Annotated in this window: 61 protein-coding genes; 18 read left to right on the forward strand and 43 right to left on the reverse strand. The window is 65.8% G+C overall.

The annotated features are described in order from the left end of the window. Positions 1-627: 627 nt before the first annotated feature. The 3 genes from ACFWPH_RS33005 to ACFWPH_RS33015 all read right to left on the reverse strand — a co-directional run bounded on the left by ACFWPH_RS33005 (position 628) and on the right by ACFWPH_RS33015 (position 3,617). On the reverse strand, positions 628-1,017 hold the full coding sequence (locus ACFWPH_RS33005; RefSeq protein WP_378756200.1) for an Lsr2 family protein: 390 nt from the start codon (positions 1,015-1,017) through the stop codon (positions 628-630). 97 nt (positions 1,018-1,114) lie between these two features. Beyond that, the gene (locus ACFWPH_RS33010) at positions 1,115-2,083 is read right to left on the reverse strand and encodes a hypothetical protein (RefSeq protein ID WP_378756201.1); all 969 of its coding nucleotides are present in this window, start codon (positions 2,081-2,083) and stop codon (positions 1,115-1,117) included. 466 nt (positions 2,084-2,549) lie between these two features. Beyond that, entirely contained in the window at positions 2,550-3,617 is a 1,068-nt protein-coding gene (locus tag ACFWPH_RS33015) for a hypothetical protein (protein ID WP_378756202.1), read from the reverse strand. Positions 3,618-4,119: 502 nt separating this feature from the next. Between ACFWPH_RS33015 and ACFWPH_RS33020 the strand changes: the two genes are divergently transcribed. After that, on the forward strand, positions 4,120-4,923 hold the full coding sequence (locus ACFWPH_RS33020) for a ParA family protein (protein WP_378756204.1): 804 nt from the start codon (positions 4,120-4,122) through the stop codon (positions 4,921-4,923). Next, a complete protein-coding gene (locus tag ACFWPH_RS33025; RefSeq protein ID WP_378756205.1) occupies positions 4,920-5,375 on the forward strand; it encodes a hypothetical protein in 456 nt (151 codons plus the stop codon). Before ACFWPH_RS33020 ends, ACFWPH_RS33025 begins: the two co-directional genes overlap by 4 nt. Positions 5,376-5,469: 94 nt before the next feature. Here ACFWPH_RS33025 and ACFWPH_RS33030 read toward each other — a convergent pair whose 3' ends face one another. Then, on the reverse strand, positions 5,470-7,020 hold the full coding sequence (locus tag ACFWPH_RS33030) for a hypothetical protein (protein WP_378756206.1): 1,551 nt from the start codon (positions 7,018-7,020) through the stop codon (positions 5,470-5,472). Between the two features lie 453 nt (positions 7,021-7,473). Between ACFWPH_RS33030 and ACFWPH_RS33035 the strand changes: the two genes are divergently transcribed. Next, positions 7,474-8,514 (forward strand): replication initiation protein, encoded by a 1,041-nt coding sequence (locus ACFWPH_RS33035; RefSeq protein ID WP_378756207.1) that lies wholly within the window; start codon positions 7,474-7,476, stop codon positions 8,512-8,514. A gap of 4 nt (positions 8,515-8,518) precedes the next feature. Next, positions 8,519-8,791 (forward strand): replication protein RepB, encoded by a 273-nt coding sequence (locus ACFWPH_RS33040; RefSeq protein ID WP_378756209.1) that lies wholly within the window; start codon positions 8,519-8,521, stop codon positions 8,789-8,791. Positions 8,792-8,840: 49 nt separating this feature from the next. Here the strand turns inward: ACFWPH_RS33040 and ACFWPH_RS33045 are convergent, their stop codons facing one another. The 16 genes from ACFWPH_RS33045 to ACFWPH_RS33120 all read right to left on the reverse strand — a co-directional run bounded on the left by ACFWPH_RS33045 (position 8,841) and on the right by ACFWPH_RS33120 (position 26,662). After that, complete coding sequence (locus ACFWPH_RS33045; RefSeq protein WP_378756211.1) at positions 8,841-9,977, reverse strand: Replication protein Rep; 1,137 nt, start codon at positions 9,975-9,977, stop codon at positions 8,841-8,843. A 446-nt stretch (positions 9,978-10,423) separates the two neighbouring features. Next, positions 10,424-11,002, reverse strand: coding sequence for a hypothetical protein (locus tag ACFWPH_RS33050; RefSeq protein WP_378756212.1), 579 nt, complete (start codon positions 11,000-11,002; stop codon positions 10,424-10,426). A gap of 2 nt (positions 11,003-11,004) precedes the next feature. Continuing rightward, positions 11,005-12,591 carry a peptidoglycan DD-metalloendopeptidase family protein gene (locus tag ACFWPH_RS33055; protein ID WP_378756214.1) on the reverse strand — a complete coding sequence of 529 codons (1,587 nt, stop codon included), beginning with the start codon at positions 12,589-12,591 and terminating at the stop codon, positions 11,005-11,007. Positions 12,592-12,594: 3 nt separating this feature from the next. After that, positions 12,595-14,310, reverse strand: coding sequence for a hypothetical protein (locus ACFWPH_RS33060; RefSeq protein WP_378756215.1), 1,716 nt, complete (start codon positions 14,308-14,310; stop codon positions 12,595-12,597). A gap of 85 nt (positions 14,311-14,395) precedes the next feature. Further along, positions 14,396-15,874, reverse strand: a complete 1,479-nt coding sequence (locus ACFWPH_RS33065; RefSeq protein ID WP_378756216.1) for an SCO6880 family protein — start codon at positions 15,872-15,874, stop codon at positions 14,396-14,398. Between the two features lie 40 nt (positions 15,875-15,914). After that, entirely contained in the window at positions 15,915-17,642 is a 1,728-nt protein-coding gene (locus ACFWPH_RS33070; protein ID WP_378756218.1) for a hypothetical protein, read from the reverse strand. Further along, positions 17,636-18,439 (reverse strand): hypothetical protein, encoded by an 804-nt coding sequence (locus ACFWPH_RS33075; RefSeq protein WP_378756219.1) that lies wholly within the window; start codon positions 18,437-18,439, stop codon positions 17,636-17,638. The genes ACFWPH_RS33070 and ACFWPH_RS33075 overlap by 7 nt, the downstream gene beginning before the upstream one ends. A gap of 82 nt (positions 18,440-18,521) precedes the next feature. Beyond that, complete coding sequence (locus tag ACFWPH_RS33080) at positions 18,522-19,115, reverse strand: hypothetical protein (protein WP_378756220.1); 594 nt, start codon at positions 19,113-19,115, stop codon at positions 18,522-18,524. A 13-nt stretch (positions 19,116-19,128) separates the two neighbouring features. Next, entirely contained in the window at positions 19,129-19,377 is a 249-nt protein-coding gene (locus ACFWPH_RS33085; RefSeq protein WP_378756222.1) for a hypothetical protein, read from the reverse strand. Further along, positions 19,374-19,649: a hypothetical protein gene (locus tag ACFWPH_RS33090; RefSeq protein ID WP_378756223.1), complete on the reverse strand. Its 276-nt coding sequence runs from the start codon at positions 19,647-19,649 to the stop codon at positions 19,374-19,376. Before ACFWPH_RS33090 ends, ACFWPH_RS33085 begins: the two co-directional genes overlap by 4 nt. After that, positions 19,646-20,353: a hypothetical protein gene (locus ACFWPH_RS33095; protein WP_378756224.1), complete on the reverse strand. Its 708-nt coding sequence runs from the start codon at positions 20,351-20,353 to the stop codon at positions 19,646-19,648. Before ACFWPH_RS33095 ends, ACFWPH_RS33090 begins: the two co-directional genes overlap by 4 nt. Beyond that, positions 20,350-22,278, reverse strand: coding sequence for a cutinase family protein (locus ACFWPH_RS33100; RefSeq protein WP_378756225.1), 1,929 nt, complete (start codon positions 22,276-22,278; stop codon positions 20,350-20,352). Before ACFWPH_RS33100 ends, ACFWPH_RS33095 begins: the two co-directional genes overlap by 4 nt. After that, positions 22,275-22,949 carry a hypothetical protein gene (locus ACFWPH_RS33105; RefSeq protein WP_378756226.1) on the reverse strand — a complete coding sequence of 225 codons (675 nt, stop codon included), beginning with the start codon at positions 22,947-22,949 and terminating at the stop codon, positions 22,275-22,277. Before ACFWPH_RS33105 ends, ACFWPH_RS33100 begins: the two co-directional genes overlap by 4 nt. 14 nt (positions 22,950-22,963) lie before the next feature. Beyond that, the gene (locus ACFWPH_RS33110; RefSeq protein WP_378756227.1) at positions 22,964-23,656 is read right to left on the reverse strand and encodes a hypothetical protein; all 693 of its coding nucleotides are present in this window, start codon (positions 23,654-23,656) and stop codon (positions 22,964-22,966) included. A 17-nt stretch (positions 23,657-23,673) separates the two neighbouring features. Next, the gene (locus ACFWPH_RS33115) at positions 23,674-24,807 is read right to left on the reverse strand and encodes a hypothetical protein (protein ID WP_378756228.1); all 1,134 of its coding nucleotides are present in this window, start codon (positions 24,805-24,807) and stop codon (positions 23,674-23,676) included. Between the two features lie 49 nt (positions 24,808-24,856). Then, a complete protein-coding gene (locus ACFWPH_RS33120; protein WP_378756229.1) occupies positions 24,857-26,662 on the reverse strand; it encodes a hypothetical protein in 1,806 nt (601 codons plus the stop codon). A 242-nt stretch (positions 26,663-26,904) separates the two neighbouring features. Here ACFWPH_RS33120 and ACFWPH_RS33125 point away from each other — a divergent pair, with 242 nt between their 5' ends. Both ACFWPH_RS33125 and ACFWPH_RS33130 read left to right on the forward strand, forming a co-directional pair. Then, positions 26,905-27,621: a hypothetical protein gene (locus ACFWPH_RS33125; protein WP_378756230.1), complete on the forward strand. Its 717-nt coding sequence runs from the start codon at positions 26,905-26,907 to the stop codon at positions 27,619-27,621. A gap of 41 nt (positions 27,622-27,662) precedes the next feature. Then, entirely contained in the window at positions 27,663-28,022 is a 360-nt protein-coding gene (locus tag ACFWPH_RS33130; RefSeq protein WP_378756231.1) for a hypothetical protein, read from the forward strand. 22 nt (positions 28,023-28,044) lie between these two features. Here the strand turns inward: ACFWPH_RS33130 and ACFWPH_RS33135 are convergent, their stop codons facing one another. The 7 genes from ACFWPH_RS33135 to ACFWPH_RS33165 all read right to left on the reverse strand — a co-directional run bounded on the left by ACFWPH_RS33135 (position 28,045) and on the right by ACFWPH_RS33165 (position 33,951). Next, complete coding sequence (locus ACFWPH_RS33135) at positions 28,045-29,412, reverse strand: cytochrome P450 (protein ID WP_378756232.1); 1,368 nt, start codon at positions 29,410-29,412, stop codon at positions 28,045-28,047. Next, on the reverse strand, positions 29,409-30,575 hold the full coding sequence (locus ACFWPH_RS33140) for a DUF6545 domain-containing protein (RefSeq protein ID WP_378756233.1): 1,167 nt from the start codon (positions 30,573-30,575) through the stop codon (positions 29,409-29,411). The genes ACFWPH_RS33135 and ACFWPH_RS33140 overlap by 4 nt, the downstream gene beginning before the upstream one ends. After that, entirely contained in the window at positions 30,572-31,066 is a 495-nt protein-coding gene (locus ACFWPH_RS33145) for a hypothetical protein (RefSeq protein ID WP_378756235.1), read from the reverse strand. The genes ACFWPH_RS33140 and ACFWPH_RS33145 overlap by 4 nt, the downstream gene beginning before the upstream one ends. A gap of 188 nt (positions 31,067-31,254) precedes the next feature. Beyond that, positions 31,255-31,863, reverse strand: coding sequence for a bifunctional DNA primase/polymerase (locus ACFWPH_RS33150; RefSeq protein ID WP_378756236.1), 609 nt, complete (start codon positions 31,861-31,863; stop codon positions 31,255-31,257). After that, positions 31,856-32,245 carry a hypothetical protein gene (locus ACFWPH_RS33155; protein ID WP_378756237.1) on the reverse strand — a complete coding sequence of 130 codons (390 nt, stop codon included), beginning with the start codon at positions 32,243-32,245 and terminating at the stop codon, positions 31,856-31,858. The genes ACFWPH_RS33150 and ACFWPH_RS33155 overlap by 8 nt, the downstream gene beginning before the upstream one ends. Before the next feature lie 354 nt (positions 32,246-32,599). Next, positions 32,600-33,052 (reverse strand): DUF397 domain-containing protein, encoded by a 453-nt coding sequence (locus ACFWPH_RS33160; RefSeq protein ID WP_378756238.1) that lies wholly within the window; start codon positions 33,050-33,052, stop codon positions 32,600-32,602. Next, a complete protein-coding gene (locus tag ACFWPH_RS33165; protein WP_378756240.1) occupies positions 33,049-33,951 on the reverse strand; it encodes a helix-turn-helix domain-containing protein in 903 nt (300 codons plus the stop codon). Before ACFWPH_RS33165 ends, ACFWPH_RS33160 begins: the two co-directional genes overlap by 4 nt. A 317-nt stretch (positions 33,952-34,268) precedes the next feature. Between ACFWPH_RS33165 and ACFWPH_RS33170 the strand changes: the two genes are divergently transcribed. The 10 genes from ACFWPH_RS33170 (at position 34,269) to ACFWPH_RS33215 (ending at position 43,554) form a co-directional block, all read left to right on the forward strand. Further along, on the forward strand, positions 34,269-34,568 hold the full coding sequence (locus ACFWPH_RS33170; protein ID WP_378756241.1) for a hypothetical protein: 300 nt from the start codon (positions 34,269-34,271) through the stop codon (positions 34,566-34,568). 193 nt (positions 34,569-34,761) lie between these two features. After that, complete coding sequence (locus ACFWPH_RS33175) at positions 34,762-35,013, forward strand: hypothetical protein (protein WP_378756242.1); 252 nt, start codon at positions 34,762-34,764, stop codon at positions 35,011-35,013. Next, the gene (locus ACFWPH_RS33180; protein WP_378756243.1) at positions 35,010-35,183 is read left to right on the forward strand and encodes a hypothetical protein; all 174 of its coding nucleotides are present in this window, start codon (positions 35,010-35,012) and stop codon (positions 35,181-35,183) included. The genes ACFWPH_RS33175 and ACFWPH_RS33180 overlap by 4 nt, the downstream gene beginning before the upstream one ends. A 317-nt stretch (positions 35,184-35,500) precedes the next feature. Next, complete coding sequence (locus ACFWPH_RS33185) at positions 35,501-36,760, forward strand: cytochrome P450 (RefSeq protein WP_378756244.1); 1,260 nt, start codon at positions 35,501-35,503, stop codon at positions 36,758-36,760. Between the two features lie 22 nt (positions 36,761-36,782). Next, a complete protein-coding gene (locus ACFWPH_RS33190; protein ID WP_378756245.1) occupies positions 36,783-38,012 on the forward strand; it encodes a cytochrome P450 in 1,230 nt (409 codons plus the stop codon). Between the two features lie 289 nt (positions 38,013-38,301). Then, on the forward strand, positions 38,302-39,849 hold the full coding sequence (locus ACFWPH_RS33195; protein WP_378756247.1) for a pyridoxal phosphate-dependent decarboxylase family protein: 1,548 nt from the start codon (positions 38,302-38,304) through the stop codon (positions 39,847-39,849). After that, a complete protein-coding gene (locus tag ACFWPH_RS33200; protein ID WP_378756248.1) occupies positions 39,846-40,544 on the forward strand; it encodes a hypothetical protein in 699 nt (232 codons plus the stop codon). The genes ACFWPH_RS33195 and ACFWPH_RS33200 overlap by 4 nt, the downstream gene beginning before the upstream one ends. Before the next feature lie 67 nt (positions 40,545-40,611). After that, on the forward strand, positions 40,612-42,330 hold the full coding sequence (gene metG, locus ACFWPH_RS33205) for a methionine--tRNA ligase (RefSeq protein ID WP_378756249.1): 1,719 nt from the start codon (positions 40,612-40,614) through the stop codon (positions 42,328-42,330). Between the two features lie 10 nt (positions 42,331-42,340). Further along, positions 42,341-42,838 (forward strand): hypothetical protein, encoded by a 498-nt coding sequence (locus ACFWPH_RS33210; RefSeq protein WP_378756250.1) that lies wholly within the window; start codon positions 42,341-42,343, stop codon positions 42,836-42,838. A gap of 266 nt (positions 42,839-43,104) precedes the next feature. After that, positions 43,105-43,554 (forward strand): hypothetical protein, encoded by a 450-nt coding sequence (locus tag ACFWPH_RS33215; protein WP_378756251.1) that lies wholly within the window; start codon positions 43,105-43,107, stop codon positions 43,552-43,554. Here ACFWPH_RS33215 and ACFWPH_RS33220 read toward each other — a convergent pair. Then, positions 43,551-43,787, reverse strand: coding sequence for a hypothetical protein (locus ACFWPH_RS33220; protein ID WP_378756252.1), 237 nt, complete (start codon positions 43,785-43,787; stop codon positions 43,551-43,553). The two genes, ACFWPH_RS33215 and ACFWPH_RS33220, sit on opposite strands and share 4 nt — an antisense overlap. A gap of 374 nt (positions 43,788-44,161) precedes the next feature. Here ACFWPH_RS33220 and ACFWPH_RS33225 point away from each other — a divergent pair, with 374 nt between their 5' ends. After that, positions 44,162-44,305: a hypothetical protein gene (locus ACFWPH_RS33225; protein WP_378756253.1), complete on the forward strand. Its 144-nt coding sequence runs from the start codon at positions 44,162-44,164 to the stop codon at positions 44,303-44,305. A gap of 180 nt (positions 44,306-44,485) precedes the next feature. Here the strand turns inward: ACFWPH_RS33225 and ACFWPH_RS33230 are convergent, their stop codons facing one another. The 10 genes from ACFWPH_RS33230 to ACFWPH_RS33275 form a co-directional block, all read right to left on the reverse strand. Beyond that, positions 44,486-45,508: a tyrosine-type recombinase/integrase gene (locus tag ACFWPH_RS33230; RefSeq protein ID WP_378756254.1), complete on the reverse strand. Its 1,023-nt coding sequence runs from the start codon at positions 45,506-45,508 to the stop codon at positions 44,486-44,488. A 109-nt stretch (positions 45,509-45,617) separates the two neighbouring features. Further along, complete coding sequence (locus tag ACFWPH_RS33235) at positions 45,618-46,121, reverse strand: GNAT family N-acetyltransferase (protein ID WP_378756255.1); 504 nt, start codon at positions 46,119-46,121, stop codon at positions 45,618-45,620. A 63-nt stretch (positions 46,122-46,184) separates the two neighbouring features. Beyond that, entirely contained in the window at positions 46,185-47,123 is a 939-nt protein-coding gene (locus ACFWPH_RS33240; protein ID WP_378756256.1) for a hypothetical protein, read from the reverse strand. Positions 47,124-47,137: 14 nt separating this feature from the next. Beyond that, positions 47,138-47,263, reverse strand: coding sequence for a hypothetical protein (locus ACFWPH_RS33245; RefSeq protein WP_378756257.1), 126 nt, complete (start codon positions 47,261-47,263; stop codon positions 47,138-47,140). Then, positions 47,260-47,694, reverse strand: a complete 435-nt coding sequence (locus tag ACFWPH_RS33250; RefSeq protein WP_378756258.1) for a PIN domain-containing protein — start codon at positions 47,692-47,694, stop codon at positions 47,260-47,262. The genes ACFWPH_RS33245 and ACFWPH_RS33250 overlap by 4 nt, the downstream gene beginning before the upstream one ends. Then, on the reverse strand, positions 47,691-47,948 hold the full coding sequence (locus tag ACFWPH_RS33255; RefSeq protein WP_378756259.1) for a plasmid stabilization protein: 258 nt from the start codon (positions 47,946-47,948) through the stop codon (positions 47,691-47,693). Before ACFWPH_RS33255 ends, ACFWPH_RS33250 begins: the two co-directional genes overlap by 4 nt. A 748-nt stretch (positions 47,949-48,696) precedes the next feature. Then, positions 48,697-48,981, reverse strand: a complete 285-nt coding sequence (locus ACFWPH_RS33260) for a hypothetical protein (protein ID WP_062991205.1) — start codon at positions 48,979-48,981, stop codon at positions 48,697-48,699. A gap of 74 nt (positions 48,982-49,055) precedes the next feature. Then, on the reverse strand, positions 49,056-49,337 hold the full coding sequence (locus ACFWPH_RS33265) for a hypothetical protein (protein WP_378756260.1): 282 nt from the start codon (positions 49,335-49,337) through the stop codon (positions 49,056-49,058). 131 nt (positions 49,338-49,468) lie between these two features. Continuing rightward, on the reverse strand, positions 49,469-50,161 hold the full coding sequence (locus ACFWPH_RS33270; RefSeq protein ID WP_378756261.1) for a DUF2786 domain-containing protein: 693 nt from the start codon (positions 50,159-50,161) through the stop codon (positions 49,469-49,471). Between the two features lie 182 nt (positions 50,162-50,343). After that, positions 50,344-50,610, reverse strand: coding sequence for a hypothetical protein (locus tag ACFWPH_RS33275; RefSeq protein ID WP_378756262.1), 267 nt, complete (start codon positions 50,608-50,610; stop codon positions 50,344-50,346). 239 nt (positions 50,611-50,849) lie between these two features. Between ACFWPH_RS33275 and ACFWPH_RS33280 the strand changes: the two genes are divergently transcribed. Further along, positions 50,850-51,032, forward strand: coding sequence for a DUF6011 domain-containing protein (locus ACFWPH_RS33280; RefSeq protein WP_378756264.1), 183 nt, complete (start codon positions 50,850-50,852; stop codon positions 51,030-51,032). A gap of 226 nt (positions 51,033-51,258) precedes the next feature. Here the strand turns inward: ACFWPH_RS33280 and ACFWPH_RS33285 are convergent, their stop codons facing one another. The 5 genes from ACFWPH_RS33285 to ACFWPH_RS33305 form a co-directional block, all read right to left on the reverse strand. Next, on the reverse strand, positions 51,259-51,969 hold the full coding sequence (locus tag ACFWPH_RS33285) for an ArdC-like ssDNA-binding domain-containing protein (protein WP_378756265.1): 711 nt from the start codon (positions 51,967-51,969) through the stop codon (positions 51,259-51,261). 135 nt (positions 51,970-52,104) lie between these two features. After that, positions 52,105-52,443 (reverse strand): hypothetical protein, encoded by a 339-nt coding sequence (locus ACFWPH_RS33290; RefSeq protein WP_378756266.1) that lies wholly within the window; start codon positions 52,441-52,443, stop codon positions 52,105-52,107. 468 nt (positions 52,444-52,911) lie between these two features. After that, the gene (locus ACFWPH_RS33295) at positions 52,912-53,136 is read right to left on the reverse strand and encodes a hypothetical protein (protein ID WP_378756267.1); all 225 of its coding nucleotides are present in this window, start codon (positions 53,134-53,136) and stop codon (positions 52,912-52,914) included. Positions 53,137-53,253: 117 nt separating this feature from the next. Continuing rightward, entirely contained in the window at positions 53,254-53,679 is a 426-nt protein-coding gene (locus tag ACFWPH_RS33300; protein WP_378756268.1) for a hypothetical protein, read from the reverse strand. 104 nt (positions 53,680-53,783) lie between these two features. After that, positions 53,784-54,023, reverse strand: a complete 240-nt coding sequence (locus ACFWPH_RS33305) for a hypothetical protein (RefSeq protein ID WP_378756269.1) — start codon at positions 54,021-54,023, stop codon at positions 53,784-53,786. Positions 54,024-54,549 lie beyond the last annotated feature (526 nt).

The raw sequence follows: 54,549 nt of genomic DNA on the forward strand, positions 1-54,549 counted from the left end.
AAAAACCCCTTGTTTTGTGTGGCGTTGACCGCGTCGGCGACGCGCAGGTGTCGCGAAAGGGGGGATGCGGGGGGCTTTCCCCGGAGGGGGGGGGGGGGGGGGAAACCCCCCCCCCCCCCACCACTGAGCGCGGGCCCACGGATGTGGGACCGGGCCGCCGGAGGCGGCGCACCCGACAGCCCCTCCGGGGAGGGGCGTGGTCGGAAGGGGAGGCGGAACCCCCTCCTGGAAGGAGGGGGCAGGGGGAGGAAGGAACCCCTTCATGAATGAAGGGGCAGGGGATGTTGATGTGTGTATGTGTGATGGGTCAGAACATGTGCTTATGGAGCTTGCGGAATACATGTTCTGACCCATCACACATACACACTCTCTTTCTATTCTCTTCATCTTTTGTGGGTTCCCGCTCACCCCCGCCCCTGGTTTTGAAGACCACCCTTGGTATGCAATCTTTTGCTTTTCGCAGAGCAAGGGTGGTCATCAAAATCGGAGCGCAGCGGAGAAAGGGGCGGGGGTGAGCGGGAACCCACTGGTCAGCGCCTTGCGCTGACCTCCAGAACGCTCGATACACCTGGGGTACAGCATGGGGTAGAGGGTGAGGTAGGTCCTCCTCACCCTCTACCTCACCCTCTACCCCACCCCCAACTGACCGTTGGCAGTCGGCGGCTTCGACCGGTTCCGGGCCTTGTAGGCCGCTCGAATCTCGTCGCTGATCTTTCCGCGTGGCGGCACTTCCAGGTCCGCATTTCGGGCCCACTTTCGGATCTCGGAATCTGTGCTTCCGCCGGTCTTTGTGCCGCGTTTTGGTGCGTTCGGCTTCACGACACGGGCAGCGTCCTTGTATCGGCTGAGAAAGTCTTCTAGTTCCTGCTCGTTGGCTGTGGTGAGTTCCAGTTCATAGGTCACGAACTTGTCGGGTGTGCCGATCCCGAACCGCACCGTGCGGCCGCCGTCCTTGGGGATGGGTTCGCCGGTCAGATCGTCGGCCAAGTTCACTACGACTTCTTTGGTGATCGCCACGGATCTGCCTCCTGGGGTGTTGCGGTTGATAGCGCTCTTTTGCCAGCGTAGCGGGCCCTCGGCATCTATCGGCGGGCGCTACCTCCGTCTCGTAAATTCAGGTAGTTAATCGCCATCTGAATCGACGTACACGCGGCTTTGGACGGTCCGCTATGAACCGTGTCAACGATGTATCGAGATCACGTGAGGCCGCGCGCAACTCGTCCGCGCTGACGAACCATGATCGGGGCATTTGGCCGATAGTGTCGGTGATCGAAGAGCCGATGATCTGTTCCATGGACGTGAGAGACTTCACGGCGGACTCGGGATCACGAATCAGGATCGGCCATCGGGAACTGATCCCGAAGGCTCCCATCATTCCTGAGTCTGAGAACGCCGCTACACCGAAGGTGTGGAGCAGGCGGCGGTACCGGTCGATATCGTCCATCTGATCGAGGTCGGCTGTCGGTGATGTGTCGAACAGGCCGGTGTGTAGCCGCACCTCAGCCAGTACGCATGGAACAGCGAGTGAGGCCAGCGCGGCGACGCGGTGATTTCCGTTCGTCTCGATGCGGAATAGCGGTCCTGCTGGCGTGTCCCATGCTTCGACCTGAATCGCAGGATCGTCGGCAGAGCCGAATAGTTCGGCTAGTCCGGCAGGGTCGCCTTGCTCCATCGCGATTCGTGCCGCGAATTCGGAGATGCCGGCCACCGGTTCGGCTGCCGTATGTGGCGATTGGCTCGCGCTGGTCTGGCGTCGGCGGGCTGCGTTGCCGTTGTCATGGATGAACGACCGTGTGCCTGGCAGCTTGAGCAGGACGCGGGCGGGGCTGATCCATGCCGTGAATGTCTCGGAGACTCCGAGTTCGCGTGATGCTCGGGGCAGGTACGGCCGGGGCCGCGCCGCGTAGTCCTCGATCCGCTGCGCGAGGGTTGCGGGTTCCGGGTCTGGTTCATGCCGAAGGTGAGAAGTCAGAAGTTTCAGACCGTCTTGAAATCGGCGCGTGGTGTCCGCGCGGAGGTATCCCAACTTGATGAGACGGGCGGCCGCGGCCGCGTCGGCGGGCTCCCCGTTCGTCTCGAACATCGAGCGCTCCGGCATGTCCGCTCCCCGTCCTTTGCCCGGTGTTGTCCGCGGTGATAGCGGGCGACTTCGGTCGGTTTGTTCATCGCGGCCTGGTGGTCGTCGTGTGTCGTTCCGCGGCGCTGGTTCGCTTCCACTGTAGGGCGCTCCACTGTTCAACTGGTTCACGCGAACGGCAGTGAACAGCTCGATCGGGGTGTTCATCTTCGGCGCCTGTCGTGCGGGCGAGCACGGGTATTCCAGTCGCATGTTCACCCTCGGTGAGTGAACGGGATGAACGCATTGGTCCGTCGGCGTGCTGTGTTCACTCGTTCGCTGAACGGGGCCGGAACGGGGCTGCCGCGCCAACTTCGTTGGCTTGCCTCCTGGATCTTGTGGTTGCGTTCGCTGAACACACGACGAGGGCCCTCGGACAGGCTCCAACTGTCCGAGGGCCCTCGTGTTCGCTTACGCGGGGATTGCGGGTTGTTCAGTCGTCCACGGTGTGACGTTCGCGGATGATCAGGTGAGCCAGGATCGCGCCCATGCCGACCACGGCGACGGGCAGGCAGGCAACCATGGTGATGATCCACCAGGGCGCGGCTGTGATGTGGCGGGCTTCCATGAAGTGATAGGCGACTTGGCCGGCTGCGCCGATCGCAAGGCTGGCGAACGCCGAGACCATGGCGTAGGTGCGGGTCGTATGCGTCTTGATCCGGCCGGACAGCCACACGTAGAGGGCGTAACTCGCGTACGCCTCGACCCCGATTGGCAGCGTGATCGCGCTGTTGATCGTGAAGCCGTCGGCGATACCGGGCAGCGGGTGAACGACGCCGAATCCGGTCGCCTCGCCGAGTCCGACCCATCCCGACCAAATAGCGACGAATGCCGGAAAGGCCATCAGCAGAACCGGCCAGGTCGGGAGTCCTCGGCCGGGCCGGGCCTCCGATACTGGGATCGGAGGTTCGGTGTTCACCTGCTCGGTTGCCGAACCCTCGGCGGCAGTAGTGCCCATATGGCCGCTATTGCCACCCATGTCGGCCGGTGAACGCTCGGCGGGCGCGGCCGGGGCGTTCACTGCGGCAGGCGGCCTCTGTTCGCCTGTTTCGTCAGTGACGTTCACCGGCTTGTGCTGTTCGGTGGCGTGTTCACCGCTCCCCCGCTCCGGCGTCTCGTCGGCAGCCTCCGGGGCCGGGCCCGCGGCGGGGTCGGTCTGATCGAGAGTGAACACGTTGGTGCCTCCTGACGGCTGTTCGGTGCTCTGTTCGCTGTCGTGTTCGGTGTTCACTCCCCCGGTGCTGAACAGTCCGTCGTCCAGGTCGGGCAAGCCGTGTTCGCGCCGGTACTCGGTGACGACCTTCCACACCGTTGTGCGGCCGACCGTGCGGTCGTGCTGTGCGAGCCACTGGCGGACTTCGGGCCCCGTGGGCTCGATCCCAGCGGCGTGCATCTGCTCGCAGGCGTACATGGCTGCGTCGCGCTGCTGCTCGCGGCCTCGTAGTGCCGCGCGGTGGAACCGGTCCGTCTCGTCGCCGACCAGGTGCTGTGTCGCCGTCATGGCGTTCACCCAACCCTCTCCGTTCCCCTACCCCCACTATGGGAGATGGAGCCGCTAGTGCCCATTACGTTGATAATTTCCACTAGTGCCCATATGGGCAGTAGTGGAAGTAGTGCCACTACTGGAGGCGTGTCCGGGTAGTGGCTGTAGTGGCGATAGGGCATACCGTATATCTCGTGATGATGGATGTATAAGGCATGACAGATTTCGACACCAGAACCATAGTAGCGCTAGTGCCCATATGGGCACTAGTCCCGCTATGTGCGACAGGGTTGATAGTGTGTATCTGTGGCGCTAGAGGCACTATGGTTAGTAGTGGTATTGGTGCAAACTAGTGGCACTTGCGCCGCTATGGCCTGTACCTGCCTCTAGTGGAGATATGGGCAATAAACCTCGTATGGGCAATAGCGCCCATGTGGGCCATGTGGTTGATATGGTTTGCGGCAGAAGGGGGCTTCGTCCGGCCGCCTGACCTGCTGCTGAACCGAAGGAACGGTGGACTATGACCAGTACATCCGCAGCGTCAAGCCGCATCATCGCGGTAGCGCTGCAAAAAGGGGGAGTGGGGAAGACAACGACCACCATCAACCTCGGTGCCGCGCTCGCGGCCATGGGTATGCGGGTGCTCGTTATCGACCTCGACCCGCAGGCCAACGCGACGACGGGCCTCGGGATCGAGCTGGACCAGAACGACGCGACCATGTACGAAGTGCTGCACTCAGACCGCGCCGAGCGCGTCAAGCTGCTGGAGGTCATCAAATCGACCGCGTTTGGAATTGACGTAGCCCCAGCTCACAAGGCCATGAAGAAGCTGGAGCGGGAAGGGCTCGGCAGCGGGGGACAGCTGCGCTTGGCCCGGCAGCTCGACAACCTCGAGGGCTATGACTATGTGCTGCTCGACTGCCCGCCTGCGCTCGGTGAGCTGACCACGGCCGGGCTCGCGGCCGCCGATGACGTTTTCGCGCCGGTCGGACCGGGGCCGGATGAGATCGGCGGCCTGGTCGATCTCGGAAAAACCATCCTTGACGTGCAGGAGGAGTTGAATCCGGACATCGATATCAGGTACCTGGTCGTCTGCGGATTCGACGGCCGCAACCAGGTCAGCAAGGACGTGCGCAACCAGCTGCGCGATGACTGGGGCGCCTGGGAAGACGGCGGCCGGTTCGTGGGCACGATCGCCCACACGGTGAAGGTGCCGGAGGCGAAAGGCCGGCGGGTGCCGATCTTCGCGCATGCGCCGACCTCGACCGCTGCCGAAGACTTCCAACTCGTCGCGAACCGCATCGTGGAAAGGACTCGCCAGTGAGCGGCCAGCAGAAACCAGGGCTCGGCAACGTCGGGCCCACTCGGGTACTCACACGCGAGGAACGTCGAGCTGAGGCGGCGCGCGTGCAGCGTGAGCAGGAGAGCGCCGAGCCGTCCGCGGCCGCCGCCGAATCGACCGCTACGGCGGCGGACAATGCTAGTGCCCCTGCTGCCACTAGGGGCTCCGGCAAAGCCGCTGGTAAGGGTAAGAAATCGGGAGAGGGGAGCGAGCGCACCAAGCGGCTGGCCGGTTCCTCGGATGTGCTGTTGTCGCTGCCGTCCGATCTCAAGGACCGGATGGAATCGGTCATCGCGTACACCTACCCGCACACCGGAATCAACCAACAGCAGGCGTTCATCCGCTGGTCCATCACGAAGTTGTGCGCAGAGCTGGAAGCTCGGTACAACGACGGCGCTCAGTGGCCGGAGATCCCGAAGCGCAAGGCTGTCTGACCTGCGCGGATGCAGCCAATATCGGCGGTAGTGCCCATAGGGGCGCTACCGCCGATTGCGTTTCCGGGGGGGCTCGTGCCCTTCGGGAGGGCGGCTACCGGTTGTCGCTCTCCGACGCTTCCGGGGGTGTATCGGATGAGCGGGAACGGTTGCGTTCTTCCTGCATGAGGCCGATCTGTTCACGGAGCGATTCGACTTGCGCAGCGTGGGCACTCTGGATCGAATCGAGCTGCGCCGTAGCGCGTGCTTCGTCCTGGGCGCGTTCGGCGGTTCGCTCTGCGGCGAGGCGGTGCAATTCGTCCTGGTGGAGCCGCTGACTGTCGTCCAGGCGCGTTTGCAGGGCCTCGACCCGCCCGTTCGCGGCCTCGAGTTCTGTCCGATGCCGGCTTTCCGCGGCGTCGAGCCGTTCTTGCAAGCGGTCCCGATCGGTACGCACGTTCGCGAGTTCTTCGCGGGCGGCTGCGGCAGCCGCCTCGTCACGGGCGGAAACCCGACGGGCCTCGGCCGCGTCTTCCTGAGCGGCGCGCATCTGGTCCGCCGCGCTCTCGGCAGCCGATCGCGCGGTCTGCGCCTCGGCCTGGGCCGCCGCGATGGCTGTCGCGGCTTCCTCGCGGACGCGGGCGATCTCCTGCTCCGCGTTCTGCTCGGCCGTACGGATTCGCGCCTGTGCATCGGCGTCGGCGGACTCGATCCGCTGCTCTGCGGCCTGTTCGGCGTCGGCAACGCTGGCGGCTGCGGCGCGCTGTGCGGCGGCCACCTCCTCGGCGGCCGCGGCGGCACCCTCCTGGATTCTGGCGTTGGCCTCGGCAATTGCCGTGTCGGCGTCGGTTCGTGCGAGTTCGGCGGCGGCCTGGGCGTCGGCGACTGTTTGGGCGTCGCGCTCGGCCTGCTCGGTCGCGGTCTGCTCGGCGCGGTCGGCGCGGGCGTTGGCCTCCTCTGCGGCCTCGACGGCTTCGACGCGGGCCTGTTCCCCGGACTCCGCAGACTGGCGGGCCTTGCGCGCGGCCCGTTCGGCGGTCAGCTGGGCGCCCTTGGCCTCCTCCACCTTTCGAGCCTCGTCGTGCCGGACGGATTCGATCTCGGCGAGACGGGCTTCGTCGTCGCCGACGAGAGCGACTTGTTTGCGCAGCGCGTCTATGGAGCTGGTCAACTGCGTCTTGACCAGCTCGGCCACCTGCTCGACCCGCGATATCTGGTCCGGAATCGACATGCGAGCCAGGGACACCGGCCGCACGCCGCCGGGGTCGTCGGTGACGGGCTCGGCCTGGGGGAGCGCGCCGGCCTCCAGCCAGTTGCGCAGCCGCATCGCCCGCGTAGCGGTGTGTTTCGGCTTCCTGTGGGCGTCTCGCACCACGGCGCAGTAGGAGAAGGGCTTGCCCTTGCCCGGTGGCTGCGGGGGATGGAAGCAGCCGGGGAACCGGCAGATTTGGGCATCGAGAGTCGATGTCGAGCGAACTAGCCCATCGAGCGCGTACACGTCGCGGATCTCGCCGACCTGTCCAGTCAGCTCGGAAATCGCGGCGTCATCGAGCGCGCCGCTTGTCCGCGCGGTCTCGATCGCGGCGAACACCGCCTCCTGCGCCGCAGAGAGGTCAAAGGCGTCCTCGTAGCCGATGGGAGCACCTTGGGTGTCGTTCAATGGCATACATAGATCATAACATGACTTGCATGACGTTATGTTAGTCATGTTATTTTATTACCGTCACTTGACGATTCCGCCGAGGTGCAGCTGGGCCGTCGGTTCCCCGCCCGCCGGGCGGAGGCTCGCGGCCCAGCATCGGCGTGAACTCCGTCGGGGCTTCACGCCGATGCTGGGCCGCCCCTCCGATACCAACTATCTGCGGCAACACGCTTAGCGTGAATTTTGCAGTCCGGAAACGCACAGACCTTCACTCCACTACGGTGGGGCTACCGGCCAGCCTGGACGTGACCACGAGAGTCGGGAGGCAAGCCAACAAAGTTGGCGCGGCAGCCCTTGTTGTGTCCTCCTGTCCGGATGCGTTGATTAGGCGGCTTCGGAACGTCCTACCTAATCAACTTCGAAAAACCCCAGGTGGAACCCCCGTACCCCTGAAATACCGGATTAGGTGGCTACGGTGTGTCCTATCTGATCAAATCGCGAATGTGGGGCAGACTGCTGGCCATGGACACCGAGGTCGAGGACTGGACCGACGTAGATACGCTGCCGTTCCCGTTCGAAAAGCATTGGCTACCGCGCCGGCCGCTGGCCGGCAAGAGCAAACACGGCGGCTACTACCGTATGTCCAGGGATGCGGCGTTGGAACGTCCCTATATCGAAGCCAACCCGTTGGTGATGAAAAGTCTGGTCATCACCGATCACGACGGCGGCCGCGCTGATGAGATCGTGGGTCTGGCAGGGCTGCCGCCACCGAGCTATATCGCGATGAACCCGCATCTGCGCAATGGGCACATCGTGTATGCGCTGGCCACGCCGGTGGTGCTCACGGACGCGGGGCGCCGCCGACCGGTGAACCTGTTGTCCAGGGTGGAGTCCGGGCTCAACGACATGTTGGGCGGGGATGTGGCCTACGGGGGGCGGACCACAAAGAACCCGAGGCACCAAGAGCATCTGCCCTTGTGGGGCCCGGATTACGCGGTGTACTCGCTGAAGGAGCTTGCCGACCCGTTGGAACGGCTCGGGGTGCTGCCGAAGTGGGCGGGAGCGCGTGAGCGGCGTGAGAAGCTGGCGACCACCGATACCGGGCGCAATGTGGAGATTTTCGAGGTCACGCGCAAGTGGTCGTATCCGAAGCGCGGTGACTACACAGACCTCGGACGGTGGGAGTCCGCGGTGAGCGATTACGCATGGGATCGGAATGTGGAGCTGATCGGGGAGTGCTTCCACAAAGGCCCGCTGTTGTTTCCCGAGGTTCACCAGATCGCGCGGTCCATCTCGCGCTGGACGTGGCGACACATCCGCCGGTCGTTCAGTGAGGAACAGGCGCGACGTGGGAAAATGAGTGCGGAGAAGGCTGGCGCGGAAGAACTCGCCCGGCGGGGCCGTAAGGGCGGGCAGACGATGACGGAAAAGCGGCGGAATGCCATCGCCGAGACGAATCGGCGTCGCGGCACACGGTTCGATATGGACGCGATCATTGCGGATGCTTTGGAGGGATAGGGACATGACCGCGAAGACACCGCTTCGGCGAGCGAAGACCGCCAAGGAGCTGGCGGCCAAACATGGATGCTCGGACCGCACCATTCGGCGCATGATCGCCGAACCTCGCGAGGTGTTCGAGGGCCGCGCGGCATCGCTCAGTGAACAGGCTCGTGAACTGCGGGCCGGCGGCGCGAAGTACAAGGAGATCGCGACTCAGCTCGGCGTTTCCATCGGCTCGGTATCGCGCCTGCTCCACGGTCTCTACCCGAGCCAGACCACGAAAAAAGCCAGCTAGATCCGTCTACGACGCCCAAGGCCGGCCGGACGACCCCCGAACAGGGTGGTTACCGGTCGGCCTCGTCGTTTGTCCAGCGGGCCTTCGCGCGGGACTCGGCGTCGGCCTGGCGGGCTCGGGCGCGGGCGTTGCCCACATTCTGGTGCGCCAGCTGCGCGATGACGGAGCGGGCTGCGGTGCGGCCGGGGGAGTCCGCGGCGGCCGCGTTGACGGCGGCCGCGCGCATCTCGGCGAACAGCTGTCGTTTCGCGGCGCGCTCGGCTTCCTCGGCGGCGACGGTCCGGGCCCGGTCCAGCAGGGCCGGTGGCACGTCTTCGGGCACGAACCGCAAGATGTGGCAGAGGTAGCCGACGGGCCTGTCCGGAGTGGTGATCAGCTTCTTCCCGGAGATCCGGAACTCTTCGAACGCGCCGTGCACATCGTCGGCCTGCCATCCGGCAATGGCGTAGCGCGTCAGAGCGGCCGCGAGCTGGCTCCGGCTGATCCGTCGTACCCAGAGCGGCATTCGTTCGTCTCTGCGGCATTTCTCGGCCAGCAATAGGGCTCTCTGGTCGTAGGCACGGCTGATCTTGCGGCGACTCCTCGTGTCGATGTCGCGCGGAGCGCGTCGTTTCATCTCGTCTTCTGCTGAAGAAACTGATTTTGATCGTGAGAGGAAAGAAAAACCGGAGCTTCGCTCCGGTGGGGTGCCAAAACCCTGCTCAAGGAGTGTTTTCACTGCTGAGTTATCCACAGGAAGGGCGGTGGATTCGTGCAGCGCGGACACGGCGGCCCAGCCGCGGGCCCGGTCGTTGCGCTTCCAGGACTCCAGGCGTTCGGCGAGAGTGCGCTGTCGGCCACGGAATACGACGGTGCGGCATCCGAGCCGGGCCAGCAGTCGGCGGCATCGGTGGATGGTCGATTCGCTGCGGGCGACCTCGCGCTGTAGGCGGCCGACGGTCACGCGGGAGTTGCGGCCGGTGGCGTAGTCCGCGCCGGAGGATTCGGCGATGAGGTAGGCGGTGAACGTCTTTCGGCTGACCGACTCGACGGACTGTGCGGCGCGCAGCGCTGAGTAGTTCTCGTCGTAGAGGGCGAGGCAGTGCGCGAGCCACCTCGCACGGCCCCACCAACATGGCGGGGCCTCCCGGTCGGCGGAGCCGGTGTAGGCGTCCTCGGGCAGCGGCAGCCGCAGCGGCGGCAGCACGAACAGCGCGGCCGCGCTCGGGTGCGCCGGCGTGCGCCGGCGGCGTGGGGAGGTATAGCAACCTCGCCCAGATACACGTATGGGTAGCTCGGCATCGGTGCGCCCAAGATCGTGACCAGCGACGCCAGTCGCGATGCTTTGAGCTGCACGCGCGTGCTTGCTACCCTGGGAACCGCTTCTCAAAAGCGTCGGTCCTTCAGGGCCAGCGAAAAGCCTTCCGGCGGCAACCGGGGGGCTTTTCTTCGTTATGGGGTTATGGTGCTAACCAACTCGTGGGCCTGTCGGCCTCCGTCCATTCCTAGTACGTTCGGCTGTATTGATTAGGTAGGACACGCCGATCATGGCACGGTTTTTGTCCGCGTGCGATCTTGCCCGGCGCGAGTTGCCGCTACGCGCTGAAGGGGCTGCCGCGCCAACTTCGTTGGCTTGCCTCGGATTTCTGCTGGTCAACTTGAGAGGGTGGTCACGTCGGTGACGGTCCAGACGGGCTGTTTGGTGACCGTGATGAGGGTGGTTGCGGTGAGGTCCCCGGCTTCGGGCATGTAAATGCGAGTGGCGATCTTCCGTTGCCAGGTCACGCCGGTGTCGGTGGGGTGTTGCTCGCTGCTGACCTCGCTGGACGTGGTGATGTCGGCGCCAGTGTTCATCCATGATTCCCAGAGGGGTCGGGGGATCGGGTAGGGCCGGTAGGAATCCGCGGCGCGTGGGGTGAGCAGCGGCCGGGCCCGGTCGCGGGCGGTTTCCGGGCCGGTGTCGCCGGCGGCGGGCCTCCAGTCGAACAGGGCGTTCACGGCGGCCATGGCCACGGCCTCGGGATTGTCGCGGTCGAGGTCGGTCCACGGGGCCGGCAGTGGCGGTAGCGTCTCGATGCTCGCGCCGGAGGGTACGCCGGTGCCGTGATCGTCGTGTTCGCCGAAATCGTTGTTCCCGGTGCCGGAGCAGGCGGCCAGCACCGTGACGGCGAGGGCCAGGGCGACGGCGGCGCAGCTTCGCCGCCGTCGATGCGGGGGGCGAATGATGGTCACTGCTATTGACCTCCTGTGGTCGGGGCGGCGGCCGCGGCGGCGGCCTGTCCGCTGCTGTCTTGGGTGATGTATCGGCGGATGCCGATCAACTGGCCTCCGTCTGCGAGGGGGCTTTCCGTAACGGAGGTCTGGAAGGTTGGAGCGTGGATCATCTGGCCACCTCCCGCGTAGATGCCGACGTGTTCGGCTGTGCCGTCGGCACCAAAAAACAGCAGGTCACCGGCCTGGGCCTGGGATAGGTCGGCGATAGGTTGGCCTTGTCCCATCTGGCCGGGGTCGCTGGTGTCGCCGGTGTAGTGGGGGAGCTGCACCGCACCTCCTGTGGCTTGGGCGTAGGCGTAGAGCGTCAAGCCGGAGCAGTCGAATCCGGCGGCGGGGGTGCCGGTGGGGCCGTTGGCGTCGCCTCCGCCCCAGACGTAGGGGCGCCCTATTTGGGATCTGGCGGCTGCAACGACGGCTGCGCCGGTGCCGGGGTCGCCGGGGGGTGTCGGCTGTCCTGGGGTGCCTCCATTGGGGCTGCATGTACCGGTTCCTCCGCTGGGCGCTACGCCCTGTAGCCGGGTGAACAGGTCGCGGGCCTCTGCTTCGCGGGCGCCGTATTTGCCGCGCAGGTCTTCGCGCGGGCGCTGGATATCGGCGGCGGCCTCGGTGAAGTCCTTCGACTGGTAATCGGTCGCGGTGAGGCGTTCGTAGAACTCGGTGGCCGAGTGGGCGGGGTCCATGATCTCGGCGACAGTGCCGTAGTCCATGCCCGCCTGCTGCTGCATGATGCCGACCGATGCGTGATCGCCGGGGGCTACGCCGTCGTTCGGATACTGTTTGGATTCCGGGACGGCTTCGCTGGCGAGATTGCGTAGCTCGGACTCGACCAGGCCGACCGCGAGGGCGATGACGATTCCCTCATCGGGTACGCCCATGCCCTTGCCGGTGCTGATTACGATGGCGGCGTTGTGGTCGCGTACCGAATCCGCAGCGGCGGCCTGCTGGTTCGTGTCCGGGCTGCTGTCGCCGGTGGCGGTGGTGCCTTTGCGGGCGGCGTCCAGGTATGGGGTCGGATCGATTGGTGCGTACTGGGTGATGCGGTCGGCGCTGTTGTGTACTTCGAAATGCAGGTGCGGGCCGGAGGATTGGCCGCTGTTGCCGGTTCGGGCGATGGTTTGGCCGGCAGTGACCTGCTGGCCGACGGTGACCAGCACGCCGCCGGGGTCCATGTGCCCGTAGACCGTGCTCAAGGGTTTGCCGTCCACGACGTGGGACAGGACCACCCATCCGCCGAATCCGTCTACGCCTTGGTCCTGGGCGGCGGTGACCGTGCCGTCGGCGAGCGCGTATGCAGGGCTGCCCAGCGGAACAGCGAAGTCAACGCCGTGATGGTCGGGCCGGTCGGCGGTTTCGAACCCTGACCCGATTTCGACGCTGGGGTCCACCGGGTACGCCAAGGGGCCGTTGACGCTGATTCCGCCGGTGCCCGGCGGGCACGCGGCGTTCTGCTTCTGCTGTTCGCAACTGGCGAATAGCAGAAGCAACAGCAGGATGACGGCGAGGATTTTGCGCCAATGGCGCAGCAGGAAGACAACAGCGGCAGTCATCGGCTAGTCCGTCGTCATGCCGGTATTGGTGTCATGGATGCCCAATTCCCGCTCCAGGGGGCTGATCCATGTCCGGAAGGCCAGGCCGGGCCGGTCGGGGTCATCGCCCCATTTGGCGATGAATCGGCCTTTGCCTGGGTGGGGCATCGTGCGGTGCCCGGTCTGGGCCGGCGGCGGCGCGGAAGTCCAGGACAGCAGGCGGGCCCGCTCGCGGTCGGTGTAGTCGATAAGTCCTGCTTGGGCGTCGATTTCGTAGCCGTTGATGGGGCCGGTGAACGTAATCTTCGACCGGGAGATGAATCCGGTGGCCTTGCCCTGCTCGGTGAGGTCACCGGATACCTTCGTGAAGTCGGTGACGGTGTGGGTGTAGGTCGTCAGCGACACGCCGTCGGTGCGGTTGGTCCGGGTCATCCGGTCCAACGTCTTGATCTGGCTCGATCCGCCTACGTCGAGCAGCTGGGAAAGCTCGTCCATGTGGATATCGGTGACGGTTTTACGGCCGAACCCGTTGTCGGCGAGAGTCATGCGCGCGGACACGGCGGCTTGGGCTTCCATGCCGGTGAGCGCGATGATTGCCGCGCGCAGGTCGCGACCGGAGTGCACGTTGATGATGGACAGGTCGATATCGATCATGGCGGCGGTGAGGTCCAGCCTCGTTGTGGTCTGGCCGTTGAAGCTCTCGCCGAACATGCCGACGGTCAGCGACTTCAGGCTCTGCAACAGCCGGTGCGTGGTGTGCGCGAATTCCGCGACGGTCGCCGCGGCTACGGCGTAGCGCATGTCCTCGGTGGGTTCCTCCAGCTGGCTGATCAGATCCGAGATGATCGGTGGCCGTGATGGCGAGAACCGGCCACCGGCGTATAGCTCGGCCAGTGCGGCACTGATGGCGGTGGATTCGAAGTCCTCGAGCGGGGTGCGGCGACGCAACGACACCAATGCCTCGATGTTGAACAGCTGCGTTTGGTGCAGCTCGGCGATCAGACCTGCGGCGGCGCGGTGCCCGTCGGGCAACCGGTCCAGCGCCCATGCGTAGGGGGTCGGGTCCAAGGGGTTCAGTACGCCGTGGCCAGGCCCGACCTCGATGACCTGACCATCCTTGGTGCCGGTCTCGTCATTGTTGAGCAGTTCGCACAACAACCTGTAGTCGGGCTTGATGTCGGCCGGGCAGATCACCTGACGGCCGCTGGCGAGCCCGCCGAGAATGAGTTGCCGCCCCAGAGTTGACTTGCCGAATCCATTGGGGCCCAATACGACGCCGACCGGCGCGGACAGCATATCGGCGTCGAACCACGACATCTGATCGAAGAAGAACGGTGCGCCGGTCTCGTCCTGGATGCCGATGGGCCAGCCGGGGGAGATGAATTCGGTGCTGCGGGGGAACGGATACAACCCGCAAATCCGGTTCGTGGTGCCGCGAATCTCGGGGATCGGCATCGGCTTTTTCATGTATCCGCCGTAGGGCGCGAGGAAGCCGCGCGGAGTTGGCCGGCGGTCGGCCTGCCAGGGTTGGCGGGCCGCCGAGTAGCTGGCCCGCCATACCGCCAGTTCGTGGGCGCGGAGTTTGCGCGCGGCATTGAACTTGCCGGCGATGCTCATCGTCGGCATGGCCTCGCGTAGGTAGGCCACCTCATCGGCGGGCATTACGCCGTCGGCTCCGCGGGTGTGGTTCTCCTGCCGGGCGGTCACTCGGCGGGGGAGAAGCAGGCGACTGCCGGACATATCGGGCCTCCTCTACATAGGGCCACTATGGGCCATATGGCTGCTAGGGATGGGTTGATCTGCGGAAACATCGTGTCCGCGCTGGTTAGTCGGACAGAATGTCCGTCACGTCCGTTTCGTCCATGTCGGGGTAGACGCCGATCCCCAGTGCGGCCAGGAACATGGCGGCTTGATCGGAGTAGCAGGGCGCGAACTTGATGCTGGAGGCCACTCCGGCGGCGCGGATGAAGCTGGTTTCGTCCATGCCGGATGCGCCGATGGGCACGGTGACGGTGACCAGCACGCCGACGCGGGTCAGGCCGTGGCCTTCGGCCAGATCGTCGCGGGCGGCTTCGATGTCGTCGTAGCGCATCCGTTGGTTGGCATCGACCACGCCGCGCTTACGGCGCTGCACAGCAGCGAAAGCGTCGCGGTAATCACTGTCGGTGATCTCTTTGGCGTCGTGTGGCCGGTAGGGGCGATAGATCATCGTCACGCGCTTGTAGGGAGCGCGATAGGTGGATGCGAGCAGTTCATCCAGCACGTCGTCCTCGATCGGCTGCACGGGATAATCCCAGGCACGGAAGGTGAACGACTTGCCAGAATCATGCAGGTAGTAGCTGTATTCGTCGTCGTGGTAGGTCGGGCCGGCGTCGTTCCATGTGATCCCGGGGTCGCCATCATTGAGGGCCATGGCCTCGTCCAGGATCGGCCCTGCGGCCGGGTTGAACGCGGCGTGCGTGGAGGCGATGATTTCGCCGACCGTGGCGAATGAGGCGAATAGGCCGGCTCCGGCGGCCGCGTCGGTCAGCGCCTCAAGGCGGCGTGCCAAGGATTCGATGCCGGACCGGAAGTTGCCGCCGGAGTAGCGGAAGGTCACGCTGATGCGCTGGACGTAGCGGATGCGATCGGTGGCTAGATTTCCGGTGCGGTCGTCCATGACATCAAGCACCAGGTCGGGCGCCGCCTCATGGCGGCGCTTGTCGATTTCCACGTTGTAGCGGGCTCCGGTCTCGGGCACAGTGTCGGTAACCACCGCGATGCCTGCCACGTCGCCGAATGCGCCGGCACGGCGGACGAATTCGCCCCACCCCGCAACCTGCGCGTCGGTGGTGGATTCGGGCTGGGTATCGCGGCCGGTGACGGAGATATTCATGACGATGGTGACGGTGCGGTGGACCAGATTGACCAGTGCGCCGATATCGTCGCCGGTTATCGGGTCGAACAGCCGATCCAGGATGATGGGGGCGGCCAGTCCGGGCAGTCGGGAACGTCCACCAGGGACATGGGCGTACAAGCCGGTGCGGTACCGGTGGGCCATTTGACGGCGGATCGGCAGGCTGCGCAGCCAGGCAATGAAATAGTCGCCGGCGGAGGTGCCGCGGAACCGGATCATGCTGGGGCCGATGAGCAGCGCGGCGACAACGAGGATCACGATTGCGCCGGTCATCGAGTTCATCAGGTAGGCCGAGCCGATCGCCATCGCCATGGCCCCGACCGCCGCCATGGACATGCCGGATGACAAACCGGGAATCATGCCGGTTGATTCGGGTTTCCGCCATCCGGCGTATTTCTGAGATCCCATCGGGTTCTACCTCTTTCCGCTGGTGGTAAGTCTTCGGCGGCTACGTGATCCGGTTGAATGACGAGTCACGTGGCGGGCTGCTGCTGGCTGTGCTGCGGCCGGGTCTGGGGGTGCGTTTCGCGTTGGTGTTGCTGGTGCTGCCGGCGCGGGTGCTGGTACGGGCGCGGCCGCTGCCTGCATTCGGCGGTGCGGCCGAGGACTGCTTGCCGGAATTGCCGGCGCTGGCCCTGGTCCGGGTTCCGCTGCCGGTGGGCGGTGTGCCCGTGGCGCTGCTCGTGCGGCCGCTGCCGGTGCTGGTCGATCCACTGTTCGCGGTGTTGCTGCTGCTCGCGGCATTGCGGGTAGTGGATCCACCAGGGCCGCGGGTTCCGCCGCTGGTGGGGGGTGGCGCCGATCCGTTGCCGTTGCCCTTGCTGGCGGCGGCCGTCGCGCGGTTGCCGCTGGTGCTACTGCCGGAGCTGCGGGACGGGGGAGGGCCAGTGAGGGTGTGAGCGGCCGCGCGCCCCATGGCACCGACGAAGGGCACAGCCTTCGCAGTTCCCCGGCCTGCGGCGGCTGCACCGGTCAGGGCCGCGCTACCTGCGGCTTTCGCGCCTTCCTTGCCGCTGCTGAGCGCATTCCTTCCTGCTGAGACTCCAGCGCGGCCGTTGCGGATTGTGCCGCGCAGCATCGGAGTTCCGGCGTAAGAGACGTTCGTGCCGATCATGTTGACCAGCAGGGGCAGGATGAACGCGGGGGCAACCATAAGGGTGACGGCCGCCACGACATCCGCACCGGATTCCAGGCCGCGGATCTGCATGAACGCGACTCCGAAACCAATCGCCGCGATCGGTTTGAACAACAGGGCGGCGACGGCGGCGCGAACAAGAGCCCAGAACACGGTCTTGCCGCCACCAATGACGCTGGCCGCGCCTGCGATCGGCAACGCGACGGCGGCGTAGATGATCCAAAACTTCTGCATGACCAGCTGAATCAGGAGTTCCAAATACGCCAGCAGTCCGAGAATGCACAGCGCCAAACTGATGACATCCTCGGTTTGCAGCCTCTCGTCGCGTCCTGATAGCGCCTCGGACAGGGCATCGACTACACGTGTCGGGCCCTCGGGTCCGGCGGCGCTGGTGAAAATCCAGCTGGCCAGGGCGTCACTGACTCCCGATAGCGCGATCAGGACCGGGGCTGCCATCGCTGCGGCGACGGCCCAGCGGACCAGGCCGCCGACGGCTTCGGGTGCGGCGTTGTCGCCAGAGAGCATCGCGCGCTGGTACAGCACGGTTATCAGGGCGACCAGCAGGCCGAGCCCGAGCGCGATGGTCTGAAGGTCGGTGGTCAGATCGGTCATCTTCTGCACGGCGCTCTGGGTGCCGGCGACATCGACGCTGGTTCCCATGAAGAGCTGGATGACGTACTTCATGATCCAGACGAATCCGGCGAGTACCCAATCGACCATGGTCGAAAGAATGTTGCTACCGGCGTCTTTCGCTGCTTCTCCGGCCGCTGAGGACAGCACTTGGCCGGGAGTCGGGACGCATCCGACCACGGGGATCGACACCCCGTTGCACTCGTCACCGCCCGGCGCGGCCGGGGTAGGCGCGGGCTCGGTGGTACTGGGTGCAGACGGCTCCGTCGTGCCCGGCGATGCCGGCTCGGTGGTACTCGGCGGGGTGGTCGGGTCCGTGGTCGTGGGTTGCGCCGCGGCGATGCCCGCCAACGCGGACAGTATGAACAGCAGGCCCGCGAGGCCGGTTAGGAGGCGGCGGGTGATCACCATTGCGTCCATCCGACCGGTTGGGCGGTGTACTGCCCTGCTCGTGGCGTCCGTCCGCCGATGGCCAGGACATCGTTCGCGGTTTGCTCGGTGAGGTACCAGTCGCCGTCTTGCCAGATCACCGAGTAGTCGAAGGTGCCGCCCTGGGATTCGCCCTGGCGGGGCGGAAACCAGAACTGAACGCGGGTCACGGTGTCGGAGACCGGTTCGGCCTTCCACAGTGCCGGCCGGGTGATGTTCTTCTGCTGGGCCAGGCAACTGGGGTTGTCGATGCTCGTGCCGCGCTCGTAGTCGGGCAGTTGCGGGGTGAGCCGGTCACGGTCGGCGGGCGCGATGACCATCGGCACGGCGTCGTTGCTGCCGATGGTCGTGCTCCAGGTGGCCATTTGGAGCGCCGCCAGCGCTGCGCCGAGGGGTGTGCGCGAGTAGCCGCCGTAGATGCCGTCCCCGCGCTGCTCGGTGGGCCCGTCGGTGGTGCTGAACGGCAGGGCCGCGCAGCGGACCCGCTGCCACATCACCGGCCCGTCCAATGCGGACTTGTCTTGAGGCAGAACCGTCCCGCGAACGTCTTTGGCCTGCTCGACCGCTTTCGGGGTCACGTTGGTGGTGGTGACCAGCGGGGTCCCGAAGTTTTCGGAGAACCATGGGGTTTGTTTGAGCGGCTTCGCGGCAGTGGGGGGCTGTCCGGGCAGTGTGGGGCCGGTGCTGTTGTCGTCGCTGCTTCCGCACGCGGCGACGGTGGTGATGGCGACCGCGACGGCCAGGACTGCGGCGCACGCGGCGAGGGTCTTGCGCGTCATGTCCGCGCCTCCTTCGGTGAGTGGTTGGTCTGGAAAGGGCTGCCGCGCCAACTTCGTTGGCTTGCCTCGCTATTGGATCTGGTTACGTTTGGGGAAGCACTTCGAGGTCACCGGGCAGTTCGGGGTAAGCCTTGAGCACGGTCACGTTGCCTTTGGGGTCGGGCAGCTGGATGAGCCAGTTTTCGCCGAGCCAGACCAGTTGGCGGGTCAGTCCGTTGATGGACTTGTCCGGCTGCTCGAAGAGGATTTCGACGGTGGCCGAACTGTCCTGGTAGTCCAGGAACCGGAAGCCCCGGATGCGCGGGAGCCGTGAGGGGTCTGGTTGGCCGGTGACCGAGAGGTTCGCGCGGGCGGCAAGGTAGGCGGTCAGACCGTCGCCGACGGCGAAGTAATCGCGAGCGATCGAACCGAACGCATCATCGGGGGCGGTGTCCAGCAAGGTTTGCGAATCCGCGGCCGCCATGACCGCACCGTCCATGGTGCGGGGATAGCGGATGCGCTCGCCCCGGCCGGGGGCGGCCGGCGGATTCACGGTGCCGTCGGTGACCCAATCCGCACCGCGATAGCTGGTCAGGGTCAAGGGTGTGCCAGCGTCGTCGCTGCCGCCGCATCCGGCCACGGACAGGGCCGCGATGGCGGCGACGAGCAGTGAGGCGACTCGGGTACGCAGACGCATCGGGGGAGTCCTTTCAGTGCAGCCAGGAGGCGATATCGAAGGTTCTGGCCGCGATGGCGGCGGATATGAGGATGATCAGCAGTTCGCGCCAGAAGTGGGCGATGGTCGCGCCCTCGTAGTAGCGCAGGCCGCCGACGATGATCGCGGCGAACATCGCCCCGAGGGCGAAATACCCGGCGAGGCCGATCAGTTGGCCGCCGAGCTGGAGCAGCGGATCGAGCACTTCGGCCGGGAGCTGTTCGGCCAGTACGACGGTCGTCACGTGCCCATGGCCCAGTTGATGATGGTCGCGCCCATTGCGCCGCACCCGATGAGCAGCAGGACACCGCTGAGCCAACCCAGAACCGCGGACTGTTTCATGGTCCATTTCTCGTAGGCGTAGACGGCGGCCCCACCGAGGAAGGCGGCCAGGCCAACCCATCCGGAGAAGGCCCAGAGCAGGCCGAGGAACTTCTGTGCGATCTCTTCGAACGGGCCGCCGTCGGCGGTCGGCTGGCTCACAGCCAGAACGACGGCCATGGTGCTGGGGCTCATCTGCTGTTCTCCTTCTCGGCGATGTGGTGGAAGACGTGCCGGTAGATGTGTTCGAGAACCGGCGGGACTGCGGGTTTGTCGGCGGTCTGCGGAGTCCACAACCGGTCTTGTTCGGTGGCGTCCGGTATCCGCATCCGCGAGTCGTGGGCAAGGGTGTGGATCGGGATTCCGGCTCGTTCGGCAGCCGCGATCAGTTCGCGCAGCGCGAGCGTGGGACGCGGCTGATCCTCGAGCAGGGCGATTGCCGCCACCTGCGCACCGCCGCCGACGGTGCGCGAGAGCGCGCCCGCCAGCTGGCGGGCAGCGCGCACTCCGTCAGGGCTTTTCGGGGCCGTGAGCACCAGGTAGGGACTGTGGCCCGCGGGCGGCCGCCACGCCGTATCTCGCGCCACTTCGTCAGCACACCCGCACCATGCGGCCAACGTCGTGGCCCCTGAGCTCGGCAGTGCGGCCATGATGTGGAACAGCGGCGCGGACCCATCGGCGTCGGCGTCCTGGGCGGAATCCGGGACCGGCTGCCCGTGGTCGGTGTCCTTGCTCAGACGTGGACCCGGCTCGGACGCGCTGTCCATCTCGGCGGCCGCGCCAGCGTGCTCCTGGCCCTCGGGCTCGGCAGGGTCGTGTTCGTCCTGGCCCTCCTCGGGCAGCGGCTCAATGACCGGCCGGACTACGGGTTCCTCGTGACGGCGGATGATGCTGGTCATTGCTTTCTGACCTCCTTGACCTGGGCGGGCGCGGCGACGAGCACCGGGGAACCTATGCGGAGCAGGGCGCCTGCCGGGGTGTCGGGGTCGGCGGCGGCGACGCGGACGGCGATGCTGTCGGGTCCGTCCGGCAGCCACACCAGTGATGTGGTCTCGGTCGGTGCCGGGGGCTCGGTCCGGTCGCTGGTGGTCAGCCGCACGTCGCCGGGAGTGTCGGCCTGGGGATCGGCCGCGAACTCCGGGGCCCCGACCGGATTGGTGACATTGCCGTCGGCGTCGCGGTCGTAGCTGGCGTTCACCACCGGCGCGGGCTTCGCGCTGGTGCTGGTGGTGGTGGCCTTCGCCGTGGTGCTGGTGGGCGGGTTCTTCTTCGCGGCGGCCGCGTCGCTGGCTGCCTTGAGATCCCGTGCGGCGGCGATGATCCAGTCCGCGGTGATGTCCAAGGGCGTGGACCCGTCCATAGCAACGCGGGCTGTCCTGTAGCCGCCGTGGGTGGCTTGCTGGTTCCACAGCCGTGCGTCTAAGAGCACCTGCGGCAGGTCCGCGTTCGCCTTCACCTCGTTGATGAGCAGATCGAAGATGCTGGACACCTTCTTCTCGGCGCTCTGTGGCGGAATAATATTCAGTGCCGCGGTGGCCGCGTTGCCGGCGAGGTTGATCACCGGAGCGACCAGGCCCGGAGCGGCCGACGCTGCACCGGCGGCCGCGCCCGCCCCGGCGGCGGCCGCGGCCGCCGCCGGACCTCCGACCATGGCGGGCACTCCGGCGGTGACAGCGCCACCAGCGGCGGCGGTGGCGATCTGTACACCCGCATTGATCAGTGATCCGAGTGTGGAGGTGTTGAGTACGGAACCGACGAACGTCGTCACGGACGACGCGACCATTTGCCCGGCCTGAAGGAGGCCGACCAGCGGATTGGTTTGCGTGTCCGCGTTGCGGGGATCGGCGGCTTCCTCAAGGCGCTGCGAGATCGAGGCGTCGCCGTCGAAGTACACATCGGCCAGGTTCTTGCCCTTCACGTCGTTCTCCATGAACGTGGCCAGGCCGGTTCCCAACGTGTTCGCGGTCGCGGACGCCAGCGAGGTGACCACGCCGAACGGGTCGCGGGTGAAGTCCAGATTGGATTGGCCGGCGATCTGGAGCGCGGTCTTCGCCAAACTGATGCTCTTGGGTGCTGAGCAGGCCAGATCACCGTTCAAGCACCACTGCGCTACCCGTCCGTCCAATGCGCCGAAGCTGGACGCGATATCGCGCTCCGGACCGATTCCCTGGCCTTTTGGCACGTCGTACATGTCGGGGAACTTGGTCGCCGACGGCTTGGTCTTGCGGTCGGTGCCCGGCCACGGGTCCGGGCCGACCTGTCCGGCCCGGCCGGGGAACAGCGTGGCATCCGGGCCGCGGGTGGGATCGCCGAATGTGGCGACAAAGGCGATATCCCCGGCGGTGATCGTGCCTGCCTTCCCGGCCCCGATCTGCTGGGCGAGCATCGACACGGCGTGTCCGCCCTGCGAGTAGCCGAGCAGCACAAGTTTCGTTGTGGAGCACTGGTACAGGACCCGGGACGCCACTTGTGTGAGTCGGTTGTAGCCGTCGGTGACGCTGGTCTTGTAGGCGGTCGAGAGGCCCTGGTAGCCGAAATCGGCGGGGTAGGCGACGTAGGTTCGCTCGACGCGCAGACCCTCGGCCTGTGCCGCATTGAGCACCGGCAGGACGGCGGCCGACAGTTCGCCGCTGTCGTCGTCACTCGGGGCGTTCACATTCGTTTCCGTGGTGCCTGCGACAGCGAGCACGTGGATATCCGGGCAGGTGCCCGCGGTGGCGGCCTCCTCGGCGTCGGCCGGGGGAGCGAGGACCACCATTGTTGCGGCGGCCACAGCCGCGCATATGCCGGTCAGGGCGGTGGAGCGCACCGCGAGCGTTCTCATGCCAGCTCCTCGCCGGCGTCGTCCTGACCCTCGACCAGCGCGGACAGTTCGGCCTCTTTCCAGTCCTGGAAGCCGGGGGTCTCGCACCAGGCGACGGCGGCGGGCGGGTTTGCCGGGTCGTCGTTGATTTCGATGTCCAGCAGCAGCCGCCACGCGGTTGCCTCGCGGATGAGGGAGGACGTATCGACGTGGGGATTGGTGAGGGTGAGGTGCAGCCGGGCGAGTTCCGCCTTGGCCAACTGCCGCGCCTTCGACGCCAGGAAAATTGCTTTTCCGGCGGCGCTCTGGTCCGCGCTGGCCTGATTTCCCTTGCGGTAGTGGCGGTCTCGTTCGTGGAACGTGCCGTACCACAACACGGTGCCCTCGGCGTCGCACACCGCGTACGAGTTCACCGCGTCGGCCCCCGCCGCGGACAGGCGGATGACGGGTACGCCTTCGGCGGCGTCGGCGTTCAGCTCGGAGAGCCGCTGGCGGGTGATCTCTTCACGGATCGTGTCGTAATCGACGCCGATCTTGCGCAGCTCGTGTTTCACTGCGGCGAACTGGGTTCCGGTGAGCCCGCGCTCTTTCGCCCATCCGTACAGCTGGCCGTGCGTGGTCATCGCCTTCAGCTGCTCGGCGTCGGCGGTGACAGCCTCGGTGATGGCTTCCCATGTGGCGCTGGTAGTCATGGTGGTGGCCCTTCCTATGCGGGTTTGTCTTCGATGCGGACGACTCGGTAACCGCCCTCACCTGGGGCCACGGTGATGACCATGAGCCAGGACACCGGGGCGGCCGACGGCGCGGGCTGGTAGCGAACTGAGGTTTCGAAACGGTTCTCACCGGCCGGTGTGACCGATGCACACCAGGGCGCATCGGCGGGGATGGACGCGATGCCGTCGGCCACCTGCGCCGGTCCGGGGACGCCGGGCCCGTTGTCGGTGACTTCCATGACGGCGGCCGGATCTCGGCGGCCGAAGTAGCGGAATTCGTATTCGGCAATCACGCCCTCGCCGGTGGCTCGGTCGCCGCCGGTGTTGCTGACCAGAGCCCCACCGATCCGGCCCGGGGTACAGAAGTCAGGCGGGGCGCTCGTGGTGGCCGTGTTCGGGCTGGGCGCAGTGGTCACGATCTTGTAGGGGTGGGCGCTGTCGGTGCCGCCGGTGCGGTTCGACAGGCCCACCGCCACTCCTACGGCGGTGACCACGGCGATTGCGGCCACACCGCCAACCAGCACCCAGCGGCCGGGGCCCCGGCGGGCGCCCTTCGCCGCCGGGATTACCCCGCTCGCGGTCGGTGCGGGCCGCCGCTGTTTGCGGCGGCGTGTGTCGGTGCTGGTAGGTGCGGGGACGGCGGCGTTGTCGAGCCACTGCCGCCACCGCTGAGATTCCTCGACCACTGCGGCCCCTCCTCGAATTAGGCCGGAATGCGCGGCAAGAGACCAGCGAGGTTCGCTACCGCGTCGTGGGCTTGCTGCTGGGCCTGCTGGATCTGCTGCGGAGCCTGCGCAACCTGCTGCTGCGCCCATCCGGCCGCGTCGTCGATGGCCTGGTTGACGTCGAAGTGGCCGGGCACCGGAGCCGGAGCGGCAGGGGCGGGCAACGGCGCGGCCTGTGCGTCCGGCGCGGGCTCCGGAGCCGGGGCAGGTTCCGGAACCGGGAGCGGCGGAAGCGGGTTGGTGGGCATCTCCGGGTTTCCGGGCCCGCCGGACAGTGCTGCACCGGCAACGCCGCCGATCACTCCGCCAGCTGCGGCACCGGCGGCACCGCCGATCGCTGCACCGGCGGCGCCCGCGGCCGCTGCGCCGGCGGCCGCGCCGAGCGCGGTACCGGCGACCCCGGATGTCACGGTCCCGACGACAGGTACGGGAACCAGAGTTCCCAGAGCGGCACCGGCGATACCGCCGACGGTCCCGCCGATCAGCCCACCGGCTACGGCGGCGGGTACACCCACCACTACCGCTCCGGCTGTGCCGCCGACCAGCGCACCCGCGGCCGCGCCGGTCGTGGTCCCGGCGGCCGCACGGCTGGCCTGGTCCGGCGGCATTCCAGCGGAGGTGTAAACGCCATCAACGACGGAGTTGCCGTAGTCCAGCCACCCGTTCGCCCACTCGGCAGCATCGCGCGGAACGAAGTCCGGACGCGGGATGGTGGATGCACCTGAGCCGAGCACGTCCGGCGGTGTCGGCGGCAAGATGATCTGCTGGTACGTGGGCGGTGCGGCGGGAGCTTCGGGCGTAGCCTGCTGCCCGCCATCGTTGTTCGTACCGCCACCGTCATACGCCGCTCCATCGTCGTATGCGCCGCCACCGTCGTATGCGCCGCCGCTGTTGGGCGGGGTTTGCCGCCAGACGGTCGCGGGCGGAGCCTGCGGCAATGTGGACAGACCGGGGGTGACCGGCTCCGGCACCGGGGGCTGGGTGGCCTGCGGTGAGGGGCTGGTGCGCGGAACCTGCGGACTCGGTGTGGTGGGCTCGGCGGTAGCGACCCCGGCGACCATGCACACCGTGCAGGCTGCGCCGACGGCGGCCGTGGTGATCTTCTTATACATTCCTAGTTTCCTTCCTGGACAGCAGATATCGAGGCGATTGGGTTGGGAATCAGATGGTTCGGAAGGCCATGAATCTGGCCGCCGCTCCCTCGTGGACGAGGTAGAACAGGCCGGTGTGCAGCTGGCGGACCTGCTGCGGGCTGACTGCGAATGTCTGCTGTGCGCGAGCGGAGTTGATGCCGTGGCCGTACGGGTCGCCTGCGGCTTCCAGCTGCCAGCGCGTACCGGCAGATTCGGTCACGGTGTCGGGCAGCGCGGAGCGGCCGAGCACGACGGCGGTTCCCGCGCCGAGCATTCGGCGCTGCATCTGCGCATCGAGGCTGAAGGATTCGATGGTCTGACCGGCCAGGATGAGACCAACATCGCCCGCGCGGGCGGTCTCGTAGATTCGAACGGCTTCGTCGGCGGCATCGGTGTCGGGGTCGACCATTTGCGGGAACTCGTCGATGGTCACCGAGAGCGGATGTTGACGTTCTCCGGCTTTGCTCTGTTCGGAGCGCTGGGCCAGTAGCTCGCGCAGATCGCGCAGCATGAGGTTCGCCAGCAGACGCTCGGCCGGGCGTACCGGGACCAGGGAAACGATCGTCGCTGATCCCTTGGGCAGCTTCGTAAAGCTCCATCCCTCGCCGGTTTTCGGCAGCAGGCGACGCAGCGGCGCGAACATGGCGTCTACGTCCTGGGCCACCGATTTGGCTTCGGTATCGCCGTGGCGGTCTTCCTCGGTGATCGGCCCGGCCAGCTTCGCGCCGAGATGGCGCACCGGGTCGGCCAGGCGCTCGGTCAGCTCATCGAGGGACTTCACCAGGGGTTTGGTGCCGCGCCCGTCGATAATGATGTCCAGCACGCGGCGCATCCGCTTGGTGTAGTAGTCGGTCGATTGTGTCTTGGGCGCGATGAACATGAGCCGGTCGAGCAGCTCGTCACGGGTGGTGTCGAAGAAGTCCCATCCGCCGCGTTCGACGCGAACGAGCTGTTCGGCGCCGACGTAATCGCGCTGGGCGCGGGCGTCGGCGGCGAACCGCGCCGCGTCCTCCGCGATCCCCTTCAAGTCGATGAAGACCGTGGTCATGCCCATGCGGTTCTGCGCGGCGTGGATGCCTGCCAGGAACTCGGTTTTGCCGACGCCGGAACCGGCGAACACCTGCATACGTTGCTGACCAGCCGTGGCCGGGACCAGCAGCAGATCGCAGTTCGGCGCGGTGAATTGGGCCGAACGGCGGCGGTCGGTCATGGAATCGTCGGGCATGAGGATGCCGACGCCGTAGCGAACGTCCTTGCCGACCTCGACGGGAATCGGTGCGGTCATCAGGCGCTTTGGATCGACCACCGACAGACCTACGGTGTCCTCGTTGAGTGACACGCCGACGAAGCGGGCTACCTGCTCGTCGCCAGCTTCGGTCATCGCGCCGATGGCCTGGGCATTGACCAGCACGTCGCGGGTGCGGCCTTCCAGCAGTTCACGCCGCAGCAGGCGGCGGCCTATCAGGAATGCGCCCGGCGCACCAATCGCGCCCACGATCAGCGACGCGACAAACCACGGCCACAGCTCGGCTGGGGCGGCGCCGTGGGACATGTGCTGTAGAGCGGCCACGGTGAACCCGACGACCAGGGTGAACGATAGGCCGGACACGGCTATCAAGGGCCAGCGCTCGGGCGTGAGCCAGAGCCAGAAACGGCGGTGTTTGCTCGCGGCATATCCGCGGTTGCCGATCCCGAAGCCAATGCCCAGCGGCACCAAGCCCGGTGCGACGACCGCGCCGAACACCAGGCCGATAGCGGCCGCCGCGGCGGCGGTCGGCGGTTCGCCGCCGTTGGCCGGCTTGTTGGCCGCGGCGGCGGTGAGTGGGTTGGTCATCGCTGAGCCTTCCTTCGGTTTCTGACTTCGCGAACTGGGTGTCGCACCGGGAAGGACGCGGCTGCCAGTAGCTACAACCGCCGACTGTACTCAGCAAAACGCTTACTTTCAACAGTATTAGAGCTTGCTATCGTTAGTAAAAGTACCTGTTCTCCGATCATGAATGGTTGCATATGGCCATGGAAACTAAAGGTTGCGCTAATGGAAGGTGCCTGGTGGTATCCGGTAGCATCAGCGGGAATGTGGACGTAGCAGCCGTTCTGCAAGCGTTTCTACGTAGACGAGTCGAGGCGATGACACAACACCCCGAGTACCTGGGACAGGTGGCGCTCGCGCGGCGTAAAGCACTGAAGATGACCAAGCGGGCGGTTCACCAGGCCGTCGGGTTGAACCCGCTTACTATCGGCAAGATCGAAAGCGGGCAGGCCGGGCGAATCCACGCGGACACGCTGGCCAGACTGGACACGGCGTATCTGTGGGAGGAGGGTTCGGCCAAGGACGCATTCATGTCGCGTCTGCCTCCCAGGGAGATCAAGCCGGATTCTCCGAAGAAGCCCGTGCCGAACGTGCTCTACATCCCATTTCCGCCGGATCTGATCCAGAGGACCGTCAATCTGGCCAAGGACATCACCGATGCCGCTGCTGGTGATGAGCGGCTGGCCGAGATCGTGGACAGCGCGGATACCGTCGCGGATCGAATCCTGCGCGCTTGGACGATCGCCGACATCGAGCGCCAGCGGTTCGAAGGCACGTTGAGTGAGGCGACGATCGAAATGCTGCTCGGGCACTACATGCGCCGGGCCCCCCAGGCGCCGACCGCTCAGGACCACACCGAGCTGATGTACCTGCGTTGGCTGCTGGGCCGACTCCCCGATTCCGTGCCCGCCGAAGAAGAACGTTTTGCGGACCGGTGGGCGCAGGTACAGCAGATACTCGCGTCATCCAGAACCACCGAGTGAGGAACCCGATGTCACTACCGCTGGCCGTCAAGATCGAACACATGATCGAGTACAACCACAGCTGGGGTGAACCGGCGCTGACCAACGAACAGATCGCCGCCGAACTCACGAAAAAGCTGGGCCACGACATCGAGCCGGGCTACATTGCGAGCCTGCGCGACGGGACCACCGATGTGTTGCCCCGCGATGTCGCCGAAGCCCTGTGCACGCTGTGCGGGGTCACGGACGTGGGCTTACTGCTGCCGCGCGGCGATGAGGACGTAGACCTCGACATGCAAGTCCAGATATGGACGCTGGCGCGTGATCGCGGCGTTCAGCATCTCGCGGCGCGAACCATTACCCGTGACAAGATGCGGGAGCTGATCGCCGATCTGCGGGCGCTGCCTGCCCGCACTCGGTAATCAGCTCCCGCCCTGCGGTTGTTCACTTGAGGCGGCGGAACTCGATTTCCAGGTTGGAGGGCCGCAACGTCAGGTTCTCCTCAACGTCGAGTTCACCGCTACCGGCCAGCTCGAAATCCCGCACCATTGAGGCAATGATCAGTTTCGCCTCGTGCAAAGCGAACGCCTGGCCGATGCAGGACCGCGGCCCCGTGCCGAACGGGCGGTACATCCACGGCTTGGGCCGGAACCCGTCTTCCAGCCAGCGGTCCGGCCGGAATTCCTCGGCGTCGGCGCCCCACACGCTCGTGTCACGGTGGACGGCCAGCAGCAGCACGAATACCCATTCACCCGCGGAGATGTCGTAGCCGCCGAGTGTGGTGTCTTGTCGTGCGGCCCGGAAGAATCCCGGTGCGATGGGCCAGAGCCGCAGCGTTTCCGAGATCACCGCATCGGTGACCTTCAGTTTGGCCACGTCCTCGTAGGCGATCCGTCCATCGGTGCTCACCGCGGCGGCCTCGGCCCGGACGCGGGCCGCGAGTTCGGGATCTCGCGCGAGGAAATGCGCGACGAACGCGAGCAGGTTTCCGGTGGTCTCGTGCCCGGCGATGAACAGGGTGAGCACCTGGTCGGCAATGTTGTCGTCAGGCAGCGGTGTCCCGTTCTCGGGGTGCAGCATCCGGTCGAGCAGATCCGGGCACCGCGCACCGGTGCGCCGGCGGGTTTCGATGACATCGATGACGGTGTGCTTCATCAGCTCGATATCGGCGGCGTGCTGGTGGGCCCGTTTTCCGCCGGTCAGCGCGCCGAGCACCGGAATGGCCGATTCCTGGGCGTAGGAGAACACTCGGGTCAGCGCATCGGCGAACGGCGCCCGTCCCGCTGTGCGGTCCTCGAAGGCGCCGACCTCATGGCCGAATCCGGCCCGCGCGATGACTTCCAGGGCTGTATCGCCCATCATGGCCGCGGTGTCAGTGACGGTCCGGCCCTCGCCGAGCCAGCCCGCAGTCAGGTTCGCCACGCTCAGCATCGTGTCGTGGTAGCCCTGCATCGCGGCCGGGACGAAACCCCCGATCAGGGCCTCGTGTCCACGTTTCCACTCCGCCGTGTCGTTGCCCGCGGTGAACAGCCCGTCGTTGCCGATCTCGCGCAGCTTCTCATACGGCCGACCGAAGTGCCGTTGCCAGGTCTTCTCGTCGGTGATCTCCCGCATCAACTCCGCAGAGCCCGCGAACGTCAAATGCGTCCCGCCGATGAATGTCCGGCGATACAGCGGCCCCAGCTGGCCGAACTGCCACAAAGTTTTCTGGTTCGGGCGTTTACGGTCCATACCGAGCACATCGCCTAGGATCGGAACACGCTTGGGCGGATGCGGGATGGCCTGTGCAGCGGGTTTCGTCGTTGTCGTCATGCAGTCGCCTTTCGGACATTCATATCGGGAGCTTCTTCAGTGGGCTGACCTGAGCCGGTTCGGGTTCGGGTCCATTCGCGGGCGATATCCAGCACAAACGCGTCGTCTCCTACCCAGGGCGGGGCGGCCGCGGCCTGGTCACCGTGTTCGGCGTCCTCGGCGCTCAGCGCAGCGCGCAAGGCGCGGCAAACCTCCGGTGGGCTGGGATGGTGATCGAGACCGGTCAAGTACGGGGCCGCGGAGATCATCGTGTCCTCGATCTCGATTCGCATCCGGTGTTCGGTGACCTGCGGCAACGTATTCCGTGCGCGGACATGCAGACGCATCTCCGGACGGGCGGCCATCATGTCTTCCCACATCGGCCCGAGCACACGAATGTTCCGCGACGCCGCATCCCGGCGTAGCCGTATCGCCAGTGAGGTAGTGATGGACGGTACCGCCAGAAGCATGAGCAGCGCGACGGGAAGTAGGAACAGCAGGTCATTGCTGCCGGCACGGTCGGCGGCACTTTCGGCCGGTGCGCCGGCGGTGATCATCCACCCGGTCACGATCCGGGTCAGGCCGTCGAACCAGGACAGTGCGGCGCATATCGTGATGATCGCTCCGAACACGGCGCGGCCGCGGTTCTGCTTCCAGTGCCATATCAGGCTCAGTGCGGTGATCAGAGGCAGGATCTCGGCCAACACGGTCGGCAGGGAGTAGACCGTCAGGTAGACCCCCGGCCGCCAGCCTGACAATTCCTCGACAGCGATATTTGCCGCCCGCGCCGACGCGGAGATCCACGCCAGCACCCCGGCGAGTATCGCTACGCTCACCCAGATCAGCGGCACCGCCGGGCGCGGCACCGGCCGCCGCGCCCGCCAGAGCAGGCCAATCCACAAGATCGCGCCTGCCCCGACGAGTGCCGCCGCATGTGTCGCAAGCCGTATATCCGCCAGCGATATCCACCGGGTCAGTACTCCTTGCACTCCTTGGTCTCGTAGGAGCGCGGTGCACCACATGGACGCGACCAGCACCGCCACGGCCCAATCGAGGCGCACCCGTTCGATCAGGACGGCCATCCGCAGCATCACCGCGACGGCGATCCATGTCAGCAGGGCGGCGGCGACCGGTGCAGATAATGACGAGCTAGCCTCGGCCACCAACAGGGGGCTGGGGCTCATCGCCACATCAGCTCAACCAGCGATGCCGCTCTGTGTCCCGCCCCATTGATGTCATCTGGTCGGCCCCGGCTCAGGCCGGCCAAGTGCGTACCGAGCCATTCCGCTTCCCATTCCGCGGTTGAGTCGAAGTGCCGACGGTGCAAGATTTCGCGCACTCGTTGCGGGTCCAGGCCCTCGGCCAGTAGGGAGTCTGTGATTTCGAACCGGTTGTCGCCACGGTGTTCGAGTAGGACGTGACCGATCTCGTGCATGATCTCCTGGCGCTGGCCACGCGCCGACCGCGCTGGGTCGTACTTGATGACAAGTTCGCTGTTGGTGACCCACAGAGCGCCACAGCGTGACACCGCTGGCACATGCACCCGCCACGGGTCCAGAACGATCCGCTTTCCGAACCGTTCGGACAGATACGCCGTGAACTCGCCCACCGTCCATGGCGGCGTCAGAGGAATCCCATCCAAGATGCTCTGTAGCCGGCTCTCCTCCACCACCACCGCGACCCGACCTCCAGGTTCTATCCGCGATCTTCAGCACCGGCCCCGTTTCTACGTGCCGACTGTGCACAACACGGTCACGTAGCCACTTAGGAAGGACCGATTTTTCTACCAGTAGTAACCTCACGATACATCTGTGACATAAGCAGCAGTAACGACGTGTTCGCTTACTTCGCTACGTCCGCCGCTCAGCTAGCTGTGTCTCCGTACGGTGCCGGTGCTCGCCGTAGCGGACGGAAGCGCAACGAGCCGTTCGACTGCTGCTCCGGACTGACTAGCAGCGATGCCAGCCAGTCCGGCAGATCCGCAATCGGACAGTTCCGGGCCAGGGTGTAGGCCCCGGCCGGCACCACCGAACCGGGAGCCAGCAAGTAGCCGCCGCTGCGGCGGCCGGGGCCGCGGGTGTCGATTCCCGGCCCCAGACCGGCGGTCCCGCCGGAGGTGCTGAGCACCACGATATCGGCCGGGACTCGGAAGTACATGTGTATTCCGGCGCGGGGGGTGGCGGTGGTGAGCGTGGTGGGCCAATCGTGGCAATGGCGGGTACACAGGGCCTCGAAACTGGCTATCCCGTCCGCGTCGTCACCGTGGCGGTCCAGGTCCAGACCCATCACCGCCGAAGCGCGGCACCCGACCCCGAGGTTGCATTCCGCCGCCAGCCAGCGCCGGACCTGTTCGGGGTCGGTGGTTGCCCGCTGCTGCCAGCCGGGGCCGGGCCGTTTTTCGCTCGGCGGAAGGTCGAACACGGCCAGGCCGTGACCGACCGCTGCCAGCGCTAACGCGATTCGATCACTCATAGCAGTTGCACTGGTAGTGGTCGGTCGCTCCGCATTCCCCGCAATATTCCGCGTCTTCGTACTCATCCGGATCGAACTCCCGGTGTCGCCAGCCCGAGCATCGACCGCTGTAGCAGCCGCAACCTGGGCACTCCGGACAGACCATGCCGACCGTCCAGCCGCATGTATCGCAGAGCAGCTGATTGCGGGGGTCGTCGTAGATCTCCTCGGCTTCCGCCCAGGTCAGATCGTCGGATTCCATCAGCTCGTGAATCACCGCGGCGTCTTCGCGGGCCTGCTGGTAGGACTGTCCGGTGTTCTTCTTACGGCGGCGCGCTGCACGGGTCAGGGCACGGGTATCGCGCGGCATATCGGCCTCACTCTCTCCGGTAAGGTCCGCCACGCCGAACCTTACCGGCACGTAAACCGATGCCAGGCAAAAGGATTGGGGAGAGCCGCGCGGAGTCTGAGACATCTTCGATCCGGCGATTTGGTGCGGTCCGCGTGGGGAGCGCATCACCGAACGGGCTGGGGGCTCAACAGCCGCGCTCACCATAACTCAACCCACCGACAGACCGGCGGCAGGCCGGGATGCTCCCTGACGCAAATGACCGGGCCCGCGAATTTCGGGCCCGGTCAGCGGGTCTGTCGGGAACCAGGTGTCCGGCTCGGCGCGTGATCGTCGGACAGCGCCGGTCGTCCTGGCGCCCAAAGTCACATTACAAAGGCTGCCGCGCCAACTTCGTTGGCTTGCCTCCTAGACCCCAGTAAGCTGGTTTGCTGGTGCTTTCCACTCGTTCGCGAGGTCATCGAACTCGCCTTCGGCCACCGCGCTCGAGAAGTACAACCATTCGGTCGGCGTGTAGTCCAAGCGGATGCCGTCGGATGACGTGAGCGCGGCCGATCCGTCGGTGTGCACGGCGATGGCCGGCTCCGGGGAAGCGGCAGAGCGCCCAGCTACAACATCGAGAAAGTCACGCCACTGGGCAACGCTGATAGTGATGATCGGCTGGGCCTCGGGGTCGTTGTCGGGGCTGCGCAGGTACTTGCTGTCCCGAATCAGGATCGCGATGCCGTCGGCCTTGACCTCGACGCAGGCACCATTTTGTCCGTTGCGAGCGGCCTTCCGCCATACCCCGACCTCGACGCAGCTACCGTTCGATCCGCTCCGGCGGGCTTTCCGCCAGGTGACGGTGTCGTAGGGGGTCATTCTTCGAGTCCTTCCAATACTGAGATGATGAGTTCCTTGGATTTCGTGGCGCTGAGCGCCTTCTGGTCGATATCGCGCCACACCCGTTCATAAGCCGCGAACTCCGAGGGCTTGTTGAGATACATGGCACCGGTCAGTGTGTCCACGTAGGCAAGCGGTGGTTCGATGGGCTCTCCAATGGGGTCTTCGGGAAAGTCCAGGAGCATGAAGGAACTCGCCGCGTACATGCCGCCGTGAACTCCAGCAGCCCAGGGCAGAATACGGATCGAGACATTCGGACGCTTCATCATGTCGACTAGATGCTCGAACTGCCTGGTCATCAGCCCTGGACCGCCGATCGGGCGACAGAGGATCGCCTCATTCAGTACCACTTCGAAGCGGGGTGGTTTCGGGCGAGCGAGAATGCTCTGCCGTCCCATTCGCACCTGGAGCCGATTCTTCGCTTGCTCTGGAGTGGCGAGCCCCGCAGGGGTCTGGAAAAGCACCTCAGCGTATTCCTGTGTTTGTAACAGCCCAGGGATGTTCTCGGCCTGATAATCACGAATCCTGGTGGCGGAGTCCTCCATGATGACGAACAGGCCGAACCATTCTGGTAGCTCGGTGTTGGTGTAGTCGTGCCACCAAGACTTGGACCGCCCGTTACGGGTTTCCGCGGCGAGGGCCAGCAGGATTTCCCGGTCTTCCTCACTCGCCTCGTAGAGGTCGAGCAGGGCCTTGAGATTCGGCACAGTGTACCGAACGGCGGGGTTGCCTTCCTCCATCCGGACAATGGTCGATCGGCTGAGCGTAACGGCAGTGGAGACCTGATCCTGAGAGAGCTTGCGCTTGTCCCGCAATGCGGTCAGGCGGCGGCCGATATGCCGCCGGATGAGCGCGGTTCCCACGGTATCCAGTGCCACGTCAGCCCCCTCGATTAGTCGGGTTTGTGTCACGCAGATTAAACAACGACACACCTTTACCCCACAAGACTACCTCCCATCAGGTTCATCTTGGATCGAGGTCACTTCACTCTGTGCCGATTCGTTTCGGAGTTTCTGACACAGACTGATTTCAGGCATTGTGTTATCGGTCCGAGTGTAGAACACTGCTGATGTGGCCGGAGTCACCTCCGGCGCTCTCCAGACAGGGGCAGGTGAGCGATGACTGTGCAGATCGGGCCGAGTGTCCTTTTCGCTTGCGGGACAAACGAACCGCGGTTGCTGAGGTGGTGGTGGTGATGACTGCCAGCGAGAGCGACGAGCACCCATCCCGCCATGTGCAGACGCGAGCTCGCGGCGGCCTGTCCATCGCACAGGCGCGCGTTCTCCGAGCCCTGAGTTACGGAGGGATGCTGACCACACAGCAGATCGAGGCGGCGGCGGGCCTGACCCGGTGGAAGACCCGGCAGAGCATCACCGAGCTGAACCGCCGGGCTTTGGTCTTCACCCGCCGACAAACCGGCCGCTGCGAGATCACCGATTTGGGTCGGGCCACCTTGGCGGCCCATCACCCCGATTTCGGGCGAGTGGAGCGGTGACATGGGCCAGTTGCCGGACCGGATGCCCGGTGTGTACGCCGCCGAGTACGGCTGGGCGTACACCGCGCACGACCCACCTCCAGCCGATGTGATGGCCCGTGTTGTGCAGGGCCTACATGCGCTGGATGCCGATTCTTCCCGGCGGCGGAGTGATGCGCTCCTCCGCTGCCGGGAACCACGACAGGAGTCGACAGTGACCGAATATCGCACCGAGTGCGACGGATGGGCGGCTGTCTGGCGGATGGACCACGCGCGCATCCACATGATGCACGTGGGTGCCGCCGGTCCCGGCCGGCCGCCGTTGATGGAGGTCGATGCGCCTGCCGCTGCCCCGGACCTGGTGATCGCCCGGGAGTTATTCCCGAGCCTGACCCGCCTGTGGGACGCAGTGCGCAGCGACTATTGGCGTCACATTGTCGGGCCGAGGGCAGGAAGCACACCATGATGGAGGAACTGAGGGCTGAATTCCTGGCCGCACGGGCTTCCCGGCTGGGCTACCGGCTTGTTCAAACTGGCACTTTCCCCGAACGATGGACATTGCTGGATGCCCAGGACTCGGAACCGATTCGCGAGGATCTGGTTCTGACGGATGTCGAGCGATGGCTGAATGAGTAGGCCGGGGTTGACGTTGGCCGATGTCGTGACAGAAGTCGGTGGGCTCTGGCCGGTGTGTCGCCGAGTCGGTCAGCTTGCAGGCGCCGGGGAGGTTAATCGTGCGGCGGTGATCGCCGCTGAACTGTGCCTCCGCATCCCGGCCCGGCGGACCACGGTGGGCCGCGCCGAAGAATCCACCACCCAAGCAGCGGGAACCGTCGCCCGGAGCTAGATCCCGCTCACCACACCGATATTCCCCGCACGCCCGCCGACGAAGCCGGGCGCGCATTTCCGCATGTGCCCATACCAGCCTTCACCTTGTCTTGGAGTAACTGAACATGTCGATATCGCCGCCGGCCGCCGGAGTTCCGCGAGTGATGGGTTCCCCACTGGCACCCGCTAAGAAGCGGGTGCCGTTGTACACCTCGGAGTTCGCCGACGACCCGCACAAGGCGTTCCGGAAGATGCGGCAGGAGCACGGAACACTGGTCCCGGTGGATTTGGCTCCGGATGTGCCGGCCACGCTGGTGATCGGATACCGTACAGCTCTGCGAATCATGTACGACGACACGCATTTTCCGGCCGACCCGCGCCGCTGGCAGAAGACCGTCGATGCGGATTGCCCGGTTCTGCCGATGATGGAGTACCGGCCCAATGCGTTGCGGGAGGCGGGAGACGCGCATACGCGCCTGCGTCGCCCAATCGTCGCCGCGCTGGAGGCGGTGAGCTTGCAAGCGGTCCGGTCGGCCGTCGAACGGCTGGCGGTGCCGCTGATCAATTCGTTCTGTGAGGTCGGGACCGCGGATCTGCGTACCCAGTACGCATTCCCGCTCACGTTCCACACGCTCACCGAGCTGATGGGGATCTCCGGTGAGACCGGCCGGGCCGCGTTCGAGGGGATGGCGGCGATTCTGGATGCCACCTCCGCGGAGACCGCGGCCGAGGGCAATATGCGGTTCGCGGGGGCGTTGATGGAGACCATCGGACAGAAACGGCAGTGTCCGGCCGCGGATGTGACTTCGGCGATGATGGCTCATGCCGTGGGCCTCGACGATATGGAGATCGTCCAGGAAGCGGCGTTGGTGTACGCGGCCGGGACCGAGCCGACCACATCACTGATCACGACGACGATGCGGTTGATGCTCACCGATACCCGGTTCAGCGAACAGGTGCACGGTGGCGCGCTCTCGACTCGGGATGCGATTGATGAGGTGCTGTTCAACGACCCGCCGTTGCCGAACTTCTGTACCTCGTATCCGCGACAGCCGATCATGGTCGATGGGATGTGGCTGCCGGCGGATCAGCCGGTGGTGATCAGCATCGCGGCGTGCAACGCCGATCCGGCCGTGACCGGCCCGGAGCGGACCGGCAACCGTTCTCACCTGTCCTGGGGCATCGGCCCGCACGCCTGCATGGCCGATCGCCTCGCGCTGACCATCGCCAACAACGCGATCGACCAGCTCTTGGACGTGCTCCCGGACATGCAGCTCGCGATACCCGCCGACCAGCTGGCCTGGCGACCCGGGATATTCCACCGCGCCCTGACCGCCCTGCCGGTCCGCTTTCCTGCCACGCCACCAGTGCCCCTACCGCAGTAGCCCGAAACCGAGGAGTATCGCCATGACCCAGCAACAGCCCCTCCCGCCTCTGGTGCTCGACCCCGCCGGCACCGACGTTCCCACCGAGGTCCGGCAGCTCGCCGCGCGGGGCCCGATCACTGCGGTTGAACTTCCCGGCGGGGTACCAGCGCTGTCAGTGACCGACGCAACGCTGCTCAAGAAGCTGTTCGTGGATCCCCGGATCTCCAAGGACGCCGCACAGCATTGGCCGGCCCTGCAAAACGGTGAAATCCCCGAGGATTGGGTGATGTTGCCGTGGGTGGCGGTGTCGAACCTGCTCACCGCCTATGGCCTCGACCACCGCCGACTACGTCAGCTCATCGCGCCGGCGTTCACCCACCGCCGCACCGCAGACCTACAGCCACGTATCGCCGCCATCGCCACCGGCCTGCTCGACGACCTCGCCACCACACCGGTCGGCGAACCGGTGGATCTGCGGGCCCGGTTCGCCGTCGAACTGCCGATCCGGGTCATCGGCGAGTTGATGGGCGTGCCGGCCGAACTGTCGGCGCAGCTGCATACCTACGCGGGCGGCACGCTCGATACCTCCCTGTCCCCAGCCGAACTGCAAGCCAATTTCGCTGGCCTCTACACGGTGCTGGGCGAACTCCTCGACTACAAGCGCCAGCACCCGGGCGACGATCTGACCTCGGTGTTGATGCGGACTCACGCCGAGGACGGGTCACGGCTATCCGAAGAAGAACTCAGCGATTCCCTGCTACTGATCATCGTCGCCGGTCACGAGACCACCGCCAACCTAATCGCCAACGCCATCTATGCGCTGCTGACCCACCCGGAAACCCGGCCTGTCGGCCCGGACACAGATTCCGAGTGGCGGGATGTCATCGAGGAATCCTTACGGCGGGACCCGCCGATCGCTCATATGCCGATGCGGTTCGCCGTCGAAGATATCGACCTGCCCGGCGGCCTCCGTATTCCGAAGGGCTCGGCACTCCTGGCCACCCTCGCCGGCCCCGGCCGCGATCCGAACATCCACGACCGCCCAGACGAATTCGCCCCCACCCGGGCGGTCAAAGACCACCTCGCTTTCGGTCACGGCGTTCACCACTGCCTTGGTGCACCCTTGGCGCGGCTGGAAGCCTTCGTGGGGCTGCCCGCGCTCTTCGCCCGGTACCCCGATATGCGGCTCGCCACCACCGACCCCGCAGTGATCGGTTCAGTCCCGAGCCTGGTCACCAACGGCCCCCGCACATTGCCGGTGATCGTCTGATGGAGGTCTGGATGTCGAATAGTTCAGCTGCAACGTTCGCAGGTACCAAAGCGAGCGGCGGTTGACGAGTTCTTTTGGCCAGGAATGTAATCCGCTCCCACCCGCATTTCGGGAGTCGTATCGTCAGCGTGGTAGTCGTGTGACCGTCCCGGGGTGATGGGGACGGCACCGCTGAACAGACATAGCCCGGTGGTGGGCGGTTGCCATCGGTTAGACGCCTGTTCCAGGCGTTTTCGGAATCGGGATGTGCCGCAGCTCCGTCCGGTCTGCGGTGGAAGGAAGCCGCGTTATGACCGAAACTACCGTCGCCTCGACGGAGGTTGCTGCGTTTCTGGGCCCTGGTGGTCTCGATCGGGACAGTGCCCGCCGGGTGTTGGGGCAGGTACTCGATATCGGGCTGGCGTTCAAGTACCGGCAGCGGTTCATGGCTCCCCGCGACAGCGCAGTACTCGACGCCATCGCCACCGAATCGTTGCCGCTGTCCGGGTGTGATCTGGGTGAGCTGTTGTCGGAGTTGGAGTCCCGGTATCTGCCGACCATGCCGAACTTCGCGTCGCCGATGTTCGCGGGGTTCCCCGATGCCGGGAACAACCTCGCCGCGGTGGCCGGGGCCGTGCTCGGTGAGCTGGTGGATGTGAACCTGATCAACGCGGAGTTCTGTTCGCGTGGCGCCACCGAAATGGAGATCGCGCTTATCCGCTGGCTCCGCGCCCTGTCCGGGTTCGACGTGCCCTCAACGCCGCCAGCCTCGGCATTGGAGGTTGGCGGGGTACCGACCACCGGCGGCACGGGCGCGAACTTCGCCGCCGTGCTCCTGGCCCGTGAACGCGCGTTTCCCGGCAGCCGGGCCGAGGGCCTGCCCTCAGGCGCGCGACCGGTGATCGTGCTTCCCGACGGTATCGGTCACTACACGATCGCGGCCTCGGCGGCGTGGGCCGGACTGGGCAATACCGCCACCACGCACTATCCAGTGCAGGACTTCCGCTACGACCTCACCGAACTGGATCGCCGGTTGCGCGCGGCCCGCGCGAATGGTGAGCAGGTGATCATGGCGGTGTGTTACGCCGGGGACAGCCGGACGATGACCATCGAGCACCTGGGCGAGTTCGCCGCGGTGGTGCGCCGGCATTACCCGGATGCCTGGTTGCATTGCGACGGCTGCCACGGCACGAGCCTGTTGTTCTCCGACCGGTATCGGCGTCGTCTCGATGGGCTGGCGGTCTACGACTCGGTGATGCTCGACCCGCACAAGGTGTTGAGCGTGCCCTACTCGAACTCGTTTCTGCTGCTACGTTCACCGGCCGACGCGGCGCTGATCGCTACGGAGTCCGAATTGATCCTGCGGCACGCGCGCTCCCTCGGCCAGATCACACCAGCGACCGGCAGCCGCTCGTTCCAGAGCTTGCGGACGTGGATGCTGATCAAAGCGCTCGGCGTCGCCGGGGTCGGGAGCATGATCGAATCCCGGATCGACATCGCGCATCGGTTCGCCGCGCTGGTCGATGCGCACCCCCGTTTCGTCCGGCTCAACGAGGTCAGCATCAACTCGGTGGCCTTCACCGTGGTTCCGCCGGACGCGACTGTTCCTTTCGATTCGGCGACCGGGCAGCGTTCGGCGGCCCTGACGGTCGGTGCCTATGAACGGATGCTCGCCGATGGCGCGATCTACCTGCACAGTTTCGTGCTACCCGATTCCGAAAACCGGCTCGGCCTGGGCCGCGCGCACACGCACCCGGTCTTGCGGTTCATGTCCGGCAACGGCCTGATCAGCGAACACGATCTCGTGAACCTCCTCGATACCGCGGCCGCCTATATCCATGACGGGAGCCTCGCGTGAAAAGCGACAACCAGCGGGCTTCTACGGAGGCCCTGGACGCGATGCGCCAAGCCGCGGTGGACGTGCTGCCCGGCCACGGTCCCCGTGCCGTGGTCATCTATGGCTCGTTCGGTCGGATGCGGCAGAAAACAGCGTCCGATATGGATGTGTTGTTCGTCGGCGAATACGACACAGCCGCGGTGCAGCGGTTGACCGATGCCATCATCGCCTACAGCCGTGAGCGGGGCCTGGTCCTGGATGAGGAGGTGCCGTACACGAACAAGGTCCTGGTCGATTGGGAGGAGCTGGAGCAGGCTGCCAGCTGTGCCGTGTTCTCCGGCAGTCCGCGCCTGATCCCGATCCGGCGCCATCCCGATTTCCTGTCCTCGAGATACATGCGGGCGCGGCTGTTCGTCACCGGTGTACTCGCCCAGCGGACATTGACCTGGAGTGAGGACGTGGCGCGCCTGGAAGCCCTGCGTGCCCGCGCTCAAGCGGGCCTGGTCCTGGCCGCCCTGGACGATCTACGCGCGCTCGATGTCGAAATCGACGAAGACACCGTGGTCGAATACCTGATCGGGCAGGGCATTTCCAGCGCCGATTGGCTCGGCTTCGAACCCGATCCGGCCACACTGCGCCACATGCAGGCATTCGTGGAACGCACCCTGCACACACACCTGCTGGCGACCGCTCAGGGGGCGGATGCCGGTGAGTAGGATCGGCCCATCCGTCGGCGTGGACAGCGTGCCGGCACCGCACACAGAATCGAGGGGAAACGCCGCGATGCCAAGGCATTTGATCACCAGCGCCCTGCCGTACATCAACGGAGTCAAACATCTGGGCAATCTGGTGGGTTCGATGCTGCCCGCGGACGTGTACGCCCGATACCTACGAGCACGCGGGAATGACGTGCTGTATGTGTGCGCTACCGACGAACACGGCACCCCCGCCGAACTGGCGGCCGCCGATGCGGGGATGTCGGTCGCCGAGTTCTGTGCGCAGGCGCACGACACGCAGAAGGCGATCTACGACGGGTTCGGATTGTCGTTCGACGTGTTCGGCCGGACTTCTTCTCCGCAGAATATCGAGATCACACAGCATTTCGCGCGCAGGTTGTTCGAGAATGGGTTCATCGAACAGCGTCCGGTCACCCAGGTCTATTCGCCGGCCGATGGGCGGTTCCTGCCCGACCGCTACGTCACCGGCACCTGCCCGCACTGCGGCTACGACCGCGCCCGCGGCGATCAGTGCGAGAACTGCACGCGGCTGCTCGAACCAACGGACCTGCTGAACCCGCGTTCGGCGATCAGCGGGTCCGCTGATCTCGAAGTCCGCGACACCAGCCACCTGTTCCTGCTGCAATCCAAGCTGCAACCCGAGGTGGAGGACTGGATCGACCGGGTAAGCGGCAACTGGCCGCACCTGGCGACCTCCATTGCCCGTAAATGGCTCGCCGAGGGCCTGCGCGATCGTGCGATCACCCGCGATCTGGATTGGGGTGTTCCGGTGCCGGCCGATACGTGGCCGGATCTCGCGGCGGACGGGAAGGTGTTCTACGTCTGGTTCGATGCCCCGATCGGCTACCTGGCCGCGACCAAGGAATACTCCGACGCCGATCCCGCCCGCCGGGACTGGAAAAGCTGGTGGTACGACGCCGGCGACGTGCACTACACCGAGTTCATGGGCAAAGACAACGTCCCATTCCACACGGTAATGTTCCCCGCCACCGAACTCGGGGTGCGGGAGCCGTGGAAGATGGTCGATTACATCAAGTCCTTCTCCTGGCTCAACTACTACGGCGGCAAGTTCTCGACCTCCCAGCGCCGCGGGATCTTCACCGATGCCGCGTTGGAGCTGTTGCCGGCCGACTACTGGCGTTACTTCATGATCGCCAATGCCCCCGAATCCGATGATGTGAGCTTCACGTGGGAGCTGTTCGCTTCGCAGACGAACAAGGATCTCGCCGATGTCCTGGGCAACTTCGTCAACCGGGTATTGACGTTCTGTGCCAAGAGGTTCGGGGACCAACTGCCCGACGGCGCCTCTGCGGGGGAGGCCGAACAGGAACTCGGCCGTCGACTCTCGCAGCTGCTCGCCGACTACGAACAGCACCTCGACGCGATCGAACTCCGCAAGGCCACCGCGACCCTGCGGGCGATGTGGAGCGTGGCCAACGAATACATCAACGACCGCGCGCCGTGGGCTCAGATCAAAACCGACCCAGACGCGGCCGCGCTCACGCTGCGCACCGCGGCCAACATGATCTTCCTGTTCGGCGTGATCTCCGCGCCGATCATCCCAGCGACCGCCGAAACGCTGCGCGGACTCTGGCAACAGCCCGACCTCGACGGTATCGGCTGGCCCGAACACACCGATGTCGAAGCCCTGTCCTGGGTGCGCCCGGGAACCGGGTTCACCGTGCCGCCGGTGCTGTTCACGAAAATCACCGATGACCAGGTGAGTTCATGGCGCAAGAAGTTCGGCGCAGGCGACCAGGAGTAAGGGGGGCCTCGTGCGGGTGCCTGACTACGTGCTCAGTGGTGACACACCGATCCCGGATGAGCTGGCGACGCTGGATGCTCAGCCGGTGACGTATGCCGGTGAGCCGATGATCGCGCTCATTCGGCGCGCGGCGGCGGCCGAAATGACCGCGGATGGTCAACTGCTCAGCGCGGATGTCCTGATGGACGGGGCAACGGTCCTCGGTGCCCGGCCAGCGATGCCGGACCGGGATTTCCGATGGCCGGCGGCGCCGGGGTGGTCAGCTGAGTTCGAGAGCAATGAGCTGTTGATCTCCGCACCGGTTCCGGACCCTGCCGGCTCGCAGTTCTACGGTGGGACGTTCTATCCGGATTCCGGGTGGTGCACGCGGGCGAGGGCGATGACGCGGAAACGTGGTGGGGTCGTCGTGCTCATCGGTATCGATCAGACGGTCAGTGACCTCGATCCGGCAATCGAGGCTGGTCGGGTGTGTTGGGTCAGGGTGCCCCTGACCCAACACCATGAGTAGGCTGGCCCGCCGCTGTCCACGTCCCGATTGAGCCCGGTGCGGCCGGTAATCGCCCAGCATCTCCTTCCTCTGTCGCGTACTATCGGTGCAGGTCAGCTATCCCCCCAGCTGACGCCCGCACGGTAGTGCATTCCCCCCTTGCGCACCGTGCCGGATAGATGCCGCCGAACTACCCCCCTGGTTCGGCGGCATCGCCGTATCAGGAGGCTCCGGGCCGCTGGTAGACGTGTGAGCTTCGGACGGGCACAAAGTGACATCATCCATGTGTGACTGACCACGGGCACGAAGGATTCGAGATCCCACCCGGGAAACTGGATGGCTGGGGCGCGGATACCGAGCTACTCGGCCAGCTCATAGGCGCGGCCTACGATGAGTGCCCCTCGTGCCAGGAGGCTCTATTGACGCTGCTCGCCGAGAATGCGCCGACCACAGCACAGCTCGTTGAACTGGCCTGTATCGCCGTGCGCGAGACCTTGGGCGGCATCCCGGTGGATCTGGTGGACGCCGCCGACCCCGATAACCCGGTGCCGATCGGGTTCCGCCGGCTGGCTCTGTCGGTGGTCGAACATACCGAACCCGCGGCCCTGGCCGCGCAGTGCGCCGGCCTTCCGGCCGCGGAACGGCACGCGGCCGCGCGTACCGCTACCGCGCTGTTCGTCGGCGAGATGCGGGCGGCCGGGCACGGCTTCGATGACGTTCGGCGTCAACAGATCTAGTCGTCGCCGCGCAGGCCGGCAGTCCCGAACATCGCGAACAGATTCAAGTCGGCCGCCAGCCGGTCACTGTCCTGCTGCCAGCGCACCGCCTTGACTGTCTCCCGCCCGTATCTGGCGAACAGATCGTCCAGCAACGCATTCGCCGCGTCCGTCTCGCCGCGGTGGTGGGCATCCTGGAGCTGGCGCAACTGGTCGGAAATGGCGCGCTCATCGGCGGCCGGGATATCGCTCACACCTTCAATCCTGCCTGACCCGCTGACCCACCCGGGGCGCGATCGTCGTCCGATGCTGCTGGATGGGGGATGATGGACTTCATCGGGACGCAGGTGGAAGACACCGCCGTGCGCCTGCGTGCTGTTCCCGGTGGCAAGGTGCGCTCTCGACGGTCGGTGCACCTCGGAATCAGCGAGCGGTAATCGTGAGGAAAGACCGTCACCGTTTCGGCGGTGACGGGTATCGCAGCGGACGGAATCCGCCGGTGCACGCTGCGTTTGGCCTACCCAGGTAGATGAAACGACCGCCGCCGATAAGCCACGCCTGGGCAGCCATTCGCGCGAACGTGATTGCTGGTGATCGGGCGTGGCCCACTCTCCCCAAGGAGGAGTTCATGGGTAAGGAACCGATGGACCGGGATTCGGCCGACCGGATCGCGGCTGCTGCCGAACGCGATCCCGACAGCTCTACAGCGCAATCGGGCTTCGACGAACGTGCTGGTGCCGCCGCCGACCGCAACGAGTCAGACGACGATTGAGTTGACCGGGCAGGCCCCGGCTATCGGCCGGGGCCTGCCCGGAACTCCACCCGAATGCTTGTTGCTGGGCGAGGGCTCTGGCAGACTGACCGAGGGCCGTGGCGGGCGGCCCTACGGCCTGCTGATACAGCGGGAGATCCCGTTGAAGAAGCGCACCGCTCCACCCGCCCAATAAATCGGTCACAACCCGATGCCCTTGGTTGCGTTGTCTGCCCAGCGGTCCACGATCCGCAGGTATTTGTACAGCTCGGCGCTGGTCGGGTTCCATCCGCCCTGGTCTGCAATGGTTTTCACGTCGTGGCCCGCCTTGCGTGCCTCGGTCGCCAGTCCGGCGCGCAAGCTGTGGCCGGTGCGGTACGGGACTCCGGCGGCCGACGCCGCGCGTGTGACGACTTCGCCGCATGCCCGGGGTGACATCCGGGCGTCGCTGAGGTTGCCGTGCCGGTCGATGGGTCGGAACAGCGGCCCGGCGAGCCGAAGGCCGGCAGCCTCGGTCCATGTCCGTACGGCCCGGACCGGGCAGGTTCCGGGGTTGGTGCCTCGGTCTACGGCGGCTTCGCGGGCTCCGGTCTTGCCGTACCGGATGGTGACGGCCAGGCCCTCGTCATGCTCGATCACATCGGTTACGTCCAGGGCGGCCAGGTTCGACCGGCGCGCGGCGATGGCGAATCCGAGCAGCACGATTGCGCGGTCTCGGTGACCGGCAAGGTTCGGCGGCAGCGCCGCGCAGATCCGGCGCAGGTCCGGAACGGTCGCGGCCGGTGATTGCCCGCGGCCGCGCGGGGTGTTCGCCTCGGCCAGCTCGCGGCGGTAGTTGGTGAGGGTCTGCCGTGCGGCGGTGATGGTCTGCTTCGGTACCTCGATGCCGTGCAGCTGGCGCAAGGTCATGATGACGCCGTAGAGGCGGCGTTCTGCGGTGGAAGGGGCCAGCTCGTTGCGCTCGTGCCAGGCCATGAACGCCACGAACACGCCCATGTTCGTGACGGTCGGCGGTACCGGTGTGCCGTGCGGATCTTGCTCGGCGAGAGTGGAGTTCAGATCCTCGAGGAATCGCAGCCACGCGCGCCAGTCGGCGCGATATGCCTCCTCGGTGTTCCGGATCGGGCGGGCGTACTCGGCGGCCGCCACGTCCAGCACGGCCAGCCGATCCGCCAGCGTGGGATCTGCCAGCCCGCGTGTCTCGGCCGGAACGATATCGGTCACGGCCGGATCATAGGCACCGGCACCGACGGAAAACCGTGTGCCGGGGCGCCGGTGCTCGGCCGGAGGCGGGGATTGCGCTGCCGCGCGCGATCGGCATGCCTCGAACAGGTCACATCCAGTATGAACAAATTCCGTCGATCGTCTCGGTGGACACGACGCTGCCCACGTTGTGAATGACGCCGCGTGATCCGGCGTTGTCGGCGCGGCAGGTGAGCAATGCCGGTCGGATACCGAGGCCCGTTGCCAGGCTCAATGTTTGGCGGAGGATTTCTGTCCCGTACCCGCGCCGGCGGTACTGGGGAGCGACAACGTAGCCGATGTGCCCACCCCACCGCGTCAGTTTCTCGGTGAGCCTGTGGCGGATGTCGCTGCTGCCGACCAGCACGCCGCCGAGATCGGCGACCAGGAAGGTATAAGGTACCGCTCCCGGCGGCAGACCGACGCCGCTTCGCGCGTTGTCCTGGATGGCAAGGTATTCCGGCCAGGAGATACCCGGCGGGTAGTCCTTGGCGAATATCGCGCCCTCGTGGGTGATCGCCGATCGGAGCGTGAGAAAGCGCTGTTCGTCGCCGGGCATCAATGTTCGCACGGTCAGAACGTCGGCGCGGGTCATGCGCTGATGTTGAAGCTGCGGTGCGGGCGGTGCAACCGGATTATCGCGTAGGCCCGTAGTGGATCAGTCCGTGGTTGCTGGGGGCGTGCCCCGGTCCACTGTCCTCCCGTCACCGAGCGCCGCTACATCGTCGTATGCGGCCGCGCGGGCAATGGTCTGGTCGGCCACGTCACGGCCGCCGCCGGTGTAGGTCGCTGCGGATGCGGACAACTCCGCGGTGAGCATGTGCACCTGTTCCCGTCTGCGGGCCTGTGGTTCCGCGTGCTCGTCGCGCAGGGATTCGGCGGCGTCTGCGGCCTCGGCGGTGACCACGCGCTTCGCCAGCTCCCGCGCGGCGTCGGCCGCGGCTACCAGTTCGTCGGCGTCGGTGTTGAGGTCGGCAATCAACGGTTCGATGACCGCGCGGGCCTGCCGAGCTGCGGCTTGGTCCATGTCCGACGTGGTTTCCTTCCGCAGTTCTTCACCTGCCTGGGCCAGCGCCGCGATGCGCTGCCCGGTGACGGCCATCTGCCATAGGACAGTGGCATAGTCGGTCTCACCGAGAAAGTCACCGGTGAGAGAGCGGCTGGCTGTCAGGTCGCGGGCGGCTAGCACCGCGCGGGCCAGTGGCTTGCGGACCTCGGCGGGCCACCCGGCCACGTCGGCTCCGGCGATCACGTGGCGTGACCGTGCGCGGGCGTAGACGTGGGCACCGCCTCGCACACCCAGCAACACCAGCACCGCCAGCACGAACGCGCCGGCAAGGGCCACCGGCGCGAGCGCGCCATCGCCGGTCACAAACAGCATCGCCACGCCGGCCAGCGCTGCGCCGCCCACTACCCCGCACGACCCGACCGCTACGCGCGAGAAGAATGTTGGTGTCAGTAGCGGCAAGTCGGCGGGGTTGCCGATGGTGATCTTTGCCCAGTCCAGACGGGCCGGGTCGTACCGCCACCACTCCTGCACTGCCGGGCGGCTGCTGGGCTCGGAATCGATGGCTGGTCGAATCACGTTGCCGTCCATGGGTTCTCCGTTGATCAGTGGTAGACGTGGTAGATGACCAAGGCTATGACGATGGCGAACTGACCGAAGATGCCGAACAGGTTGAGCATGTCCATGAAGGGTTCTCGGCGGTAGCCGTAGTAGCGGCGTCGTCGGCTCACGGCTGCAATCCCTCCGTCTGCCACGGGTCGATCGTGGGCACGCCGGCCGCGGCGAACGGCGAGGTGTCGCGAGTCGCGACACTGGAACCTGCGGCCGCGGCGATGGCGGCGATCATGCCGTCCGCGGTGGCGATGGCGAGCCCGGCGGCGCGGGCGGCGGCACGCAGGCGCGCGTATTCGGTGGTGGCGGCCAGGTCGTAGGGCAGGATACGGCCGGAGAACGCGGGCAAAGTGCGGTTTTCGAGCCACGCGGCGTATTCGTCGCGGCGGCGCCCGGGGGGCATGGCCGCGATGCCGTAGCGGAGTTCGCCGACGGTGACGGTGGTGAGGTACAGGGTTTCGGCGTTCTGGGCGTCGAACCATGCCGCGACCCGCAGGTCCGGGGTTTTGGCGAATGGTTCGCTGATGACGTTGGTGTCCAGGACGATCACCGGCCGAACTCCACGGGTTCGGTCGGGGTGCGGTCGCGGCCGAAGTATTCGTCGCGTTCGTCGTCGGTGAGCCGGTTCTCTTCGCTGATGCCAGCGAACAGGAGGCTGCCGAGTTTGATCCGTTCATCCGGTTGCACGGCGTCGGTGAGGATGGCGCGGATCTCGTCCGCGGTGCTGTGGCCGTGCGTGGCCGCGCGTTGACGGATCGCGCGGTGTACTTCATCGCTCAGATTACGGACTAGAACGTTCTTCATGCGATATCATCTCCTTGCCTCGGATATCTAAGATATCACAATGGACATATAGATATCACTTCGCGTTCTGACCCCCTACAAGGACGCTTATAGGCGGTCAGCCATAGTGGCACTATGGGCCATATGGCGATTCCGGCGACTCGAACACTGCGGGAGATGCCAGTCCTCCACGAAACGCCGGGAAACTTCGCGCGCCAGCCTTCCGCGCCGACCTCGTAGACGAACAGTGCGCCGTAGGGCCGCCCTCGGGCGGCCCGAGTTCCGCGAACTGGGCGAGGGCCGCTGGTTCGACCAGTTCAGCCAGCACCACGGCGTAGCCGACACTCACCCTGCCCTGTTGACCACCTCCAAGTTGAGTTGGCTGGTGGGTGAGTCTGCGGGAGCTGCGTTTTCGCGGGAGAGCTCGGTGTCGCGGTAGCTCACAGTTCAATCACGTTGTTAACCAACGTTATTGACCTCTGCGATGATGGGAAACGGTGCGCTCCAGTGCAGCGGTGGGCCGGGCAGGATGCGGTTCAGCCAGGCTGGAATGCGCGCCAGGATGCGCCGGTCCAAGCACGTGCCGCAATCGGACACGTCGGTGGTGCCGTCGCTGAAGACGACGGGGTGTCCGCCTCGGCCGTCGCATTCGGGGCAGGCCGGGCATGTTCTGGGGATCAATGCCCAGGTCACAGTGGGCTCGCCGGTGATTGTCCATCGTGCGATCCGCAGGGGCGGTGGAAGTGTGCGCGTGGCATGGTGTGGCCGTTCAGGGTTTGGGTTGGCGTTTGTCGGCGATTTGTTGCATGGCGACGGTGCGGACCGCGCCAGCTTTCACGGAGGGGAATTCCTCGCCGCCGTTCAGTTCGTTCTCAAGGCGTTCGACCTCGGCCAGGACAAGGGATTTCACGAAGTCACTGAGCGAGCCGCTGTTGTCTTGGAGCCACCCGAATTGGTATGCGCCGCGTACTCGTTCGGCTTCGTCGGGGGTCAGGTAGGCACCGATGCGGCCCTTGTTGCCCACGGTGGCGGTCTTCTTCGGCGCGTCGGTCATGGCTATGTCTCCTGGTCTGTACTCGTGGCGTTGTGGTGCCATAGTACTAGTCAGGTTGGGTGCGGTGCTGGTGCTCATTTTTCATCCTGGAGGATGTCGGCGTGCTGGCGGCCGTGGAACCACATGGTGGGCGCGTGGGCGGTGGCGAGGGCCAGGGCGTGTTCGGCGGTGTCGAAGAGTTCGGGGTCAAGGGCCAGTTCCTGGTTCGAGGTGAGGAATTCGCCCTGGTGCTCGATCACCCACGATCCGCGGTAGCGGCGGACGTGGAGGCGGAACTGTGCGGCGAGGGGGTGGTTATCGGGGAGGCAGTTCACCGCGTAGGCGGCGACGGTCACGATCGGCGTGGGAGCGGTCATCGGGAGTCCTTGCGGTCGGTGTTTCGGCGTTGGGGGCGGCCAGGCGCAAGAAGGGAAGGGGTAATTTCGCCTGCCCGTGGGCGGGTCGGAGTCGCACGGACTCCGACCCGCGTTCTAATCGGGCAGGTGTTTCAGCCGAGCTCGCGGCGGCCGTTGAGGCCGCTCTGACCGAGGTTCACGCGGCGGGCGGCGGCCGCGCCGGCGGCGGCGGCTTCGTTGTCGTGACGTACTCGGCTGACGGTCTTTTTGATCTGGCCGCCGAATTCGTCGTGCATCGCCGCGGCTGCTCGTTTGCTGTCGTTGACCAGCACCAGGGCGGTGCCGGGCTCGGATTCGGTGGCGGCGTTGTTCTCGGCGGCCGTTAGGCGTTCGTTCACGGTCGCGGCGAATCCGCGCATCCATGACGTTCGGTATGCCTTGGTTCCGACCCGTGCGCCCTGGTGGGGGCGGACTCGTGCGGCTCCGGCCAGCATTTGCGGCATGAGGGTGGCGAACAGCACCCGCAAGCGTTCGATGTGGCCGGTGGTGCCGTAGACGAGCTGGTTGTTTCGTCCGGGAATTCGGCCGTCACTCAGTGGCGCGCAGTGCAGCGCTTCGGCCAGGACGTGAAGCAGCGCCGCTTGTTGGGTCTGGTATTGGCCGGTAATCAGGAACTCGACCATCTCGATCGGTGCGGGGCCTCGCCCGCTCTGCTCGCGGGCCGCGGTCTCGTCGATGCCGTATTTCGCGATCAACTCGAACGCCTTGGCGTTGAACACGTCGGCCTCGGGTGTGCCTGCGACGTTTTCGGCTTGCGCTAGGAGCTTGCGCACCTTGTCGAGCATGTCTGCCCTGGTCGCGCTGCTGGTGTTGTTGGTGTTGCTGCTTGTCACGGTTGGCGCCTCTCACCTAAAGTTCGTGGGTGACAGGCACCGGGTAGGTAACGACTACCCGGTGCCTGCGTCATTCGTTGGCGGTTCTCGCCGGGGTGGTGGCGGTGCTCGCGCTGGTGGCCGCCGGTCGGGGCTCACGCGAGGATGGTTGCGGCGGGGTGTCCGGCCTTGTCCACGCGGACAACCATCACCATGTCGACGTTTTCGATAACGCCGTCGCGCAGCTGGGGGATGTGGAAGGGCACCCGCCACGATCCGACGGCGTTGGTGGGGAAGGCGTCGCGTGCGGCGGCGAGGACGTTGGTGACCTGATCGACGGTGACGCTGTTCTCGATGCTCACGGGGAAGGGGAATCCCAGTTCGTGGGCGGCGTCGGTGATGTCGATGAGAGCGAAGCTCATTGTGTATGGCCTTTCGATTTCGGTTCCGGCGGTTTCTCCGTCGGTAAGTTAATAGTACTATGTCGCCATAGTACTATGCAATTCCATTGCCTGTGACCTGCGTCACTGTGGCCGTCCCGCCCGCGAACGTGCGACCGATGCCCCTGCGCGCGAGCCTGATTCAGACTCGGCCGCGACGGAATTGTCAGACCCTTGTGTCAGCCTCGAACCCGATAGGCACGACCGACAGGAGTACGCGCATGGCCGCGACAGTCGAACAGCCCACCGTGCGCCGGGTAGCCCATTGCCGGCGCTGCGCTGGGTGGTTGATCTCGGCGGGGTCGGTGAACGCTGGCATCGGGCCGACGTGCGCGGCGCGCGAGCGCGCCGAACAGCGCGCGGCTGGCGTGGTGTCGCTGACGTTGTTCGATGTCGCAGCCTGATCGGTCAAACGCTAGGCGCGGGACTTGACGCGCGCCCGTACGTGGTCGCGTCTCGGACTGAAGGCCGCTCGTGGAGGTGCCCCGCTCGGCCCGACCGGGTTGGGGCCTCGATGGCCCCGGCCCGGTCCCACCGCCGGCCTTCCGGTGCGAATCTCCCCCACCAAATGCGAACGCCCTGGACCGGTTCCGACGGTCCAGGGCGTTCGCGGGGCGTGGTGTGGGGACTTCAGTCGGCGGGTCGGGTGAGCAGTTCGGCGAGTGCCTGCGCGAGCTGGGGGAGTGGCTGGCCTTCGGACACGGTGACCGTGTGCGCGTCGTCGTCGGTGCCGGTCTCGGTGCCCTCGGTGACGGTGTAGCCGATGGCGTCGAACTGCTCGATCAACCGCGCACGGATCGCGCCCGCCGGTTCGGCGACGGGCGCGGGCTCGACCGGTTCGCCCTCGAAATCCTCGATTCCCTCGGTTTGGGAAACGTCAAACACGGTGATCATCCGGAAACGCGCGCGGGCGGGCGCGCCCTCGCCCTCGCCGCTGGTGGTGTCAACCTCGATCACCTCGGCGGGCGCTTCGGCGGCTTCTCCGTCGGCGCCCTCGGCGGCCTGGCGGCCCTTGGGGGCGACGATGCGTAGCCCGTGTTCGCCTTTGCGCACGCCGCGCCCGCGCTGGCGCCACCCTTTGAAGGTGTCGACATCGGTCACGGTTACCCCACGGTCGGCGGCCTGCTTGAAGATCAGCGCGACGTTTCGCAGCGAGTAGCGCAACAGCTTCGGGGAGGTCAGGCGCGCGAGCTGGGCGATCATCTGGGCCACCTGCTCGGGGTCGCCCAGCAGCTCGGCGGCGTCTTCGCGGATCGCGTCGTCTGCCGCGCGGCGGGCGTCGCGGTCGGCCTGGCTGTAGGTCTTGCGAGTGGACTTCTTCGCCTTCGTCGCTGTCGCCATTTCTTTGCCTCCTGATCGGTTCCGGCGGTCCCTCCGTCGGTAAATTAATAGTACTATGCCACCATAGTACTATTCAATTCAAACAGCTGTGACCTGCGGCATAGCTGTCTCGCCCGTGCTGGTCTGGGGCTCGTCTCAGTTCTTCTCGGCCTTCTCGATCAGCGAGTATCCGAACCAGTCGGCCAACATGTCGAGCACTTCGCGCCCGGTCGGCAACGGTGTGGCGTGGACCTTTTCCCGTTCGGCCGTCGCCGCTGGGGTCTGGCACGTCTGGCAGTGGTTCGGGCATCCGCCATAGGTGCAGTCCAGCCCGTCTAGCCCGTCGAGCGGGTATCCGTCGACGCTGGTCGCGTCCAAATGCCAACGTCCATCGGCGAAGTAGAAATAGATTTTGCCGTGATCCTCGTACCGGTGGTCTTCGTCGTCATGTGCCACGGTCGCGGGCGCATCGGTGGGTGTGCTGGCGGATGTCATGTCGTGGTTCTTTCTTGTTGTCGGGTGGACTCCCCGTGCTCGCGGGGGCTTGGCGTGGCTGTCGGCGGGCGCATGAGAGAATTCAGGGGGTGAGATCCCGGACGGGTTCCGATCGTCCGGGCTCTCACTTTGTCGGGCTAATCCGTCGCTAGGAAATTTTGCGGTTTTCGTAGGCGCCCGCGCATAGCTGGCACCATGGGTCATCTCGCCAGGGCGGCATTTCTTTATCGCACATCGAACAGCTTTTAGGTGTGCCGTACATCGCGATAAAAGCGCGTCGGCGCTCCTCGCGGCCTTTGTTGTCGCATTCGTCGCAGATGGCGTAACCGTTGTCGTTCGGCCGTTGGCATTCGTCGCACTGGTACATGTGGCCGGGCTTCCTGTTCTGGGCGTGTAGCGGTAGGGCGATTTCTCCGGCGGGCAATAGCCTGGACGAATTGCGGCCGTAGGCTATTGCCTTATCGGGGTTTAGTCTTCGGCTGCCGTGATCTCGGTTATCTCGATGTCGTCGGGCACGTTGTCGTATTCGAATTCGTAGTCTGTGCCCTGGTGCTCACCCTTTCCGCGCGACAGTAGTTCGATAATTTCGCGTTCGCTGGCTTCGGCGTCGGGGTCAAAATTGTCGGGCACGGCGACAATGTAGGTGTCCCATCGGCGGATATCTGCGGCGGTGGAAACGGTTAGACGCTTCATATCGGGTGTTCCTTCCTGTCGACTCGCGTTGCGAGTCGATTTCATCTCGGCTGCTGGATCGGGTCGGTTTGCGGTCTGGACTGGTTCCGACAGTCCAGACCGTGAGCGACCGGGGGGTTATTCGGTGCGGTCGTGGACGCGCACGGCGTCGGGCCGGTAGCCCAGCTGGGCGGCCAGGGCGTCACCGAATCGGCTGTCATGGGTGGCGGCGAAGTTTCCGCCGAACATGTACATGCGGCCGGATGAATATCGGATTATTCCGTTGTCGATCTCGACCGGCGCGAGATAGACCGTGTAGCCCGTTCCGGGCCAACGGCGTTGGATGACGGCTACGACGGGCGGGGCGTCCTCGGTGGGGGGCGATACCCGCCAATCGGGGATCGGGGCAACCGCGCCTCCCAGGTCTTGCACGGTGAGTCCGACGACGGTTAGGCGGGCGGCGGTGGCGGTGATGCCGCCGTTCGTGTGGTCGGATTCGGCGGATGCGTCCCGGTATACGTACAGGGTGAGGCCCTTTACGGCGGCCGGGGTGGCTGTGGTCATTGCTGGCATTCTCCTTAGTTGGGCGGCTAATGGGATGGCCGCGCAATATTCCCGCCTGAGCGGACAACTCAGCGCACCAACTTATTGATGCGTCAAGCAATCGGCTAGGTGATAGTTTCGAAAATGTTTGCGGCGCCTGCGGATACTTCGTCGCACACAAAGCAGGTGAAATATCCGCTTGAGTGGATCTCGGCTAGAACGACAATTCCCATCACCTCAATCGAGGCATCTCGAGACGCGCGGTCGTCCTCGGACAAGTCCGAGAAGTCGCGGCCGGTAAAGTCGGCGTTGACAACCTCGCAGGCGCATTCCTCGCAGAGTGTGAATTTCTCGGTCACGATCATCTCCCCGTTTCCTTCCCTCGCTCCTTATACTTTAATAGTACTATGTCACCATAGTACTATGCAATAGGGTTGGCCAACTCTGGCCGTGATCCATGTCACTCCGAAACGACCTGGATATCCGCCTAATTGGTCGGTGTTTTGCCCACCCTTTTGGGCGGCCTGCCCCCGCGGCGAGCGGATGCTTTTCCGCGGCCGCCGGCCGCGATTGTTCGGGTCGTAGCGGTGAGGTCGGCTGTGTGGTGTGTGTCCCTCTCGGTGTGGCCTGAGGGCGTCTCGATCGCATCGGCCTCGGGTGTCAAGGGTGGCCTTGGCCATCGGCTTGCCGACGCGACGAAGGAGCGCCCTTGATGCCCGAGGCCGATGCGATAGCCCTCAGATCAGGCCATGCCGCGAGGGACACACACCACACCCCCGCGAAGATCCCGCGCGGCCGCAGGCCGCGGTGTCACAGCCCCGCCGGAAATCAAGGGGTATGGGCACTTACAGTGGATGAGCAAGACCCGGACGGGCTCCAACCGACCGGGTC

This window comes from Nocardia sp. NPDC058499 (assembly GCF_042719915.1).
Taxonomy (GTDB): Bacteria; Actinomycetota; Actinomycetes; order Mycobacteriales; family Mycobacteriaceae; genus Nocardia.

What these genes read in the sequence shown, in the direction of transcription:
- ACFWPH_RS33010 (WP_378756201.1), bottom strand. Translation starts at nt 2,083, where the DNA reads ATGTTCGAGACGAACGGGGAGCCCGCCGACGCGGCCGCGGCCGCCCGT.
- ACFWPH_RS33015 (WP_378756202.1), bottom strand. Translation starts at nt 3,617, where the DNA reads ATGACGGCGACACAGCACCTGGTCGGCGACGAGACGGACCGGTTCCAC.
- ACFWPH_RS33020 (WP_378756204.1), top strand. Translation starts at nt 4,120, where the DNA reads ATGACCAGTACATCCGCAGCGTCAAGCCGCATCATCGCGGTAGCGCTG.
- ACFWPH_RS33030 (WP_378756206.1), bottom strand. Translation starts at nt 7,020, where the DNA reads ATGCCATTGAACGACACCCAAGGTGCTCCCATCGGCTACGAGGACGCC.
- ACFWPH_RS33040 (WP_378756209.1), top strand. Translation starts at nt 8,519, where the DNA reads ATGACCGCGAAGACACCGCTTCGGCGAGCGAAGACCGCCAAGGAGCTG.
- ACFWPH_RS33055 (WP_378756214.1), bottom strand. Translation starts at nt 12,591, where the DNA reads ATGACTGCCGCTGTTGTCTTCCTGCTGCGCCATTGGCGCAAAATCCTC.
- ACFWPH_RS33060 (WP_378756215.1), bottom strand. Translation starts at nt 14,310, where the DNA reads ATGTCCGGCAGTCGCCTGCTTCTCCCCCGCCGAGTGACCGCCCGGCAG.
- ACFWPH_RS33065 (WP_378756216.1), bottom strand. Translation starts at nt 15,874, where the DNA reads ATGGGATCTCAGAAATACGCCGGATGGCGGAAACCCGAATCAACCGGC.
- ACFWPH_RS33070 (WP_378756218.1), bottom strand. Translation starts at nt 17,642, where the DNA reads ATGGTGATCACCCGCCGCCTCCTAACCGGCCTCGCGGGCCTGCTGTTC.
- ACFWPH_RS33075 (WP_378756219.1), bottom strand. Translation starts at nt 18,439, where the DNA reads ATGACGCGCAAGACCCTCGCCGCGTGCGCCGCAGTCCTGGCCGTCGCG.
- ACFWPH_RS33080 (WP_378756220.1), bottom strand. Translation starts at nt 19,115, where the DNA reads ATGCGTCTGCGTACCCGAGTCGCCTCACTGCTCGTCGCCGCCATCGCG.
- ACFWPH_RS33090 (WP_378756223.1), bottom strand. Translation starts at nt 19,649, where the DNA reads ATGAGCCCCAGCACCATGGCCGTCGTTCTGGCTGTGAGCCAGCCGACC.
- ACFWPH_RS33095 (WP_378756224.1), bottom strand. Translation starts at nt 20,353, where the DNA reads ATGACCAGCATCATCCGCCGTCACGAGGAACCCGTAGTCCGGCCGGTC.
- ACFWPH_RS33100 (WP_378756225.1), bottom strand. Translation starts at nt 22,278, where the DNA reads ATGAGAACGCTCGCGGTGCGCTCCACCGCCCTGACCGGCATATGCGCG.
- ACFWPH_RS33105 (WP_378756226.1), bottom strand. Translation starts at nt 22,949, where the DNA reads ATGACTACCAGCGCCACATGGGAAGCCATCACCGAGGCTGTCACCGCC.
- ACFWPH_RS33115 (WP_378756228.1), bottom strand. Translation starts at nt 24,807, where the DNA reads ATGTATAAGAAGATCACCACGGCCGCCGTCGGCGCAGCCTGCACGGTG.
- ACFWPH_RS33120 (WP_378756229.1), bottom strand. Translation starts at nt 26,662, where the DNA reads ATGACCAACCCACTCACCGCCGCCGCGGCCAACAAGCCGGCCAACGGC.
- ACFWPH_RS33130 (WP_378756231.1), top strand. Translation starts at nt 27,663, where the DNA reads ATGATCGAGTACAACCACAGCTGGGGTGAACCGGCGCTGACCAACGAA.
- ACFWPH_RS33135 (WP_378756232.1), bottom strand. Translation starts at nt 29,412, where the DNA reads ATGACGACAACGACGAAACCCGCTGCACAGGCCATCCCGCATCCGCCC.
- ACFWPH_RS33140 (WP_378756233.1), bottom strand. Translation starts at nt 30,575, where the DNA reads ATGAGCCCCAGCCCCCTGTTGGTGGCCGAGGCTAGCTCGTCATTATCT.
- ACFWPH_RS33150 (WP_378756236.1), bottom strand. Translation starts at nt 31,863, where the DNA reads ATGAGTGATCGAATCGCGTTAGCGCTGGCAGCGGTCGGTCACGGCCTG.
- ACFWPH_RS33160 (WP_378756238.1), bottom strand. Translation starts at nt 33,052, where the DNA reads ATGACCCCCTACGACACCGTCACCTGGCGGAAAGCCCGCCGGAGCGGA.
- ACFWPH_RS33170 (WP_378756241.1), top strand. Translation starts at nt 34,269, where the DNA reads ATGACTGCCAGCGAGAGCGACGAGCACCCATCCCGCCATGTGCAGACG.
- ACFWPH_RS33180 (WP_378756243.1), top strand. Translation starts at nt 35,010, where the DNA reads ATGATGGAGGAACTGAGGGCTGAATTCCTGGCCGCACGGGCTTCCCGG.
- ACFWPH_RS33185 (WP_378756244.1), top strand. Translation starts at nt 35,501, where the DNA reads ATGTCGATATCGCCGCCGGCCGCCGGAGTTCCGCGAGTGATGGGTTCC.
- ACFWPH_RS33190 (WP_378756245.1), top strand. Translation starts at nt 36,783, where the DNA reads ATGACCCAGCAACAGCCCCTCCCGCCTCTGGTGCTCGACCCCGCCGGC.
- ACFWPH_RS33195 (WP_378756247.1), top strand. Translation starts at nt 38,302, where the DNA reads ATGACCGAAACTACCGTCGCCTCGACGGAGGTTGCTGCGTTTCTGGGC.
- metG (WP_378756249.1), top strand. Translation starts at nt 40,612, where the DNA reads ATGCCAAGGCATTTGATCACCAGCGCCCTGCCGTACATCAACGGAGTC.
- ACFWPH_RS33225 (WP_378756253.1), top strand. Translation starts at nt 44,162, where the DNA reads ATGGGTAAGGAACCGATGGACCGGGATTCGGCCGACCGGATCGCGGCT.
- ACFWPH_RS33235 (WP_378756255.1), bottom strand. Translation starts at nt 46,121, where the DNA reads ATGACCCGCGCCGACGTTCTGACCGTGCGAACATTGATGCCCGGCGAC.
- ACFWPH_RS33240 (WP_378756256.1), bottom strand. Translation starts at nt 47,123, where the DNA reads ATGGACGGCAACGTGATTCGACCAGCCATCGATTCCGAGCCCAGCAGC.
- ACFWPH_RS33255 (WP_378756259.1), bottom strand. Translation starts at nt 47,948, where the DNA reads ATGAAGAACGTTCTAGTCCGTAATCTGAGCGATGAAGTACACCGCGCG.
- ACFWPH_RS33260 (WP_062991205.1), bottom strand. Translation starts at nt 48,981, where the DNA reads ATGACCGACGCGCCGAAGAAGACCGCCACCGTGGGCAACAAGGGCCGC.
- ACFWPH_RS33265 (WP_378756260.1), bottom strand. Translation starts at nt 49,337, where the DNA reads ATGACCGCTCCCACGCCGATCGTGACCGTCGCCGCCTACGCGGTGAAC.
- ACFWPH_RS33270 (WP_378756261.1), bottom strand. Translation starts at nt 50,161, where the DNA reads ATGCTCGACAAGGTGCGCAAGCTCCTAGCGCAAGCCGAAAACGTCGCA.
- ACFWPH_RS33275 (WP_378756262.1), bottom strand. Translation starts at nt 50,610, where the DNA reads ATGAGCTTCGCTCTCATCGACATCACCGACGCCGCCCACGAACTGGGA.
- ACFWPH_RS33280 (WP_378756264.1), top strand. Translation starts at nt 50,850, where the DNA reads ATGGCCGCGACAGTCGAACAGCCCACCGTGCGCCGGGTAGCCCATTGC.
- ACFWPH_RS33285 (WP_378756265.1), bottom strand. Translation starts at nt 51,969, where the DNA reads ATGGCGACAGCGACGAAGGCGAAGAAGTCCACTCGCAAGACCTACAGC.
- ACFWPH_RS33290 (WP_378756266.1), bottom strand. Translation starts at nt 52,443, where the DNA reads ATGACATCCGCCAGCACACCCACCGATGCGCCCGCGACCGTGGCACAT.
- ACFWPH_RS33295 (WP_378756267.1), bottom strand. Translation starts at nt 53,136, where the DNA reads ATGAAGCGTCTAACCGTTTCCACCGCCGCAGATATCCGCCGATGGGAC.
- ACFWPH_RS33300 (WP_378756268.1), bottom strand. Translation starts at nt 53,679, where the DNA reads ATGACCACAGCCACCCCGGCCGCCGTAAAGGGCCTCACCCTGTACGTA.
- ACFWPH_RS33305 (WP_378756269.1), bottom strand. Translation starts at nt 54,023, where the DNA reads ATGATCGTGACCGAGAAATTCACACTCTGCGAGGAATGCGCCTGCGAG.